This window comes from Tannerella forsythia, from assembly GCF_001006485.1.
GTDB classification, from domain to species: Bacteria; Bacteroidota; Bacteroidia; order Bacteroidales; family Tannerellaceae; genus Tannerella; species Tannerella forsythia.
In genome coordinates this window covers 1-57671 of record NZ_JUET01000120.1, presented here as the reverse complement: position 1 = coordinate 57671, position 57671 = coordinate 1, and the positions used below count along the sequence as shown (strand labels likewise).

Annotated in this window: 50 protein-coding genes and 1 tRNA gene (1 of these 51 running past the window's edge); 27 read left to right on the top strand and 24 right to left on the bottom strand. The window is 48.4% G+C overall.

The annotated features are described in order from the left end of the window. The 8 genes from Tanf_RS11680 to Tanf_RS13920 all read right to left on the bottom strand — a co-directional run. On the bottom strand, positions 1-2082 hold the 5' portion of the coding sequence (locus Tanf_RS11680) for an RHS repeat domain-containing protein (RefSeq protein WP_080948638.1). Its footprint begins 153 nt before the window's first position; only the first 2082 of its 2235 coding nucleotides appear in the window; its start codon is at positions 2080-2082; its stop codon lies off the left edge, out of view. A 266-nt stretch (positions 2083-2348) separates the two neighbouring features. Then, complete coding sequence (locus tag Tanf_RS11675) at positions 2349-2804, bottom strand: SMI1/KNR4 family protein (protein ID WP_046825999.1); 456 nt, start codon at positions 2802-2804, stop codon at positions 2349-2351. 5 nt (positions 2805-2809) lie between these two features. Next, a complete protein-coding gene (locus tag Tanf_RS16190) occupies positions 2810-3058 on the bottom strand; it encodes an HNH endonuclease (protein WP_074450116.1) in 249 nt (82 codons plus the stop codon). After that, entirely contained in the window at positions 2961-4052 is a 1092-nt protein-coding gene (locus Tanf_RS15385; RefSeq protein WP_201774592.1) for a PAAR-like protein, read from the bottom strand. The genes Tanf_RS16190 and Tanf_RS15385 overlap by 98 nt, the downstream gene beginning before the upstream one ends. Positions 4053-4289: 237 nt before the next feature. Continuing rightward, positions 4290-5174 (bottom strand): hypothetical protein, encoded by an 885-nt coding sequence (locus Tanf_RS11665; RefSeq protein ID WP_046825998.1) that lies wholly within the window; start codon positions 5172-5174, stop codon positions 4290-4292. 11 nt (positions 5175-5185) lie between these two features. After that, positions 5186-6529 carry a PAAR-like protein gene (locus tag Tanf_RS11660; RefSeq protein ID WP_046825985.1) on the bottom strand — a complete coding sequence of 448 codons (1344 nt, stop codon included), beginning with the start codon at positions 6527-6529 and terminating at the stop codon, positions 5186-5188. 183 nt (positions 6530-6712) lie between these two features. Beyond that, positions 6713-7060: a hypothetical protein gene (locus Tanf_RS11655; RefSeq protein ID WP_002674291.1), complete on the bottom strand. Its 348-nt coding sequence runs from the start codon at positions 7058-7060 to the stop codon at positions 6713-6715. Further along, positions 7057-8439 (bottom strand): TNT domain-containing protein, encoded by a 1383-nt coding sequence (locus Tanf_RS13920; RefSeq protein ID WP_371706640.1) that lies wholly within the window; start codon positions 8437-8439, stop codon positions 7057-7059. The genes Tanf_RS11655 and Tanf_RS13920 overlap by 4 nt, the downstream gene beginning before the upstream one ends. Here Tanf_RS13920 and Tanf_RS15380 point away from each other — a divergent pair, their 5' ends adjacent. Continuing rightward, positions 8440-8793: a winged helix domain-containing protein gene (locus tag Tanf_RS15380; protein ID WP_046825984.1), complete on the top strand. Its 354-nt coding sequence runs from the start codon at positions 8440-8442 to the stop codon at positions 8791-8793. Between the two features lie 74 nt (positions 8794-8867). Here the strand turns inward: Tanf_RS15380 and Tanf_RS11640 are convergent, their stop codons facing one another. Genes Tanf_RS11640 through lolA2 form a run of 5 tightly spaced genes read right to left on the bottom strand, consistent with a single transcriptional unit; the run spans position 8868 to position 14696 of the window. Further along, positions 8868-12365 (bottom strand): 1-acyl-sn-glycerol-3-phosphate acyltransferase, encoded by a 3498-nt coding sequence (locus Tanf_RS11640; protein ID WP_046825983.1) that lies wholly within the window; start codon positions 12363-12365, stop codon positions 8868-8870. Then, a complete protein-coding gene (locus Tanf_RS11635) occupies positions 12362-13144 on the bottom strand; it encodes a glycosyltransferase family 2 protein (protein WP_046825982.1) in 783 nt (260 codons plus the stop codon). Before Tanf_RS11635 ends, Tanf_RS11640 begins: the two co-directional genes overlap by 4 nt. Next, the gene (locus Tanf_RS11630; protein WP_046825981.1) at positions 13141-13512 is read right to left on the bottom strand and encodes an ApeI family dehydratase; all 372 of its coding nucleotides are present in this window, start codon (positions 13510-13512) and stop codon (positions 13141-13143) included. The genes Tanf_RS11635 and Tanf_RS11630 overlap by 4 nt, the downstream gene beginning before the upstream one ends. Beyond that, positions 13502-14071, bottom strand: coding sequence for a hypothetical protein (locus Tanf_RS13915; protein ID WP_052449102.1), 570 nt, complete (start codon positions 14069-14071; stop codon positions 13502-13504). Before Tanf_RS13915 ends, Tanf_RS11630 begins: the two co-directional genes overlap by 11 nt. Then, complete coding sequence (gene lolA2, locus Tanf_RS11620) at positions 14049-14696, bottom strand: flexirubin biosynthesis/transport protein LolA2 (protein WP_014225715.1); 648 nt, start codon at positions 14694-14696, stop codon at positions 14049-14051. Before lolA2 ends, Tanf_RS13915 begins: the two co-directional genes overlap by 23 nt. A gap of 173 nt (positions 14697-14869) precedes the next feature. Between lolA2 and Tanf_RS11615 the strand changes: the two genes are divergently transcribed. The 8 genes from Tanf_RS11615 to Tanf_RS11580 all read left to right on the top strand — a co-directional run bounded on the left by Tanf_RS11615 (position 14870) and on the right by Tanf_RS11580 (position 23429). Further along, complete coding sequence (locus tag Tanf_RS11615) at positions 14870-16063, top strand: saccharopine dehydrogenase family protein (RefSeq protein ID WP_046825980.1); 1194 nt, start codon at positions 14870-14872, stop codon at positions 16061-16063. Between the two features lie 71 nt (positions 16064-16134). Continuing rightward, entirely contained in the window at positions 16135-16590 is a 456-nt protein-coding gene (bcp, locus tag Tanf_RS11610; RefSeq protein ID WP_014225713.1) for a thioredoxin-dependent thiol peroxidase, read from the top strand. 33 nt (positions 16591-16623) lie between these two features. Beyond that, positions 16624-17640, top strand: a complete 1017-nt coding sequence (gene recA, locus Tanf_RS11605; RefSeq protein WP_046825979.1) for a recombinase RecA — start codon at positions 16624-16626, stop codon at positions 17638-17640. A 1-nt stretch (position 17641) separates the two neighbouring features. After that, positions 17642-18595, top strand: a complete 954-nt coding sequence (locus tag Tanf_RS11600; protein WP_046825978.1) for a GNAT family N-acetyltransferase — start codon at positions 17642-17644, stop codon at positions 18593-18595. Continuing rightward, the gene (gene vimE, locus Tanf_RS11595) at positions 18592-19884 is read left to right on the top strand and encodes a UDP-2,3-diacetamido-2,3-dideoxy-alpha-D-glucuronate deacetylase VimE (RefSeq protein ID WP_046825996.1); all 1293 of its coding nucleotides are present in this window, start codon (positions 18592-18594) and stop codon (positions 19882-19884) included. Before Tanf_RS11600 ends, vimE begins: the two co-directional genes overlap by 4 nt. Positions 19885-19904: 20 nt before the next feature. After that, on the top strand, positions 19905-21002 hold the full coding sequence (wecB, locus tag Tanf_RS11590) for a non-hydrolyzing UDP-N-acetylglucosamine 2-epimerase (RefSeq protein WP_046825977.1): 1098 nt from the start codon (positions 19905-19907) through the stop codon (positions 21000-21002). Then, positions 20999-22237 carry a glycosyltransferase gene (locus tag Tanf_RS11585; protein WP_046825976.1) on the top strand — a complete coding sequence of 413 codons (1239 nt, stop codon included), beginning with the start codon at positions 20999-21001 and terminating at the stop codon, positions 22235-22237. The genes wecB and Tanf_RS11585 overlap by 4 nt, the downstream gene beginning before the upstream one ends. Continuing rightward, positions 22230-23429 (top strand): mannosyltransferase, encoded by a 1200-nt coding sequence (locus Tanf_RS11580; protein WP_046825975.1) that lies wholly within the window; start codon positions 22230-22232, stop codon positions 23427-23429. The genes Tanf_RS11585 and Tanf_RS11580 overlap by 8 nt, the downstream gene beginning before the upstream one ends. 10 nt (positions 23430-23439) lie before the next feature. On the opposite strand, the gene Tanf_RS11575 is transcribed toward Tanf_RS11580, so the two are convergent. Both Tanf_RS11575 and Tanf_RS11570 read right to left on the bottom strand, forming a co-directional pair. Next, positions 23440-25449 carry a RagB/SusD family nutrient uptake outer membrane protein gene (locus Tanf_RS11575; protein WP_014225706.1) on the bottom strand — a complete coding sequence of 670 codons (2010 nt, stop codon included), beginning with the start codon at positions 25447-25449 and terminating at the stop codon, positions 23440-23442. 13 nt (positions 25450-25462) lie between these two features. Beyond that, complete coding sequence (locus tag Tanf_RS11570; protein ID WP_052449101.1) at positions 25463-28651, bottom strand: SusC/RagA family TonB-linked outer membrane protein; 3189 nt, start codon at positions 28649-28651, stop codon at positions 25463-25465. Between the two features lie 532 nt (positions 28652-29183). Between Tanf_RS11570 and Tanf_RS11565 the strand changes: the two genes are divergently transcribed. From Tanf_RS11565 to lacZ4, 8 genes are all read left to right on the top strand, one after another. Next, positions 29184-30542 carry an MATE family efflux transporter gene (locus Tanf_RS11565; RefSeq protein WP_046825974.1) on the top strand — a complete coding sequence of 453 codons (1359 nt, stop codon included), beginning with the start codon at positions 29184-29186 and terminating at the stop codon, positions 30540-30542. Positions 30543-30548: 6 nt separating this feature from the next. Beyond that, positions 30549-30755: a hypothetical protein gene (locus Tanf_RS15375; RefSeq protein ID WP_046825973.1), complete on the top strand. Its 207-nt coding sequence runs from the start codon at positions 30549-30551 to the stop codon at positions 30753-30755. 129 nt (positions 30756-30884) lie between these two features. After that, entirely contained in the window at positions 30885-31838 is a 954-nt protein-coding gene (locus Tanf_RS11555; protein ID WP_046825994.1) for a methylenetetrahydrofolate reductase, read from the top strand. A gap of 2 nt (positions 31839-31840) precedes the next feature. Next, on the top strand, positions 31841-32965 hold the full coding sequence (locus Tanf_RS11550) for a DNA polymerase III subunit (RefSeq protein ID WP_046825972.1): 1125 nt from the start codon (positions 31841-31843) through the stop codon (positions 32963-32965). A gap of 12 nt (positions 32966-32977) precedes the next feature. Beyond that, positions 32978-33973, top strand: coding sequence for a gliding motility lipoprotein GldB (gene gldB / locus Tanf_RS11545; protein ID WP_046825993.1), 996 nt, complete (start codon positions 32978-32980; stop codon positions 33971-33973). Positions 33974-34036: 63 nt separating this feature from the next. Continuing rightward, the gene (locus Tanf_RS11540) at positions 34037-34516 is read left to right on the top strand and encodes a WbuC family cupin fold metalloprotein (RefSeq protein WP_046825971.1); all 480 of its coding nucleotides are present in this window, start codon (positions 34037-34039) and stop codon (positions 34514-34516) included. A 33-nt stretch (positions 34517-34549) separates the two neighbouring features. Beyond that, on the top strand, positions 34550-35338 hold the full coding sequence (locus Tanf_RS11535) for an inorganic diphosphatase (protein ID WP_046825992.1): 789 nt from the start codon (positions 34550-34552) through the stop codon (positions 35336-35338). Between the two features lie 55 nt (positions 35339-35393). Then, positions 35394-37463: a beta-glucuronidase LacZ4 gene (gene lacZ4, locus Tanf_RS11530; RefSeq protein ID WP_046825970.1), complete on the top strand. Its 2070-nt coding sequence runs from the start codon at positions 35394-35396 to the stop codon at positions 37461-37463. A 121-nt stretch (positions 37464-37584) separates the two neighbouring features. Here the strand turns inward: lacZ4 and Tanf_RS11525 are convergent, their stop codons facing one another. Further along, positions 37585-38466: a DUF3078 domain-containing protein gene (locus Tanf_RS11525; RefSeq protein WP_046825969.1), complete on the bottom strand. Its 882-nt coding sequence runs from the start codon at positions 38464-38466 to the stop codon at positions 37585-37587. 332 nt (positions 38467-38798) lie between these two features. Here Tanf_RS11525 and Tanf_RS11520 point away from each other — a divergent pair, with 332 nt between their 5' ends. From Tanf_RS11520 to nagA, 3 genes are all read left to right on the top strand, one after another. After that, complete coding sequence (locus Tanf_RS11520; protein WP_041591301.1) at positions 38799-39500, top strand: Crp/Fnr family transcriptional regulator; 702 nt, start codon at positions 38799-38801, stop codon at positions 39498-39500. 158 nt (positions 39501-39658) lie between these two features. Next, a complete protein-coding gene (locus Tanf_RS11515; RefSeq protein WP_014225691.1) occupies positions 39659-40843 on the top strand; it encodes an iron-containing alcohol dehydrogenase in 1185 nt (394 codons plus the stop codon). 30 nt (positions 40844-40873) lie between these two features. Then, a complete protein-coding gene (nagA, locus tag Tanf_RS11510) occupies positions 40874-42052 on the top strand; it encodes an N-acetylglucosamine-6-phosphate deacetylase (RefSeq protein WP_161794967.1) in 1179 nt (392 codons plus the stop codon). A 31-nt stretch (positions 42053-42083) separates the two neighbouring features. Here the strand turns inward: nagA and Tanf_RS11505 are convergent, their stop codons facing one another. Beyond that, entirely contained in the window at positions 42084-42695 is a 612-nt protein-coding gene (locus Tanf_RS11505) for an OmpH/Skp family outer membrane protein (RefSeq protein ID WP_014225689.1), read from the bottom strand. A 385-nt stretch (positions 42696-43080) separates the two neighbouring features. Between Tanf_RS11505 and Tanf_RS11495 the strand changes: the two genes are divergently transcribed. From Tanf_RS11495 to rplT, 6 genes are all read left to right on the top strand, one after another. Further along, entirely contained in the window at positions 43081-44538 is a 1458-nt protein-coding gene (locus Tanf_RS11495; protein WP_046825967.1) for an aminoacyl-histidine dipeptidase, read from the top strand. Positions 44539-44587: 49 nt separating this feature from the next. Beyond that, positions 44588-46090: a hypothetical protein gene (locus tag Tanf_RS11490; RefSeq protein WP_046825966.1), complete on the top strand. Its 1503-nt coding sequence runs from the start codon at positions 44588-44590 to the stop codon at positions 46088-46090. Between the two features lie 427 nt (positions 46091-46517). Beyond that, positions 46518-48476 (top strand): threonine--tRNA ligase, encoded by a 1959-nt coding sequence (gene thrS, locus Tanf_RS11485; protein ID WP_046825965.1) that lies wholly within the window; start codon positions 46518-46520, stop codon positions 48474-48476. A 46-nt stretch (positions 48477-48522) separates the two neighbouring features. Then, positions 48523-49137: a translation initiation factor IF-3 gene (gene infC, locus Tanf_RS11480; RefSeq protein ID WP_046825991.1), complete on the top strand. Its 615-nt coding sequence runs from the start codon at positions 48523-48525 to the stop codon at positions 49135-49137. 64 nt (positions 49138-49201) lie between these two features. Continuing rightward, positions 49202-49399 carry a 50S ribosomal protein L35 gene (gene rpmI / locus Tanf_RS11475; protein ID WP_014225682.1) on the top strand — a complete coding sequence of 66 codons (198 nt, stop codon included), beginning with the start codon at positions 49202-49204 and terminating at the stop codon, positions 49397-49399. Positions 49400-49495: 96 nt separating this feature from the next. Next, entirely contained in the window at positions 49496-49843 is a 348-nt protein-coding gene (gene rplT, locus Tanf_RS11470) for a 50S ribosomal protein L20 (RefSeq protein WP_014225681.1), read from the top strand. Between the two features lie 215 nt (positions 49844-50058). Here rplT and rlmB read toward each other — a convergent pair whose 3' ends face one another. From rlmB to dnaN, 6 genes are read right to left on the bottom strand one after another with little or no spacing between them, the layout of a single operon-like run. After that, a complete protein-coding gene (gene rlmB, locus Tanf_RS11465) occupies positions 50059-50811 on the bottom strand; it encodes a 23S rRNA (guanosine(2251)-2'-O)-methyltransferase RlmB (protein ID WP_046825964.1) in 753 nt (250 codons plus the stop codon). A gap of 12 nt (positions 50812-50823) precedes the next feature. Further along, positions 50824-52488, bottom strand: a complete 1665-nt coding sequence (gene recN, locus Tanf_RS11460; RefSeq protein ID WP_046825963.1) for a DNA repair protein RecN — start codon at positions 52486-52488, stop codon at positions 50824-50826. A 3-nt stretch (positions 52489-52491) separates the two neighbouring features. After that, positions 52492-53397, bottom strand: coding sequence for a type IX secretion system protein PorD (gene porD / locus Tanf_RS11455; RefSeq protein ID WP_052449100.1), 906 nt, complete (start codon positions 53395-53397; stop codon positions 52492-52494). Then, on the bottom strand, positions 53394-54599 hold the full coding sequence (gene coaBC, locus Tanf_RS11450; protein WP_046825962.1) for a bifunctional phosphopantothenoylcysteine decarboxylase/phosphopantothenate--cysteine ligase CoaBC: 1206 nt from the start codon (positions 54597-54599) through the stop codon (positions 53394-53396). The genes porD and coaBC overlap by 4 nt, the downstream gene beginning before the upstream one ends. Positions 54600-54648: 49 nt before the next feature. Then, positions 54649-55413 carry a 3'-5' exonuclease gene (locus tag Tanf_RS11445; protein WP_014225676.1) on the bottom strand — a complete coding sequence of 255 codons (765 nt, stop codon included), beginning with the start codon at positions 55411-55413 and terminating at the stop codon, positions 54649-54651. An 11-nt stretch (positions 55414-55424) separates the two neighbouring features. Beyond that, on the bottom strand, positions 55425-56549 hold the full coding sequence (gene dnaN / locus Tanf_RS11440) for a DNA polymerase III subunit beta (RefSeq protein ID WP_014225675.1): 1125 nt from the start codon (positions 56547-56549) through the stop codon (positions 55425-55427). 249 nt (positions 56550-56798) lie between these two features. On the opposite strand from dnaN, the gene Tanf_RS11435 reads away from it, so the two are divergent. Next, positions 56799-56885, top strand: a tRNA-Ser gene (locus Tanf_RS11435). 93 nt (positions 56886-56978) lie between these two features. Here Tanf_RS11435 and Tanf_RS14475 read toward each other — a convergent pair. After that, positions 56979-57661 (bottom strand): IS1 family transposase gene (locus Tanf_RS14475; protein ID WP_087879693.1). Its coding sequence is split into 2 segments (ribosomal slippage): positions 56979-57334 and positions 57334-57661, totalling 684 coding nucleotides; the frame shifts between segments, so codons are not numbered across the junction. Positions 57662-57671 lie beyond the last annotated feature (10 nt).

The window sequence follows — 57671 nt, the reverse complement described above, 5'->3', positions numbered from 1 at the left end:
AAATGCTCTATCCTTATCAATTGCTGCAGTCGCTCTCCCTTTTGACTTAAATGTCCGAGTCTCAGCATGGTCTATATCTGTCATAACTACAGCAATACCTTCCTTTCTGGGTAAATATCCAAGCTTATCTTGTGGAATATGGTGAATCTGAAAGCCATCAAATGGATCGGATGCATTGACTAAATCTCCATATGCTCCAACTTGTCCCTCAATAACTGATAACCCCCATAGGTCTATCAAGACATTGACATCGGACACATAAGCATACAATTTATTTCCACCTGCCAATCCTATAGGGTCTTGCGAGATATACATTCCCTCATCAGGCGAGTAGTAACGGAAACGGTTGTAATAAAGCCCCGTCTCCTCATCCTCATACTGCCCCTGATACCTGAACGGACAATCGCTCAAAGAACGCCCTGCAAAGTTACGAACAGAGCCATATATATCCAATTCTGCCGACCATGTTTTTTCTCCATCAGAGGTATACATCTCAGTCGGCGTACCTAAGTAATCTGTAATAATGCTGTAGGACTTATCGCCAACTATCTTTGCCGCAGGTATGAATGTACCCTCCTCAAACAGCCATGTCGTTACATTCTCTTCCTCCGTCCACTCATGCAACGGAACATTGCCATCCCAAACCCAACGGGTAGTCTTCTCTTTATATGTCTTCGAGATACGGCGACCGAGTGGATCGTACTCGAAACTGACCATTTCGCCATCGGGACGCTTCACACTTCGGAGCATGCCGTTGCCCTGCCATTCATAAGCCCAATCACCCTCTTGCCAAAGCGGAGCTAAAGTCTCGTCGGGTCTCAATCGTTGTTTCAGAACAAGGTTGCCCTCACCATCGTAATGGTAGGAGAACTTCTTGTCCTCCAACAACCTTCCACCTTTGCCGTATTTGCGGTCTTTTCTTTCTTCCGTTCGGAACAGATTGCCGATGGCGTCAGGAGCCTTGTAAATGCTCTCCAACTCGGAGCCGCCCTTGTAATCGGCACGGAAGAGATTGTCCCACCGATCATAGTCGAAAAGGACAGTTTCGCCCGTGCGTTCATTCACCTTGCGAAGCAGGCGGTTGCCCATACTCCAGTGATAACGCATACGGCTCTGTTCGAGACCGCCCGAGAGAATATCCCGGCGAACGACACGTCCGAGCATATCACGGCCCGTCGTGACACTCACCCCTCCGCTCAACTCCCGCTGAATCTCCAAACCACTCTTATCGCGACCGATGGACATGCTCCAATCTTTGGACTGCATTCCGGCCTGTAGGCCCTCCGTGTCGTACTGCAAGGCTATATCGGCTCCCAAATCGCTGCTGAGACGGATGCGGCTGCCGAAAGCATCGTAAACGCTCTCGACCATATGTTCGCCCTGCGTTTCCTTCAGCACACGCCCGCCCTGACCGCGCTCAAACCCGATCTTGATCGAATCGTTGAAGGCTGCCGTAAGCAGACCGTCCTTGTTATACTTGTAAGCCGTACCGGTACCGTCGCTGTGGCGTTCCCCGACAATACGCCCCACGCTGTCGTATTCATAAGTGCTCCACCGTTCATCGGGGCGCAACACTTTGGAGACACGCCCGGCACCGTCGCGCTCGTAATGGCGGTGAAGACCATCGAATCCCCATTCGTCCACCACATCGCCGCGGCCGTCCAAAGCGAAGCGGTAGAGCTCTCCGCCTTCGTTTGCAATGCCGGTGAGCTGCAGCTCGGTATCGTACTCGAAGCAAACCGTCCGCCCGTTCTGCGTCCGGCTCAGCAGGGTGCCGAGACTGCCGTAGCGGAAGCTTACCTCGCGAATCCGGTCTTTGGCATGGACGAGGTTGCCCGAAGTATCGTAAGAGAAATGGTGTTCGTTGCCGTCGGCCTCCTGCATCCAGAGGAGGTTGCCGGCTTCGTCGGAACGATAGAAGGTGTGATTGCCACGTGGGTCGCGCTCCTCGGACAAATACCCCCGGGCATCGTACATCCATTGGCGGTAGGTCCCGTTCGGATAGGTAAGCTGTACGGGGCGATATTCCCCATCGAACAGAAAGCGGAAGACATTGCCTCGCTCGTCGGTTACCTGACTCAAATTCCGGCCTTCGTATTCGTAAGAAAGCCCTCTCTAATCACTAAAAAGCCTTGAGTAAAGGGGCGGAAGAGACAGGGCGGAGACCCCGATAAATAAAGGGATTGACGGCAAAAAAGCGGGTTACCAATAAATTTCTTCAAAAACACGAAGATTTAGGAGTATTTAATGAGCTTTTTGAGGAACACAGCTTATTTGCTCTCCAGGGTCATTAACATTACCAAATTCTATGCCATAAATCCCTATTCAAAAGTCGATATTCAAAAAATTCATTCATCCTCGGGCAGTACTGTATTCTCAAGCATTTGCATAAACTCAGCAAAAGTTTCGCAGATAAAGTATGTGTTAAGTTCGTCTGAGGATTGTTTGAAAAAATAGCTATGATCATAATACCAAATACCGTCATTTTCTTTGTCATGTATCAATAGCAACCACCCTCCTCCTAGGTCTCTTCCAATGAGAATAGATTCACTAGGAATATCATCAATGTATTCCCGATTTTTAAAAATAATATCCTGTGATCTACTTTTTGTCTTAACTCCATAAAGAGTATCCATTAGGATAAATTCGCCCAAATCTTCCACAAAAAAATAACCATCATGCACAATTGCACCATTATTTTTTGCCAGAAATTCTTTGTAGTCTTTCGGTAGTGAGATGTTAAATTCATTCTCTATAATCTTGTAACTATCGATTGCTCCTTTTTCAATTAATTGTAATTTCATAAATGTCATTTTTTTCTGCCTAATGCGACTTTCTTTGCTTTGGGAACCCCACCGCGGTGAGTAAATCTATCGTGTATGTCAGAATTAACTTCTTGCATTGTCATACCATCTTCGTGATGATGCCACGTTGTTCCATCAATTTTTGGAGGATCCAATTTAGACCCTCCTATAGCATTTGTATAATCCGTTGTATGATTCCCTTTTTGCTTTCCAATATTCACACTCTGCCTTAGGTTTGAAGACAGGATATCCATTCACATAGTCAACAACGTTTCCTTCCCAATCTGTATAACGCCATGTCCCGTTATCTAATACATCGACTCTTCCACCCTTCTTCTTCCATTTATCAATATCTGGAGAATTTAATGGCTTACCTTTTTTGCGGGCATTTGTCACGGGCATTTTCAGCTTGGGCACCTTTGCTTTATCCAAAGCTTTGGCTACATCTACCACCTTGTCGGCAACTTTTACGGCTGTGAGAGCTGCGGCTCCTCCTGCGGTGGCAACCTCTGTGCCCACCTCGAATAGCACCTGCCCGGCAAAATCACCCCATTCCTCCGCACTCATATTGGCGGCCTTGTCGGCAAGGGTTTCCAACATGGCCCTGTTCTCCTGTTGTGCTGCCAGAAAATCCTGAGGGTTGGCCAGCAAATTTACGGCAGAATTACGATACATCCAAGTCCCCGCCTTACCGGCCAGATTACCAAGAGACTTCAATATCTCGCCGTCTTGCTTCAGCTGGTCGGCGAAGCCGGCCGGATCGAGTAACATGTATGGGAGCGAGTGCTTGCCTGCCCAAATTCCCAGATCAATGACGCCTGTAACTGTACCTTTGAGCCCTTTCCAAAGGCCTTTGCCCAAGCCTTTACCGAAATCGATAGCCTTACTCCAGAAACTGCGTTCTTCTTCGCGTGAGGCACCACAGGCAGCCGAAGCGGCTGCCAATGTGTAGAAAATCCTGATCCGACCACCCAGCGAACAGAGTAACTCACTATTTTCGAGCAGAAGCAGATTTCCCCCCAGACGAATCTTATCCGTTACATGGGTCCAGTCTATAACGGGAGCTGTACAAGGCGATCCATTGCAGCAAGCACAAGCACCGAATGGATCGAAATTGACTGCCAATACCTTGTCCATACGAGTACACATGTGTTCGCCCATGATGACCGTTTCGCTGTAAGAGAGGCTTCGCAACTGCGAAGGCTTTACTCCTTTGTCACAAACCGGCCAGACACCTTCAGGGACAATCTTTTATCTCCGATGCTGAATGCCCGAAATTTTCTTCGCGAAGAAAAAATATTTTGTTGGCGAAGTAATTTTATTTTCTTCGCCAACAAAATTTCAAGACTTCTACAGGGCAATTCCTCGTTGAAATAAAAATACAGCTAAACTCTCTCGGGAACATACTTCTCGGCACTCATACATCAACCCCTTCGAGGAAATGGAATACGAATAGCCTGTAGTCATCCGTCTCCCTAAGTCACACTACAACTCAAAACTAATTTCCGGACAATCTTGCAGTAATTTTTGTTTTGCTCGCTCAATGATTTCTATTCGGGGAATCTCCGTTTGTTGGGTATGCCAGTTGTTGATAGGCATATTCATCAACTCGTTGTCTGGTGTATAGTCTGGCAATCCGATCCTCTGGCGGATGTTTAGCCATAAGAGCATTTCTATCGGAAAAATGAAGTAATCCGATGACGGAAAATCCGGAGTACGGTCTTCATATTCATTCTCGTCTGATTCTGCGATATGGAAGTCCGTAAGGTCATTTATTATCTTTGCCAGCAATGTAGTATCTGTTGTATCCCAGCACTTTAATGCTTCAATATAAACGCCCATATCCTTAGGGTAATTGAGTTTGCTGTAGTCAAGCTCTATTTTTTGCCATTTACAGAAGATTTCCAACATAAACCATGGATGCTTGTACGCTGGATGCCAGCCTTCGTACTGCTTGCCATAAAGCATCTTGATTAACAGATGTCCATATTTTACGGCCAATTCATCCCACCCTAACAACAAAGCTTGAGCCATGTGTTTTATCGCTTTATGAAACTGGATGGATTCATTATATTTCTCAACATCTTTGCCCAAGAAGTAATCCCAATTAACAGACTCTAATGCAAAAATTGTAGACAATTCCAATCCATGAGAATCTATTTTTTCGTTATTTAGGAAATTAAACATAAATTCCCAATGAAGCCAGGTTGATATTCTCTCAAATTTTAACCCAATTATGGATCTACCTTTCACTCCTTCTATGAAGTTTTGAATATCTCTCATTGAATTAGTGTAATGCCCATTGTGCTTATCTATCTGGTGCGTTTTTTTCTTTAAAGCATATAACTTCAGTTTCTTAAACTTGTCCATATATTCTTTTTTTACCATTTTCTGACTTGCGGTTCCCCTCGTAATGTCCCATTCTGCTCCACATATATATCTATTTTTTCTGTCTTAACTTCAGCGCCATTATTTATTGCTTCTCTTTGCGCCTCTAATGCCATTTCTGCTTGTTCAGAACTTCTGCCATCAGTGTACCCATCATCACCATTTGCAGCTCTATTTAATCTGTCATTGGTATAATGCTCACCTCCCATCTGTCTCTGATCCTTGCTTAGCGGTATTTCCTTTGTTTTACCACCATTCCAGAGCTTATCTTGTTGGGTCGTTTTGACTTCTGCCTTTACCATATCTCCCGTTTGGGAGTTTCTGGCTACAATATCTACACCATTGCCAGATTTATTTTGCACCGCATAAAACTCATCATACCCTAAAGAACGATAATAATCCTTTGCAATAGTTTCGCCAAAGTCCCCTAATTTTTCACCCTCACGTAAGCGATATTTTTTATAGTCGAAAAGAAATTCGTCTATATTTTTCACTGGAGGTTCCAATTTCGGCACCTTTGCTTTATCCAAAGCTTTAGCAGCATCTGCTGCATCATCCAATTTGTCGGCGGCCTTAGCTATATCAGCTGCATCATCCAGCTTATCCAACGCTTTGGCTGCATCAATAAAATCATCCGCCTTGTTTGCTATTTTGGCTACATCCACAACCTTGTCGGCAACTTTTACGGCTGTGAGAGCTGCGGCCCCTCCTGCGGTGGCAACCTCTGTGCCCACCTCGAATAGCACCTGCCCGGCAAAATCACCCCATTCCTCCGCACTCATATTGGCGGCCTTGTCGGCAAGGGTTTCCAACATGGCCCTGTTCTCCTGTTGTGCTGCCAGAAAGTCCTGAGGGTTGGCCAGCAAATTTACGGCAGAATTACGATACATCCAAGTCCCCGCCTTACCGGCCAGATTGCCAAGAGATTTCAATGTCTCGCCGTCTTGCTTCAGCTGGTCAGCAAAGCCGGCCGGGTCGAGTAACATGTACGGGAGCGAGTGCTTGCCTGCCCAAATTCCCAGATCAATAACGCCTGTAACTGTACCTTTGAGCCCTTTCCAAAGGCCTTTGCCCAAGCCTTTACCGAAATCGATAGCCTTACTCCAGAAGCTGCGTTCTTCTTCGCGTGAGGCACCGCAGGCAGCCGAGGCGGCCGCCAATGTGTAGAAAATCCTGATCCGACCACCCAGCGAACAGAGTAACTCACTATTTTCGAGCAGAAGCAGATTTCCTCCCAGACGAATCTTATCCGTTACATGGGTCCAGTCTATAACGGGAGCTGTACAAGGCGACCCATTGCAACAGGCACAGGCACCGAATGGATCGAAATTGGCCATCCCCTTTGGGCAAATGAGTGAAACGGAGAAATTTCTTTACAAAAACAGTTGGAGTATGTAACATAATAAAATACTCCTTAGCTATTTATATTTCAATCCTGAATTAGTTAAAGCCCCTTGGAAAATAGAAATACTTTGCCCAGAGAATTCCAAGAGTTCTACAAGGTAATCCAGAGGAGTTATTTAAGTTGGAAATAAGTTCAGTTTAAGAAAGACTCCTTCCAGGAAAAGCATGTATCTTCCTGGTTGATATTCACCCATTGAAAAGATAATCAACAAATCATCTTCATTTAAGTAATAAACCTGTAATCGCTGCTCTTTTGTCACAATATTGGATATGCCATCTGATTCCAGATGCAATTTATTTATTACATCTTGTTTGACCGGACAGTCTATTAATTTATGTGGAGTAATGTCATCCACAATAAATAACACAGATTTCCCCTCTATATTTAATTGAAAATCTTTATCGAATAGTCCATCCTCAATGCCATCGAACAATTTTGTTCTTTTGAATTCTAAAAGTCTCATCTTCGCTCAATTTTTCCACTATTTAATAATCCGTCGATTCCACCCTCAGAAGCAGGAATCTCATATTGTATACCTCCGCCCTCTTGTCCAAACCAAGGTATAGCTTCACCTTGTTGAACACCTTGTATAGGTTCTTTTACTCTATATGAATTTAATGGTTTTTCTTCATAGCCGGAAGGTAATGATCTATAGCCATAAGGCGTCTCTTTATCTGCAATGAAACTGCCAGCATCCTCAAACTTTCCTGTTTTTCTATTTATGCGACCACCATATCTGTCAAATTCAAATCCAGGAGATAATGTTATTGTCCTACTAGAAGCGAACCCTCTATTAGGAGGCCACCCTCCATTTATGTTATATTGCTTAAATAATTCCTCTAATTTTCCCCATTCATCGTTTTCGAATAAATTAAAGGCTTTTCGGGCAATTTCATCAGAAGGGAAGCTATCATCAATACTTCTGACAAAATCGTCAAAATTTGGTTTCCGAAATAGATTTTTGCTTTTCACGGGCATCTCCAATTTCGGCACCTTTGCTTTGTCCAAAGCTTTAGCAGCATCTGCTGCATCATCCAATTTGTCGGCGGCCTTAGCTATATCAGCTGCATCATCCAGCTTATCCAAAGCTTTGGCTGCATCCAATACATCATCGACCCGATTGGCAGCCTTGGCTACATCTACCACCTTGTCGGCAGCTTTTACGGCTGTGAGAGCTGCGGCTCCTCCTGCGGTGGCAACCTCCGTTCCCACCTCGAATAGCACCTGCCCGGCAAAATCACCCCATTCCTCCGCACTCATATTGGCAGCTTTGTCGGCAAGGGTTTCCAACATGGCCCTGTTCTCCTGTTGTGCTGCCAGATAGTCCTGAGGGTTGGCCAGCAAATTTACGGCAGAATTACGATACATCCAAGTTCCCGCCTTACCGGCCAGATTGCCAAGAGATTTCAATGTCTCGCCGTCTTGCTTCAGCTGGTCAGCAAAGCCGGCCGGGTCGAGTAACATGTACGGGAGCGAGTGCTTGCCTGCCCAAATTCCCAGATCAATAACGCCTGTAACTGTACCTTTGAGCCCTTTCCAAAGGCCTTTGCCCAAGCCTTTACCGAAATCGATAGCCTTACTCCAGAAGCTGCGTTCTTCTTCGCGTGAGGCACCGCAGGCAGCCGAGGCGGCCGCCAATGTGTAGAAAATCCTGATCCGACCACCCAGCGAACAGAGTAACTCACTATTTTCGAGCAGAAGCAGATTTCCTCCCAGACGAATCTTATCCGTTACATGGGTCCAGTCTATAACGGGAGCTGTACAAGGCGACCCATTGCAACAGGCACAGGCACCGAATGGATCGAAATTGACTGCCAATACCTTGTCCATACGAGTACACATGTGTTCGCCCATAATGACCGTTTCGTCGGTGCTTACGGACATCTCAATGCCTGTGAAAATGCCGAACTCCTGCGTATGGATACCGGAAGCTCCGACATTTTCTTCTTGGAGCGAAGCTGGGATAGGCAGTATATCAAAGCCGACATCTTCGACCATCCGACGGCTTTCAGCCAAACGGCGCTCCGGACGGCAGAGACTCCGTTGGAAGCGTTATCCGCTTCGTTGAACAAATACGGAGAAGTCCGTCTCGCCTATATGGCCTCTCTTTTGCCGGAACAGGAAGAAGACGAGATTGGCGCCGCTCACGCCGGAAGCGGAAGAAAAGGCAGTAGATATGACAAAGGATATTTTTGAGAAACAATCCACTTCTGAACAGATAATCACACCATATTCTCGATGGGTTACGGGTGAAGGAATCTTTTGCCGGTTTATCTGCAATGCTCATGAGTCGGAGCCACATACCGCAAATTCGGAGGCACGGAAGCGCAATTTTCAGCCAGTTCGCGTTTATCGTCATCAGGTTCTACGGCAATGATTTGAAGTTTCTTTTTTACTAAAGCCAGTAAGAGAGCAAATTCTCCGTAGCCCGTATTTTCGATCGTCACTTCACCTTCGTCGGGCAGGGCGGCGATCTCTGCGACGTAATTATGGTGTTTTCGCAGGTTGGCACACACCTCACGCTCTACCGCGGGGCCTTTATAGATATAGTTATGCTTCACCAGATCGGCGTAATAATCCGGTGTTTCGTATTTACGGCAGACTGCCTCATATTCGCGTCGGTAAAATTGGCGTACTTCTTTCGCTCGCTGGGAGTAGTTAGGGCTGAACCGGGCATCGTCGGGGGTTATGCGGGGCATGACCTGAATCCGTATCTCTCCTTTGCGAAGCATAAACTCCTGCTTGGGCAATACATGCCCCACGCCGTGAATCATCACCGGAATGATATCTATTTGCAACTGCTCGGCGAGGTAGAATGCTCCGCGATGAAAGCGGAGGATAGAGCAATCGGCCGATCGTGTGCCTTCGGGGAAGATCACGATGGAATAACCGCGGTCTACGGCGTCGCGCAAACGGTCGATCATCTGTTCGATACCGTTCGAGACGGGATAAAAGTCGGCATATCGGATCAATCGTCCGTAAAACGGCGAGTTCCACACCCAATCGTTCGTCAGAATAATGAGTTTGGGCGTGAGCATCATGATACACATCAGATCAAGGTGTGATTGGTGGTTACAGATAATCACTCCCGGGCGCTCGAACGTTTCACCGGACAAGTTGCTAAACGTTGTTTTCACTTGCGGAATGCGATAAATCACAAAACGGGCGATGCGATGCAGCAACCGATGGTACGCCATCTTCTTCTTTTCCGTCGTGCGTCCGAAGGTTGCCATTCCCCACCCCGCCAGCGTGATAAAAGGACTGGCGACAAGGAAAACGAGGAAGGCGTATGCCGTACTGAGCAGGTTCTTCAGCGTTACGGGCATCAGACGCTTGCGTCCTTTTCGCATCGTCAGGAGCCCGAACAAGAACGGCGGAAAAACGTATGCCATCACTACGACCGAGAGCATCCCGACTACGGTTACTTCACCCAGCGAATGCAATGCCGGGTGTTTGGCAAAGATCAGCATCCCCATCCCGACGAACATAATCGCGGCCGAAAGGGCAATACTGTTCTTGTACGACGATAACGTTTTGCGCCGGTACGTATATTCATACATCAGTCCTTCCGTCATGAAAATCGTATAGTCATCTCCTTGCCCGAAAATGAATGTAGCCAAAATGATATTGACAATATTAAATTTGATATCGAATAAACCCATCAGTCCGAGAATCCACACCCAGCTCAGCGCCAATGGCGTGAAGGCGATAAGCGTCAGTTCGAGGCGTCCCAGCGAAAAGAGGAGAAAGACGAAGACAATCAGTCCGCAGATATAGAGAACATAGTTAAAATTATCAGAAAGCGAGGCGATCATACGGCGAGTGATCGAGCCGGCATCGAAAGCGATGGACAACGACGCGTTTTTCTGTCCGTTCAGTTTTTCTTCGACCGACCGCGCTTTGTCCGCATCGAGGTAAAGTAGGTTTACGATCATCGTTTTACCGTCATTTTCGAGAACGTAGTTTCGCGCCAACGTTTCTTTGATCGGATCGAAGTGCAACAATGCCGTTTTTTCCCACGTGCGACCGATTATTTCCTCGAAGAGATGGAATGCGTCGGCACGAAAACCGAGTTTTTCTCCCTCTTCGGCGAGATAAGTCCGGACGCTGTCGCGATGTCGCTCCCAGAAATCGTTCCAACGCTTCACCTGTGCGGTTTGTCGCACGGGCGAAGGTAAAAAATGGCCGATGCCACCGATTTTCGATATCTCTCCTGCGGTCAGCAGCTCCTGTAATCCTGCCAAGCTCTCTTCGTTTGCCGTCAGTGCAGCCTCGGGAGTATCTCCTTCGGTCACGTAATAAAGCACATGATGATGGTCGTTGAGTAAACCTCTCATCCGCTCGTATTCCTGCTGCTGCGTATCGGTCATGTAGTTGATTTTTCGCATATCGGCTTCGAAGTGCGATTCATCGCCCGAAAAGGCAAGCAAAACAGTAACGACGATGATAGTCGCGACAAGCCAGCGATTTTTTTCAAAGGGGCGGTCAACGAATTGTCCGAAAGGCGCATGCGAAGATGCCGGCTTCCGACCGCGATGAGATAACAGATGAGGCAAAAACAGCAACACAAACAGAATTGTACCGACAAGCAGCAGGGACGCGAACCAGCCGAGATCGCACATTGCATCCGAGCCGATGAATATAAGACTCATGAAAGCGCCTACGGTCGTGATGTTACCGATCGTGAGTGGTTGGATAATGTCTTTGATCACGAACCGCGAGTTGGGCACACTTCCGTGATGGCCGATGAAATGCAGCGGATAATTGATGGCTATACCGAACATGATGGAGCTGATGCCGACGGCGATAATGGAGACTTCGCCCCGGATAAGGTGCATCAGTCCGAGAGCAAACAGCCCGCCGAAGGTGACGGAAGCGAAGATCAGCCCGATTTTCAGCCCGTCGCGAAAAGTAAAGATCAGGAGCGCGAGCACGATTACTACGGCGAAGAGGCTTGAGAGGAGCGTATCGCGCTGAATTTGTCCGGCATTGGTCAAGGCGATCTCTGCGGCGCCGAAACTGTGGAACGAGATTCCGTCGAAGGCTTTCTCCGTTTCCCTCATGCAAGCATTCAGCGTTTTGAGGAAATACTTGTTGGCCGATGTTTCGCTGGCGGGGATGGCGCAGTCTACGACGATCAGCGCTTGCCCATCGTCCGAGAAGATATAATCCTGATACAGGTCGAATCGTCCGCCGGCCTGAAAGTCACGGAGCTTACTCATGAGGTTCGCGGTCAGTTGGAGAGGGTCTGCGAGGAGATGCTGACGCACCATCATGCCGGCCGACGAGGTCAGGATGTTTCGATCAATCTCTAATTGCCGTGCTAATGCCTCGCGTGTTACGAGCGTATCCATCCGGCGATAATCATCGTCGTCAAGGTAATAAGGCATGTTCTCTACGATGAACAGGGCGACGGACATCATCTCAGCCGGGTCTATTTTGTAGAGGATATGCTTCACTTGGGTGGTGTCGGTGGCTGTTTGCAGCCGTTCGACGAACGCATCGACGGCTCGCATCTGCTGTTCGCGGTCGGTCGAATCCGTCGCGGCGCAGTAAATCGTGATTTTGTTTGAAGAGGTGACGTAACGGTAGGCTCGGTTGATACGTTCGTTCGTTTTATCCGCAGGCAGAAACCGCGAGATATCTTCCGTAAAACGCACCTGCGAAGCCAATCCCAGAAAGACCGCGATCAGCACGAGCAGAAGAGTAAAAAGCAAACTTTTGCGCGATGAAAAATAATCGTAGACGGAAAGAAAGAATCTTGTCATGGTTTCGGACTGCGTTTAAAGAGGTAATGATAGAGCATGGAAGGGTATCCGTAGACAATCGCGGCGATCACGAGGAGGGTATTAAGGATGCTGATGCGCAGAAAATCCCTTCCCGGCCGGAAATGCGTCACCCGCTCCTCTTCGGGCGCGTAATAGACGCGTGTGGGCACGGAAACGATGCGTATGCCTTTCCATCGGCAGCGTACAAGCAGTTCCAGCTCGGCCTCGTAGCGCGACGAGAAGGGTCGCATCCCCTTCATGGCACGCAGCGGATAGAGACGGAAGCCGTTTTGCGTATCGCGCAGGCGTCGGGCGGTCTGTACGGCGAACCAGAAGTTCGAGAACTTGTTGGCGAACGAGTTTTTGGGAGGCATATTTCCCTCGACGATGCGTTGGCCGATGATCAGCGCGTCGGGATAGCGGTTCAGGGTATCCGTAAAACGCGCGATGTCGGTCGCGACGTGCTGTCCGTCCGAGTCCATCGTGATGGCACAGGAATAGCCGAGTTTTTCGGCGTGGTCGAATCCGTTTTTGAGCGCGTGCCCCTTGCCTCTGTTCGGTTGATACGAAATTATTTCGACGCGACCGGCGAAATCTTTCAGAACAGCGGCCGTTTCGTCGGTCGAACCGTCGTTTACGACAATCACCGGAAGGATTTGTTGCAACGCCTCCTCCAATACTTCGCGCAATGTCTTGGCATTGTTGTATGTCGGGATGATTATGCAGACGGATAATGCTTCCGTTCCCGGTCGTATGTCCGTATCGCAGTCCGGCATCATTTTACCTCTTCGAATATCAGGTTTATTTTTGAGAAAATGGTGTCGCCTTCGCCGACGATGCCCGAAACGACGGTCATCCCGTCGTCCTGCGTCGTTACGTTGAGCGCGAAGGTGAGCTCGCCGACGATTCGCGGGTCGATGACTTTCATGAATTTGACATTCTTTATCGTTCGGAGAAGAAACGTCGTGTCGCAGTATGCTTCAACGAGTTCTTTGACTATCTGAATGATGCATACGCCGGGCGTAACGGGATTGCCGGGAAAGTGAGCCTCGTAAATGACGTGCGAGGCGTTGAGCGACACACGGTAGTCGACGCCTCCTTCCGTATCGGTACGCTTACGGATGGTGTAAAATGTATTATTCAGCATATTGTATCGTATTATCCGTCTTCGTTTCCGTTAATTTCCGCAGTTCATACGTCAGATGATGCCGTCGGTTGACGAGTCGCAGCGTGCCGTCCGGTAAAACGATCAATTCTTTTTTCCCATGGCTCACCACAAGCATGTTATTTTGTTCGTATCGTACGATTTTGCCGGCAAAGGGCGCTTGCGGATGATCGCACTCGATCAGGAAATGCAGATCCGACGCGATAGTGCGACGGATATACCATTTATCGAGCATCGACTGCACATCCTGCAACTCGCACCGGCTGTTTGTTGTCCAAAAATCGAACGCTTTAAAGCCGAATTCGTTCATCAGCGTGCCGCGCCATGTATCGCCGTTTTTCCGAAGGATACAAAGGCCCGACAGTTCGTTTTTCCGTGTCCGCAGCACGACCCGGTACGTGTTTCGTTCCGTTTCCGAACGTCGCGCGGGCGTCCAGACGGGAGCGTCGGAAGGTTGGGCATCGGCCGGACATCGTAGCGCCGGCACGGTAGCGCATCCGGCCAGCAGAAGCGACAGACTAATGAGCAAATACCGAATCATCGACAGGCGTGTTGAGTTGTATGTTCTTTAGCGTGATGATTGTCTTGTCGCCGCTTTTCTCGATCAGTTCCACACGACGGATACGGCTGTCCGAACGGTCTACGTAGAGCTGTATCGACGAGAATAAGTCTTTCACTTCTTTCTTTCGTGGCGTCAGCATAATTTTACAGTCGCTTTTACCGACCATAAACTGTGTCGTAAAATCCGGCGAATCGATCAGCCCGGCGCCGCTGACACCTCCTATCATCACCCGGCTGATTTCGGTAAAGAGTTTACTCCCTTTCACCGGGATTTTGTTCGTTTTTCCGCCCGATGTCATACGCACATTATCCCCATCCATGGCAAAGACGTAAGCATAAGGCCGCGTATATTCCCAACGGATCTTATCGTCAGGCTTATAAAGCATTTTACCTTCCGATGTGACCTGATCTTTCATAAAAGAGAGCTCTTTGACCTGCGTAAAATCTGCTTTGAGCGTCTTTATTTCACGCGCGACGCGTCTGATGTTGTCCGTAATCTCTTTTTTCTGCATCTCGGTTGCCTTTTGGTAGCTGTTTTGTGCCGAAAGGGTTACGATACACGGCAACAGAAGTAGCGATAGATATAGTTTATTCGTCGTTTTCATTTTTCTCTTAATGAATTGAGGGCAAAGATAGTCCACAAATCGCATAAAAGGAAGAAAACAGGAATGGATTTTTCACTTTTCTACAAAAAAATGACGGAATATATTCATCAACGAAAAAAGCCGTATATTTGTCGTTGAGACAACATTCTTTTATTTCATATACAAAATAAACTATGGGCAGAACTTTGGTTATCGGTGCCGGCGGGGTAAGTACCGTGGCAGTAAAGAAAATGGCGATGAACGCCGACGTGTTTACGGATATTATGCTTGCGAGCCGTACAAAAAGCAAGTGCGACAAGATCGCGTCGGACATTAAAAACATGAACGTGCTTACGGCACAGGTAGATGCCAATAAGGTAGATGAGCTGGTTCGTCTGTTCGAAGACTTCAAACCGGAATTAGTCGTTAATCTGGCTCTGCCGTATCAGGATTTGCACATCATGGATGCCTGCCTGAAATACGGCGTCAGCTATCTGGATACGGCCAACTATGAACCGCTCGATGAGGCGAAGTATGAATACAGCTGGCAATGGGCATATAAAGACCGCTTCGAAAAGGCCGGTCTGACGGCCATTCTCGGATGCGGATTCGATCCGGGCGTAACCGGAGTATTTACCGCCTATGCCGCCAAACATCATTTCGATGAGTTGCATTACCTCGACATCGTAGACTGCAATGCCGGCGATCATCACAAGGCTTTCGCCACCAACTTCAATCCGGAAATCAACATCCGCGAGATCACCCAGAGAGGCAAATATTTCGAAAACGGAGCATGGCACGAAACCGATCCGCTGTCGGTACATCAGCCCATTCACTACCCGAATATCGGTCCGCGCGAATCGTACCTGATGTATCACGAGGAGTTGGAGAGCCTGACGAAGAATTTTCCGACACTCCAACGCGCCCGTTTCTGGATGACGTTCGGACAGGAATACCTGACCCACCTGCGCGTGATGCAAAATATCGGCATGACGAGCATCAAGCCCGTATTGTACAACGGAGTAGAGATCGTACCGATTCAGTTCCTGAAAGCCGTATTGCCCGATCCCGGCGAACTGGGAGAGAACTATACGGGTGAGACCTCGATCGGTTGCCGTATCCGCGGAATCAAAGACGGCAAAGAACGCACCTATTACATTTATAATAATTGCAGCCACGAGCAGGCATACAAGGAAACGGGTGCGCAAGGCGTAAGCTACACCACGGGCGTACCGGCGATGATCGGCTCGAAGATGTTCTTCAAAGGACTGTGGAAGAAACCGGGGGTGTGGAACGTCGAGGAATTCGATCCCGATCCGTTCATGAAAGAGCTGAACGAGCAGGGACTTCCGTGGTATGAGATCTTCGATGGCGATCTGGAGCTGTAAACTGTACTATAACGGGATAAAAGTGAAAACAAATTGATCGCACAAGTTAAATGAACACATAAAAGTAAGATATGGCTATACAAACAGGAGATAAAGTGCCTGACCTTTTGGGATTGGATCAGGATGGAAAAGAAGTGAAAGTAAGCGATTACAAAGGACGTAAAATCGCATTGTATTTCTATCCCAAAGACAACACGAGCGGCTGCACGGCAGAGGCATGCAGCTTACGCGACGGATATGACGAGCTGAAAAAAGCCGGCTACGAAATCATTGGGGTGAGCAAAGACAGTGCCAAATCACATCGCGGATTCATCGAAAAGCAAAACCTGCCCTTCCGGCTGATTGCCGATACGGATACGACCCTGCAACAGCAGTTCGGTGTTTGGGCAGAAAAGAAGATGTATGGACGCACCTATATGGGAACCTTGCGCCATACGTTTCTGATCGATGAAAACGGGGTAATCGAAAAAGTCATCGAAAAAGTCGATACGAAAAATCATGCGCAGCAAATCCTGAACGAAAAGTAACCAACTCTATAAAACAGCAAGAAATAAATCGTTATGGCAAAAGAAAAGAAAGAAGAGGCAGCCGTCAACACAGACAAACTGAAAGCCTTGCAGGCGGCCATGGAGAAGATTGAGAAGAGCTATGGCAAAGGAGCGATCATGACGCTGGGAAACGACCACATCGAAAATATCGAAGTCATTCCTACCGGCTCGATCGGACTGAACGCCGCCCTTGGGGTGGGAGGTTATCCGCGCGGACGCGTAGTCGAGATTTACGGACCGGAGTCGTCGGGTAAGACGACGCTGGCCATTCATGCGATTGCCGAGGCTCAGAAGATGGGTGGCATTGCGGCTTTCATCGATGCGGAGCATGCCTTCGACCGGTTCTACGCGCAAAAACTCGGTGTCGACATCGACAACCTGCTCGTTTCGCAGCCCGACAGCGGCGAGCAGGCGCTTGAAATCGCGGAACAACTGATCCGCTCGGCCGCCGTCGACATCATTGTGATCGACTCGGTTGCCGCGTTGACGCCGAAAGCCGAAATCGAAGGCGAAATGGGCGACAGCAAAATGGGGCTGCAAGCCCGGCTCATGTCGCAAGCCCTGCGTAAACTGACAGCTGCCATCAGCAAAACAAAAACGTCATGTATCTTCATCAACCAGCTGCGTGAAAAAATCGGCGTGATGTTCGGGAACCCCGAAACGACAACCGGAGGTAACGCCCTGAAGTTCTATGCTTCGGTACGTATCGACATCCGTCGTATCAGTACGCTCAAGGACGGAGATGACGTGAAAGGTACACAGGTACGCGTCAAGGTGGTGAAAAACAAAGTGGCGCCGCCATTCCGGAAAGCAGAGTTCGACATCATGTTCGGCGAAGGTATTTCGCGCGCCGGCGAGATCATCGATTTGGGAAGCACGCTGAATATTGTCAAGAAAAGCGGCTCATGGTTCAGCTACGGAGATACGAAGCTGGCTCAGGGACGCGACGCCGCCAAGCAGTGCATCATCGACAATCCCGAGCTGGCAGACGAACTCGAACAGCAGATATTTGAGAAGCTGAAAGGGTAAGATGTCCCGCAAAGAAACTTATCGTACATTATGCCGGACAGAAGAAAGCCTCCCGGTTTTCTCGCGCGACTGGTGGTTGGATGCGGTATGTGGCGAAAAGCGATGGGACGTTCTGGTCATCGAAGAGAAAGGGCGCGTCGTCGCCACCATGCCGCTATATATTCCAACCGGCGGCGTGGTCTCGATGCCCTGCTACACGCAGGCCTTGGGGCCGTGGTTCGCCCCGCTCTCTCACGACACCAAATACACCACCGCACTGGGATACCGTCAGGCGCTGGCTTCGCAACTGACGGAACAACTGAAAGCCTATCGTTCCTTTCTCCAGAATTTCAGTTATGAAATCACGGACTGGCTACCGTTCTATTGGGAGGGCTACACACAAACGACACGCTACACCTATCTCCTGAAAAACATCGGTGAGGCCGATCAACTCCTGAGTCGGATGAGCCGGAATATCCGCCGTAACCTCGTCAAGGCGAAAGAGCATCACGGCATCACGGTCAAGACGGGTATTCCGACGGAAGCCTTCCTTACGATTCAACAAAAGACATTCGAGCGTCAGGGCACGGTGAACCGGCAAGACCCGAATGTACTGAAAAGACTGATTGAAGTCTGTCGCCAACGCGGGCAAGGCGAGATTTTCGGAGGATATGACAACGACGGACAGCTCCATGCCGCCGCCTTTATCGTATGGCAGAAAAGCTCCGCATACTACATTGCGGGAGGAGGCGACCCGCTGCTCCGTCATTCGGGCGCACACGGTTTGGTGCTTTGGGAAGCCATTCAGCATACCGCACAATATACGGATACTTTCGATTTCGAAGGGTCTATGCTCCGGGGCGTGGAACGGTTTTTCAGAGAATTTGGCGCCATCCAGACACCCTACTTCACAATATGTCGGGGAAAACGGAGTTGGATAGACAGGATCAAAATCAAATGGGCGCAAACGAGATGACGGATATCGAAGCATACATCGTCCGGTTCCTGTTAGGCGATCACCTGACGGAAGACGTATACCGGCTTGTCGGCTATACCTCCGATCCTCGCGACTACGCAAACTATAAGCTCGTGATCGTTCCGTCGGGATTCTTCAACGAGGAGGTTTACGGAACGGCTTCTACCCTGCCCCGTCTGCCTCTGCCGACCATCGAAAACATCCCGCTGCTGTTCGGATCGCCCGACGTCACACGTGTAGGAGACACCCTCGTTACCCGTGCCGATTTCATCGCGAGCGCTTTCTTCCTGATAAGCCGTTATGAAGAATGGATGCGGAAAGACTGCCGTGACAAGCACGGACGATTCCCCGGAAAAGAGTCTTTGCCCGCCCGCGGCAGATTCATCGACCGGGCCGTGGTCGACGAGTACGGCAGCCTGCTGCGGAAGTGGCTGCGACAAGCCGGATGCAACGCACCCGAACCGCCCGAAGCGTTCCGCCGGATCCATCTGACGCACGACGTGGACGCTCCGTTTCGCTGTCGCACGTGGAAGCATGTGGCACGGGAAACGTTGAAAGGAAACATATACCACGCTTTGCGATGGAAATACGGCAAGCTCGAAGACGATCCTTTTTACACCTTCCCGTGGATGCTGAAACAGGGAGAAAACATGCGGAAAATCTTCGGCGAGGAGCACTGTCAATCCATCGTGTTTTTCCGGGCGGGAGGAAGCGATGCCAGAGACAAGCCGCATTACGACCTTAACGGCAAAGACATGCAACAGCTGCTCAAGCTATGCCGCGAATATGAAGCAATCATTGGCCTGCACACCAGCTACGAGGCTGGCCGACAGCCCGGTTTTATTCTCTCGGAGAAGCAGACCCTTGAGAAGGCATCCGGCTTCGCGATCACGCAAAACCGTCATCACTTCCTGACCTCACGCGAACCGGAAGATATGGAAGCGCTCGAAGCGTCCGGCCTGACGGACGATTATACCATGGGATATGCCGACATGGCCGGCTTCCGGTTGGGTACAAGTCGCGCCGTGCGATACATCAACCCCGCCACCCGACGACTCTCTCCCTCGCTCACCCTCCATCCGCTTACGGTCATGGACAGCACGCTGAGCGAACCGAAATATATGAATCTGGACGAAGGACAGGCGCTTCGCTACTGCATGCACCTGGCCGGTACGACCCGGAGAATGAACGGAGAACTGACGCTTCTCTGGCACAATACCTCCGCGACGCTGCGTTGCGGATACTTGAAAAATCTATACAGCAAAATCTTATATTGGCTCACCATGTAACAACGTAATATCGAACGTATATGAAAATAGTAACCATTATCGGAGCACGTCCGCATTTTATCAAAGCGGCCATGATCAGCAGGGCGATTATCGAACATAATCGCCATTCGGAAGGCGAACGTATCGAAGAGAAGATTCTGCATACGGGGCAGCACTATGACCGGAACATGAGCGAAATTTTCTTTAACCGGCTGGGAATACCGCAGCCCACATGGAAGCTGCACTGCGGAGGCATCGGCAGTCATGCGAAGATGACGGCGCAGATGCTTGTCGAAATCGAAAAAGCTTTGCTCGAAAGCATGCCCGACCAAGTACTCGTCTACGGCGATACCAACTCCACCCTCTCCGGCGCGCTGGCAGCTACACAACTGCATATCCCGGTCGCACATGTGGAAGCCGGGCTGCGCAGCTTCAACCGGAAAATGCCCGAAGAAATCAACCGCGTGCTGACCGATCATATAGCCGATCACTTGTTCTGCCCGACATACGCCGCCATCCGTAACCTTCACGACGAAGGTATCACGCGCAATGTCTTTCATTCCGGCGACGTGATGTACGATGCCGCCCTGACCTTCGGCAAGGTAGCTGAAGAACAGTCTGCGATCATGTCGACACTGCAACTGAACCGTCGTTCGTTCTACCTCTGCACGGTACATCGCGCCGAGAATACGGACGACAAGGATCGACTGACGCAGATCGTTCATGCCCTGATCGAAATAGCGACGCCCGACAAGCCTGTTATCTGGCCGTTGCATCCCCGAACAGAGCTGTATCTCGACACGTATCGTCTGCGCGAAACGCTCGCTTCTCACCCGGCGGTAAGAATCATCGATCCGGTCGATTACATCGATATGGTCATGCTCGAAAAAGAAGCGGCAACGATTCTGACCGATTCGGGCGGCGTACAGAAAGAGGCTTACTTCCATCGCACGCCGTGCATCACGCTGAGAGAAGAAACGGAATGGACGGAGACGATCGAGGCCGGGTGGAACCGGCTGGCCGGCTACAAAACCGGAAAAATCATCCAGAGTCTGCATATCGAGTCCGAACGCAGGGAGATTGAAGAATACGGCGACGGGCACGCTGCCGAGAAAATCATCAAGGCGCTTTGCTCATGAAGCACGTGCTGATACTTTGCGATCAGTTTCCGCCGGCCTTCGGGCCACGCATGGGCTACCTGTGCAAGTATCTGAAACAAAACGGGTGGCATCCGACCGTGGTGTCGGAGTATCTTCCCGACGAGACCTTCGCTTTTCTGAAAGGCGATACCGACGTCTCTTTCATTCGCTACCACCGTTCAGGAAGTCGTGTGGAATGGTTGAAAGTCCTGCTGCTGGAATTGTTTTTCGGGTACAAGAACCGGCGTATGGCGCAGGAGGCGGAGAAAAAACTCGAACAACAACGCTACGACGTGTTGCTTTGCAGTACCTACCGGAGCTTCCCGCTGCCGGCCGCACGAAAAATCGCCCGGAAGTATCGCCTGCCGTTCGTCGTCGATCTGCGCGACATCATCGAGCAATACAGCAACTACGAATATATCGCTCATCCGCTCCCCAAGCTGTTCGGAGCAGAGAAACTTATCGCCCGGCTGTTCCGCAGCCATAGCCTCCGGCAGCGAAATAAGGTGCTGCGCCGGGCCGACTGTGTCACCACCGTCTCCCCTTGGCACGTCTCCGTACTGCAACGTCTGAACCCGAACACGCAACTTATCTGTAACGGATTCGATCCGGAGTTGTTTGCACCTGTCACCATCCGCACCCCGGAATTTCGCATCACCTATACCGGACGCCTGCTCAGTTCTTCCATGCGTAATCCGGAACTGCTTTTCAAGGCTGTCGCACGGCTTTCGCGCGAAGGAATCATCACCCCTGAGACGTTCCGTATCCGCTGGTTCATCGATCCGCAGTCGAAGCAACAGCTTCAACAAGAAGTCAAAATGTATCCAATCGCCGACTATATGGATTATCCCGGTTATGTGCCGGCCGCACGTATCCCCGCCATCCTCAACGAAAGTTCGATGTTGCTGCTGCTGACGAACAAGGCGGACAAAAACGGTCCGAAAGGCATCATGACCACGAAATTTTTCGAAGCGCTGGCCGTCGAGAAACCGATACTTTGTGTGCGGGGCGACGAGGGATGCCTCGAAGAGGTTATCAGACGAACGAGGGCCGGCCTTTCGGCACACAACGAAGATGAGGTGTACGCGTTTATCCGGCGGTATTACCTCCAATGGCAAACGGAGAAAACAACGTCGATCGACGTCGACCGCAAAGAAGTGCAATCGTTCTCACGCGAGACGCAGGCGCTCCAATTCATCCGTATTTTTGAACAAATCGCACCGCATCATGAATAAAACGTTACATGTCGTCGCACTCAATATTCCGTGGCCGGCCAACTATGGAGGAGTCATCGATATTTATTACAAGGTCAAAGCCCTGCACGAGTGCGGAGTCAAAATCATCCTGCACTGCTTCGAGTATGAGCGGCCGCACGCAGCCGAGTTGGAAGCAATCTGCAAGGAGGTGCATTATTACCGTCGGCGGACGGGATGGCAGACGAATATATCGTTGCTGCCGTACAACGTGTACAGCCGTAAAGATGAACGTTTGCTCCGGAATCTGCGGAAAGACGACTACCCCATTCTGTTCGAAGGACTGCACACCTGTTACTACCTGACCGATCCCGAACTGGCAGGCCGTATCAAGATCTTTCGCGGATGCAACATCGAGCACGATTATTACCATGCCATCGGGCAGGCCGAGCATCATCCGTTGAAGAAATTGTTTTACCATGTCGAAGCCGAGCGATTCCGGCGATTCGAGCAGAAGGTCGAGGACGCCCAAATCATGCTGGCCGTATCGATGAAAGACTGTACGTATCTGCGGAAGACCTTCCCGAAGAATCACGTCGAATTTATGCCGTGCTTTCACGCCTACAACGCCATCACCTCGAAAGAAGGACAGTCCGGCATACTCCTCTACCATGCGAAATTGTCGGTCAAGGAGAATGAAACGGCAGCGCTCTACCTGATCCGTAACGTGTTTGGCAAGCTCTCGCCGTTCCGCTGCATCATTGCCGGAATGAATCCTTCGAAAAGGCTGCTGAAAGAAGCGGCACGCTATCCGAACATCTCCGTCGAAGCCAACCCCGCAGCAGAACGGATCGACCGGCTCATCGGCGAAGCACACATCCATCTGCTCGTGACTTTTCAGGACACCGGGCTGAAGCTGAAACTGCTGAACAGCCTCTTTGCCGGACGCCACGTCGTCGTTAATCCGCCGATGCTCGCCGGCAGCGGGTTGGATGAGTTATGTCACATCGCCGAGACACCGGAGCAAATGATTGCCACTTGCCGACGACTGATGAAGCAGCCTTTCACCACCTCCGAAATCGAACGACGCAAACAATTGTTGTTCCCCACCTATTCAAACCGTTACCAAGCCGAACAACTCGTCCGAATGATCTATGAAGATTGCGATACCGTTTCGCCCCCTCCTTCGACTTACACTTTTCTGCAATCCCGTCCCGAAGATTCGTCAAGATAAGGTTTTACAATTACTTCTCCCATCCCGGATTTTGAACTAACTTATTACTAATCCGTATTTGACCGTACGGTATCGGATACAAATACATCTTTCTTTCGAAAATACGCGGAAGATTGACATATTCCGTTTTTTTATAAAATGATCCGTCGGATTCGAAACCTTCCATGTTCATCCCATGAAAAGCACCTCCTTGCCGCCCCTCAGGTTTATCGGCAATCATCCATCTGCGGACATCGAAATATCGTTGTCCTTCTCCGAAAAGTTCGACACGCCTCTCATCACGGATAGCCTGACGCATCATTTCCTGATTTCCGATAACGCCAGTTTTCGCTCCCGATTTCTGAAGTTCTGCATACCCCGGAATACCGGCCCGCGTTCTGATCTGATCCAAATATTCAACAATTTTCGGATCGTTCGGGTCGATTTCGTTAAGCACCTCCGCATAAAGCAGATAGAAGTCACCCAATCTGAAAATAATCGAAGGGCGATATACTTTACGGAGTGCTCCAGGCAGTGTAGGATGTACCGTACGGTTATTGAATTTATACACCAAAGCCCCTGTATTGGGATAGTTTCCGGTCTCCGCATTGCTGCTTGCAATGCCTCCGTATCCAGGTAACGGCTTGGTAGAAGATTTCTTATCTTTCGAAAAATATACCAATGTAGCTTTCGATGTTGCAGCATCATTCCCTTGCAGCGTTTTGTTCGAAACCACATCATGCCAGCTTTTTCCCTGATAAGTAACGGCTGCGTAAAATCGTGGTTCGCGGTTTGCATACATGTTCGAGATATTTTTATCCGTAAGCATAATTATTTTACCTCCTTTTATAAAACGTGTTGCCGGATTCAGTACATCCGAAATGCCCGTTTCAACATAACCAGACCCAGAATCATTTATTTTCAGCCCATTGCTCATAAAGAAAGCATCTATCATTTCCTGCGTTACGCCCATATATCCCCAATTGCTGTTCCCACCGGTGACCATGATATCCCTCGGAGTTTGCGCCGATTCCACATGGTTCCAATCTTCATACGGACTGGCCCAAATTATTTCCTTATTGTAACGTTGAAAAAGTTCATAGACATTCAAATGAGGATCATCGGAGGTACTTCTATACAGTTCGTAATTCCCTTTACCTGCATATTCGAATAAAGCTTCGAGAGATTCTCTGGCTTTTATCCATTTCTTCGGGTCGTAAAGAGGAAAAAGTTTTTTTCCGTCTTTATTTTCAAGTCCCAACGCTTCTTCATAACCTCCGTTATAAAGAGGAGATGCGACAAGTGTACGCAACTTAGCTCTGAGTGCCAGTGCTACGCCTTTGGAAGGAATAGCTAAACGATCTTCCTGAAAACCGCTGGGATAATTCGTCGATTGCCTGTTTTCCTCCAGCCTTTCCAAGGCAAGGTCAAGGTCCTTTTCTATGGCATCGACCACTTCATCCACCGAATTCCTTTCGTAATCAGCGTCCGGATCTGCAGGATCCGCTTCGGTGAGTACCACTGGAACAGGCCCGTATAATTCGAACAGGAGATAATGAGAATAAGCCCTGAAAAAATAGGCCTCCCCTTTAAGTAATTCTATTTCATCCTCATTCAGAAAATCAGCTTCACCCAACCGACCGATAGGGCGGACGGAATCAATAAAGATGGTTGCCTGCCTGATCACTTTATATAGCTCCTTCCAACGATGGAAATTTCCATTTGAAGAGGTATATCCTGTAAGGGGCATATCTTTCAGTGGACCGTTGAGGTTGGTCGTCATATTGTCAGAAAGCGCCTCCCATGGATTATCTAATCCACCGGGAGCGCTCCGGCTGTAAACACTGTAGTTCGGCATTGCCTTGTATATATACCGTTGAAAACGCCTGACCTGTGCAGGATTCTGTGTCAATACGAATGCTTTGGAATCAGAGGCGGAGAAATCATCCTGAACATTTAAATAATCGGAGCAAGAAGCGACCGACAGTACGATAATGAAGATAACGAGAGCCGTGAGGCTGCATAATATTTTATTTTTCATTTTTTTTCAATTGTTAAAATGTGACATCTATACCGAAATTAAACGAACGTTGCAAAGGATAACCCATTCCATCCGACGAGTTGCCCATCTCCGGGTCCCAATATTTGATCTTATCCCATACGTGAAGGTTCTGAGCGAGAAAATATACGCGAAGCGCTTTCATGCGAAGTGCCTGTAAGACCTTCGGTGAGAAACGATACCCGATTTCCAGGTTTTTAAAGCGCAAAAAACTTCCGTCTCGCAACCACCATGTACTCCGACGGTTGTCATTCGCATTGACATTATCCAACATCAGACGAGGTAGAACCACATCTTGCCTCGGGTTCTCACTGGTCCAACGGTCAAGGGCAAAATCTTTTACCGATGTTGTAAGAGGCTGAGAACCAAGAAAAGGAAGCATTTCACCAGGAGCTAAGTATACGCTTACGTTAGCCACTCCCTGAAAAAACGAGCTGACATAGAGGCCCCCATATCCGAATGAAAGCCCGAAGCCGTAGGTAATTTCGGGGCGCCTCGGATAAGTACCTTCCGGAGTTCTTACCCAATCATATTCGTCAATCACACCATCATCATTCATATCTTTATATTTGATATTACCGGGATAAACAGCACCGTACTTGGATACCGGAATTCCTTTTTTCAGTGTATAAGTATTTACCCCCGTTGCCGGATCGGTGACGATATCAAAGTCATTGTCCGTATAGAGCCTCTCAGCTATCCATGCATCTACCTGACCGATTCTCGCTCCGGTCATCCGCTGATATTCGTGTGCTCTCGGCACTTCGTCCATTTCAAGGATTTTATTCCGGGCGAATGTATATGTTCCTATAGCGCCAATCTCAAATTTCCCAATTTTTTCAGAGACATTAAGGCTTGCATCGAATCCGTGATTAGCCACTCTCCCATAGTTTTGAAAAGGATTCTCTATAAGCCCCGATACATCGCTTACCGTATTTCGCTGTATCAAGATGTCTTTGCGGAGATTGTTGAAATAATCAGCATGGATAACAAGGCTGTTATCGAATAACCCCACATCGATCCCGATATTCCGTTTATCTTCTATTTCCCAGCGTATGTTGGGATTGAACGCCCGTTTTTCATAAATCAGGTTTTCGGATTGATTGGTTCCACCAGCCGAAGAAATACCAAGAAATATCTTTTCGCTCGACCAAGTCAAACTCTCTTTATAAGGAAAACGGGTATTAGAAACCTGATCATTGCCTGTACGTCCATAAGACAGACGGATTTTAAGATTGGAAATCTTATTACGTTTCAGCCAGTCACCCACAAGAGCCTCGTTCGTAAGTGTATATCCGATTCCGATGGCCGGAAAAAAACCGAAACGATGATTCGGAGCGAAGTTTTCGCTACCTGTAAACCCAAAACTGATGTCTGTAAAATACTTATTTTTATATGCATAACTAACACGTCCTACAACACTCTGTTTCTTATACAAGTACGGATTGTTTTGGAGTTGACTCTCTTTCTGCATGTAAAGCAAGAGTCCCGAAAGAGTATGATCGTCTATCTCCTTCTGATAGTTCAGAGAAGCTTCGAGATAGATGCGTTTGTTCCCGGACCCGAACCCTCCGCCATGAGCTTCGGTAGAAGTAGTTTGTCCGTTAACGACCTTTTTCAACAGGAGTTCTCCTTTTTCATTTCTGCCATCTTGATAGTATTCGTTGGGTTTTCGGTCTCTTCGGATAACGGAATTAAAATCGGCATCAAAACTGACATTCGCTTTAAAATAAAGTCCATCCGTAATAAAGTTCAAATCCTGATGGAGTCCGACATTAGTTTGAAGCCCCACCCTGTACTCTCTGGCATATCCCTTGAAATTAAGAAGCGTATAAGGATTTTCAAAACCTCCCGTGGCACTGTATCTCGACGGATATCCGTTCGAATAAATCATCGGTATCAGATGAGGAGCACTTTTCATCATCGTGTTGAAAATCGTTTTCGTTCCCGTGCCCGGATAATTGGTCGTAAGATATTGTCCCGACAAATCTACTCTCAGTTTTGTCCCGGCAGTGATATCCATATCAACATTCGTACGGAGATTATATCTCTTAAGCCCAATATTAACTTCATATTGAGGCGTACGTTGAAACTCCGTTGCATCAATCGGATTAGATTTGAACAACCCTTCTTCATTGAAATAGGACGTAGCCACAAAAAAACGCAGTTTCTCACCTCCTCCGCGAAAGTTCAATGCCAAACGCTGATTATGTGCTGCGGATTTAAGCAAATCCATCCAGTCGGTACAGGGATAGAGGTCAGGGTCGATACCCGTTTCGTAATTTCGAATAATTTCGTCCGAATACAACGGAGTGAAATTTCCCGGTTGTCCCCAAAAAGACCGTGCAGGATTTCCTGCCGTATTCCATTGGGCTTCGTTATAAAGCCTTGTCCAATCGGCCGAATTGGCAAACCGAACGATCCGGGTAGGTTGATTTACAAAATAATCGGCTCTCACATCAATACTTGTTTTTTGTGAAATACCGCGTTTGGAATTGATCAGAATCACCCCATTGGCACCTTCGGCACCGTATACAGCCGTTGCAGAAGCATCTTTCAAGATGGTAAACGATTCTATTTCTTCGGGACTGATATCGTTGATGTTCCTCGGTACTCCATCAACAAGAACCAAAGCCCCCGTGCCTCCGGCAAACGAACTAATCCCCCGAATCCATATTTCGGCATTATCGTATCCGGGTTCCCCTGAACGCTGCATCGCTAAAAGTCCTGATATTCGTCCGGCCAATGTTGTCGTCAAACTCCGGCTGGGAACTTCCAATTGTCTTCCTTTAATGGTCGAAAGAGAACTTACGACTTGCCCCTGTTTCTGCGTTCCGTACCCCACAACGACAACCTCGTCCAACAATTCTTCGCTTGACTGAAGAATAACATCAATGACCGTACGCCCTCTTACTTCGACGGTCTGTGTCCTCATCCCGACATAGCTGAATACCAAGCTTGCGTGGTTACGGACACCTACAAGCATGTATTTTCCGTCCATATCCGTCACCGTACCTTGATTTTCATATCCTTCAACCCTGATAGTCACTCCAATAAGCGGTTCGTTATTACGATCAGTAACTATTCCACGCACTGTAATCGTCTGCGCTGACAGCGACAAGGCCGATATACACAAAAAGAATGCAAACAACCCCTTCGTCCATACATGTTTTTCCTTTTCCATTTTCGTCTGTTTTTTTGTTATACAATGTGTTTCGATAATTCAATAAGTGGTAATGCATTAAAGAATTAATATAACAAGGTAGTATCGTGCTTCATGCTTTTTTAAATCGCTTAATCGCTCTACTACATGGCTACAACTAATATTAAACATATACTTAATTATCCCCCCCGAAAGAGTCAAAAGACTCATTCACAGCATCTCTCGAAAGCTCATAATAAAATTTTCTTAAATATATTTTAATATAAAGCAGTGTATATACCCAACAATACATTAAGAACACTAACAAACCCCATCGATATTATCATACTATTTATAAAATACGGCATATACAATTATTGAATATGCAAAATTATCATTATATTTTTAAAATACAAACATAACACACTATGTTATATAACATGTTTTTTAATAAAGCATACATTTTTTATCTCTTTAAATACTATAGGGAAAAAGATAAACCAATCTACTTTGTGCAAAAGATGTACCTTTGTAATTTCAAACAAACAAAAAAGATAAATTTTGATGACATATTATGCTAAATACATACTTGCCCTTTTATAAGCGCAACCTCAAAATAGCATTACCAATTGTATTCACGCAGCTCGGCGGGGCGATCGTGCAATTGGTCGACACGTTGATGGTCGGACAACTCGGAACGGTACCCTTAGCCTCCATTGCATTCGCCTCCTCCGTCTTCATCATCGGATTTATCTTTTCCATCGGCCTGTTGATGGGACTTACTCCGTTGGTGGGAATAGCTTATGTGCAGAACAACCGCGCACGGACGACGGAGCTTTTCCAAAACTCGCTGACGTTGGCTACGCTATCGGCTCTTTTTATATGCAGCCTGCTTTACGGGAGCACATATCTGATGCCCTACATGGGTCAGGATAAGGCTGTCGTTGAATGTGCCATTCCCTATTTCCATAGCCTTACGCTCAGTCTCATTCCGTTTCTTTATTTCTTTGCCATCAAGCAGTTCATGGAAGGTATGGGAAACACTTGGGTTGCCATGGTCATCACCATCGTTTCAAACGTGATTAACATTATCCTCAACTATCTGCTTATCTTCGGAAAATGGGGATTCCCCGAGCTTGGAGTCTTGGGGGCCGGTATCTCCACACTGATCTCGCGTCTGACGATGCCTCTCTTGTTTGTTATCGCCATGCGGATGCGTAACGTGTGGTGGAACTGTTTTCGCGCCTTCCGGTGGAAACTGTTCAATTGGAAACGCCTGTGGGAACTCGTGAAAGTAGGCGCTCCCATTGCGGCGCACATGCTGCTCGAAGTGCTGGCTTTCGCTCTCTCGGCCATCATGGTCGGATGGCTCGGCGCTACGCCTCAGGCCGGACATCAGATTGCCCAAAACATGTCCCACCTGACGTATATGATCGTGCTCGGAATCAGTTCGGCCACCACCGTACGCGTAAGCCACCAGATCGGTGTACGTGACCTGCGCGCGGCACGTATGGCCGGGAATGCTTCCATGCACCTCTGCCTCGTCTACAATGCCATTGCCGGGGCACTGTTAGTCGTGTTCCGGCACGAAATAGCAAGCGCCTTTTCGTCCGATCCGGCTGTGATCGACATCGGCGGACAACTGCTCATCATGGCCGGGATCTTTCAGGTATCGGACGGATTACAAACGGTCGGCGCCGGAATCTTACGAGGCCTTACCGATGTCAGAATCGTCATGATATATGCCTTTATCGCCTACCTCTGCATCAATCTCCCGTGCAGTTACCTGCTCGGCTTCGTATTCGGCCTCGGAGCTGTTGGCGTGTGGGGAGGATTTATTTTCGGGCTGAGCATCGCCGCCCTGTTGTTTCACTTCCGACGCCGGAAGATGTTCAGACACCTCGAACAGTCCGGCCGGTATCTCTTAACTTAATACATCATGTGGCAAGAAATCGCAGTCATCCTCATCGGCATCGTAGCCTTCGGAATAGCCGGATGGAAATTGTATAAAATCTTATCCGGCAGCAATGTGTCGCCTTGCGATAAATGTACCGGCTGCCAACTGAAAGAGGGGATAAGAGATAAGAAACATACTTGCAAAGATTATCGGAAAACCGACTCCCTCCCGAATGAACCGGAGGTATAAGGAGGATACTTTTTAGCTTGTCGATACGGAATATCGCGCTTTTTGGCTAAATTTGCACTCAAAAAAAAGAAACGGAGCAGGGACGCCGATGAAAAGAATCGAAGACCCCGTTTTAATTTTAATAACATTATGGAGACAGTCATTGATTTAATAAAAAACAGCCAACGTACAGCCTTCTCATTCGAGATTCTTCCGCCGCTGAAAGGTAACAGTATCCAAAGCGTATATCAGGTCATCGATAAACTGAGGGAATTTGAGCCGAAATACATTAACATCACCTCTCATCACAGCGAAGTGATTCAGAGAGTAGAGCCGGACGGGTCTATCCGGACGGTCAACCTCCGTAAACGTCCCGGATCGGTAGCTATTGCCTCGGCTATTCAGAACAAATACGGGATCACGGCCGTGCCGCACCTCGTATGCAAAGGCTTTACGAAAGACGAAACGGAATACGGCCTGATCGACCTGAATTTCCTCGGTGTGAACAACCTGCTGTTGCTGCGCGGCGACATCAAACGGCTCGATCTGACGAAGGATCCGAAACGGTGTCACGATCATGCAACTGATCTGCAACATCAGGTGAATGACTTCAACCGAGGCATCGCACTCGACGGCTCTGCTATCGAAGACATCGAAACTCTGTTCTCATACGGGATGGCCTGTTATCCCGAGATACACGAAGAAGCCCCGTCGATGGAGTCGGACATCCGATACGCCAAAATGAAAGTGGAAAACGGAGCCGAATATCTGGTCACACAAATGTTCTTCGACAACGACAAATATGACTCTTTCGTCGCACAGATGCGTGCCGAAGGAGTAACCGTCCCCATCATTCCGGGTATTAAGCCGATCGTTTTCAAAGACCAGCTGACAGTGATCCCGAAGATATTTCATTGCACTTTTCCCGAACCGCTAACCCAAGCCCTCCGTCAGTGTAAAAACGACGATGAAGCCAAAGCCGTCGGAATAGAATGGTGTATCGCGCAATGTCGCGATCTGATGAAGCGAGGCGTACCGAGTATCCATTTCTACTCGTTTCTGGCTTCCGACAGCGTACGGCAAGTAGCAAAAATCATCTATTGATCATGTTGTTCAAAGATATTGTCGGACAGGAAGAGTTAAAAAAACAATTGACCGAGACGGCGCGGAAAGGTACCGTCGCACATGCACAGTTGTTTTGCGGACAGCCCGGTGCCGGTGCGTTTCCACTGGCTCTGGCTTACGCCCGTTACCTGAACTGCACCGACCGGTCGGAGACCGATGCGTGCGGCAAGTGCAAATCATGCCTGCAATACAATGAACTTGCGCACCCCGATCTGCATTTCGTTTTTCCGATCGTCGCCAACAAGGAAGGAAAGAAAACAGTTTGCGACGACTACCTCGCGGAATGGTGCGATTTTCTGAAAACTTACGCGTATTTCGACTTGGACAGATGGCTCGACCGGATCGAAGCCGGCAACAAGCAGGCACTCATCTACGCCGAGGAAAGCGACCGGATACTGCGAAAGGTCAGTTTGAAAATATACGAGGCCGAATACCGGATATTACTGATTTGGATGCCTGAACGCATGAACATTGCCTGTGCGAACAAGTTGCTGAAAATCATTGAAGAACCGCCGAAAAACACCGTCATACTGATGGTTTCGGACACCCCCGAACAGATACTCGGAACGATTCTGTCACGTACACAGCGACTGAACGTCCGACCGATTACCGCCAAGGCACTCACCGAGGCGATCATACAACAGTATCATATAGAGCCGGACGCCGCACGGCAGATCGCACACTTGGCGCACGGCAACATGCTGGAAGCCGAAAAGACCCTCAGCACGGAACAGGAAAGCGACGTGTTCCTGGAATTTTTCATCCGGATGATGCGGAACTCATGGGCCAGAAACGTAAAGGAAATGAAAAACATGGCGGAAGAACTGTCGACGATGACACGCGAAAAGCAGAAAAGTTTTCTCAACTACTGCCAACACCTGATTCGCGAAAACTTCGTCTATCGTTTCCGGAGTGACGATCTGAATTACATGAAACCCAACGAAGCCGCTTTTTCGGCACGTTTCTCCCCTTTTGTCAACGAACGGAACGTCTTTGATCTGATCCGCGAATTGGCCGATGCCGAAAGGCATATTTCGCAAAACGGAAATGCCAAGATGATTTTTTTCGATCTCTCGTTACAAATTACCGTATTATTGAAGAAATAAATGAACACACCGATGAAAAATAAGATCCTGATCCTCGGCTGGACGCTCATTCATCTGACGGGATGCAACGGATGCGGTATGCTGAGCAGCAAAGAAACGTCATTCGAACCCGTCCGTATCCGTCGTTTCGATAAAGACCTGTTTCAGCTGATTCTTGTCGACAACCCCGAACGACAGCAAGCCTTGGCACAAGCTTATCCACAGATGTTCCGAGTGCTCGGACTTAGCCTGTTCAATCATCAGGATACAACGTCGGACGAATTTTTCGACCGTCTTGTCAATTACTATTCCGAGCCGAACCTGAACAAGCTCTATCGGGATGCGTTGGCCAAATACGAGACGGTGGAACGTATCGAACGTGATCTCGGACGCGCTTTCGGCTATTTGCAGGAACAATTTCCCGAGAGACAAATCCCGGTCGTTTATATGCACGTCTCCGGACTGTATCAGAACGTGCTCGTCGACGACAGCCTCCTCTCTATCTCGATCGACAAATACCTGGGGGCGGATTATCCGCTGTATAACGACTACTTCGATACCTACCGGCGGCGGGGCATGACACCGGATTATGTCGTGCCTGATTATCTGACAGCATGGCTGATGTCGGAATACCCGTTCAGCGGGAACGATAACGTTCTGCTCGATCGGATGATTTACGAGGGAAAAATCAAATACGTGACTCATCAGGCCTTTTCAGAAGTCATCCCGGAGGTGTGGATGAAGTACACTTCCGAAGAATACCGGTGGTGTAGTGAAAATGAATCGCGACTGTGGAGACAGATTATCGAACGTAAGCAACTTTACACGCCCGACCGTGTGACGACATCGAAATATTTTCTGGAACGACCGTCGTCTTTTATTTCGGACGGAGCGCCGGGAAACCTCGGCACCTGGATCGGCTGGCGGATCGTCACGCGATACATGGAAAGGACAAACGTCTCCGTAGCCGAATTAATGAATCACAACGACGCACAGGATATCCTGACGAAGTCCAAATACAAACCGTAAACAGTCGCGTTTGCTCCGCATACAGATAAAATGAATGAATATCAAGAACGTAATCGATAAACGATGAAGCTTATAGATGAAAAATTATTGGACGAGACGACGCAGAAAGCGAAACAGTCGCCCCGCCTGCGTATGAACTACAATTTTCACGAGACGTTAGACGATCCGGTCAACCGCCTGCTCAATGCTATGGAACCGGGCACATATCTGCGTCCGCACCGCCATCTGAACCCGGACAAAACGGAAGTTTTCATCCTGTTACGCGGCAAGGCGGCTCTGTTTCTCTTCGACGACTGCGGGACTGTGACAGATACCTTTATCCTCGACCCGCGAAGGGGCCGCTACGGTGGGGAAATACCGGCTGGGGTTTGGCACGGATTAGTCGTATTATCACCAGAAACAGTGATTTACGAGATCAAACAAGGACCCTATGCACCGCTGACACCGGACAATATGGCCCCATGGGCGCCGGCAGCAGAAAACAGGCAGGAGGCACAAGCGTATATCGACAAACTCAGCTCCATGATCGATCAATCATTATAAACGATAATACAACCGGATATGATACAACCCAACATGAATGACTGTAAACAAGCCATCGAAACTTATTTATCAAGAAACAACTACAGACGCCTTGATCTGAAAGCGGTATTGTTTGACATGGATGGTGTGCTCTACGACTCGATGCCCAACCATACGGTAGCATGGTGCCGGACGATGGAACGCCACGGACTGCATCTTACCGAAGAGGACGTCTACCTCAACGAAGGACAAACGGGAGAAAGCACTATTGCGATGGTTTCCCGGAGACAGGGTGTTTTCGTCACCCCGCAAGAGATCGAAGCCATATATAAAGAAAAAACGGAAGCGTTTAATGCCTGTCCCCCGGCCCAACGGATGCCGGGAAGTTATGAACTGCTACGAAAAGTCGTAAACAACGGACTTCTACCGATGATCGTTACCGGCTCGGGACAATCCTCTCTCCTCGAACGTCTGAACATGCATTTTCCAAATATCTTTTCAAGAGAACGGATGATCACCGCCGCCGATGTGAAACACGGAAAACCTGATCCCGAGCCCTACCTGATGGCATTGGAAAGAGGAGACCTGCGGCCCTGGGAAGCCATTGTCGTAGAAAATGCCCCGTTAGGTGTCGAGGCAGCTCATACTGCGGGTATCTTCACCATTGCCGTCAATACCGGTCCCCTGAACGACTTGTTGTTGCACGAGGCCGGGGCGGATCTTCTCTTCTCCGATATGCCTGCACTTTGCAATCAATGGAAAAAAATAAGAGAATCCGCCCGTTGCGTTGACACGAACCGGTTACGGACAAACCGCAGGAGAGGATGGAGCGACCACCGGTAATCGTCAACGGATATATTCATCACTTGCAATTGATCATAATCAGAGAAACAAAATCATGGCAACACCATTCTTGCTGCGCAATTATTTCACACCGATTGTACTGTTGTTATGCTGCTGTATGCCGGCATCTGCCCAACAACGGCAGGATATTCTATTGAATGATCACTGGAATTTCCGGTTTTCACATCAGGTACAGAAAAATACGGAAGTACGGGTCGATCTGCCCCACACTTGGAATGCACAAGACGCTTTATCCGGCAAACCCGATTACAAGCGCGGGATAGGCAATTACGGGAAGAAACTGTTTATCCGTTCCGAATGGCAGGGCAAACGCCTGTTTCTCCGCTTCGATGGGGTGAATAGCGTTACCAATCTATTTATAAATAATCTCCACGTAGGCGAACATCGAGGAGGATACGGAGCTTTTATTTTTGAAATTACCGGAAAGGTAGAGTACGGAAAGGAAAATTCTATTCTGGTGAGAGTAAATAACGGCGAACAGTTGGATGTTATGCCTTTGGTCGGCGACTTCAACTTTTATGGAGGTATTTACCGGGATGTGCATCTGCTGATTACCGACGAAGTATGTATCTCTCCATTAGACTATGCCTCTCCGGGTGTACGGTTGATACAAGACAGTGTCAGCCATAAATATGCCAGAATAGAAGCGTTGGTAGAGGTATCCAACGGGAGTGATAAAGCTCAGGAGATCGAGCTCGGAATATGCGTGCGGGACGGAAAAAGAACCGTGACGGAGAGAAAAGAAAAATTCTCTCTTTCCGGAAATTCGGATACGCAGCGGAGGCTTGTCTGCGAAATAATAAACCCGCGTTTGTGGAACGGACGTCAAGACCCTTTTCTCTATCAGGCGGAAGTGACCCTTACACGAGACGGACACGTAATCGACCAAGTTACACAACCTTTAGGGCTTCGTTTTTACCGGATTGACCCCAATTTGGGGTTTATCCTCAACGGCAAGCATCTGCCTCTTCGCGGGGTATGCCGCCATCAGGACAGAAGCGAAATAGGCAACGCGCTGCACTTGCAACATCATGAAGAAGATGCGGCGTTGATGGCTGAAATGGGCGTCAATGCCGTTCGTCTGGCACACTATCCGCAGGCAACCTGTTTTTATGACCTGATGGATCGATACGGCATCATTGTATGGACGGAAATACCTTTCGTAGGTCCCGGCGGGTACATGGACAAAGGGTTTGTGAACCTCCCTGCTTTCCGCAGCAATGGGAAAGAACAGCTCAGAGAACTTATCCGCCAGCACTGTAATCATCCCTCTATCTGCGTATGGGGACTTTTCAACGAACTGACTCAAGCCGGCGATGATCCGACGGAATATATTGAAGAACTGAACAGAGTAGCGAAGCAAGAAGATATGACTCGTCCTACGACAGCAGCCAGTAACAGACCGGCAACCGAACCGATGAATTTCATTACGGATGCCATCGCGTGGAACCGGTACGACGGATGGTATGGCGGCACTCCGTCCGATCTGGGAAAATGGCTGGACGACACTCATAAAAAGTACCCGGAACTGCGTATCGCCGTCAGTGAATACGGAGCCGGAGCCAGCATTTATCATCAGCAGGACTCGCTTAAAAAACCAGAGCCTGCCGGCTGGTGGCATCCCGAAAACTGGCAGACGTATTACCATGCGGAAAACTGGAAAACCATTGCCTCCCGTCCGTATTTGTGGGGGAGCTTCGTATGGAATATGTTCGACTTCGGCGCCGCGCACCGGACAGAAGGCGATCGGCCGGGAATCAACGACAAAGGCCTGGTTACGTTCGATCGTAAAGTACGCAAAGATGCGTTCTACTTCTACAAAGCCAACTGGAACAAAGAAGAACCGGTACTTTATTTGGCCGGCCGTCGACACACTGTACGCCGACAACGCATGCAAACAATCGTTGCATTTACGAATCAGCCCGAAGCGGAACTATTCGTAAATGGTCGAAGTTACGGAAAAGCAAACCCCGACGAATATGCCGTCCTGAAGTGGCAAAATGTAACATTACAAGAGGGAGAAAACGAAATACAGGTAGTATCAAAGAACAAGGAACTAACGCTAAGCGACAGTTTCCGCTGCAGAGTGGAATCTCTCTATTGATACAAAGGATTTCGCTGCTGCTCGACGTCGGGGTGAAGATTCTTCTCTTCCGTATACCCCGCGCTTTGCGACGAATGGAAAAACAAAAGGGAAGTGATCCGCTTAGACACGTAATTCTTTTTTAGAAAATATAACCGAATCCCAGACCGATGACTTCCTTGAATTGAACACGCGGGCCTTTTCGGGTACCGTCTTTGTCGACAAACTTGATATTATCGTCATACAGCAGGTACGTATTGGCCTTGAATGTAAAGTATTTGTTCAACTTCCAGTCGAGTGACAACCTCCAATCCATATCGACGTTCCCGAAGGTCCGGTAAGCCGACGTCAGCAGCAGTTCCGTACCAAACAACACATTTTCCGTAAACTTCTTCGAATACGTAGCTTTAGCCAGCGCACCGAACTCGGCAAAAACCTTTTTGCCCTGGTCTACGCCGTACGTACCTTCGTCCGAAAGACGACGGTCGGTTACAAAAGTCATCTTTTCCGACATGGGCGAAAGCAACACTTTGAAATCTTCCTTCGGGTGCGTATAGTTCACACCCACCGAGCTGATCAGATAGCCCGGAGCCATGAATTTTGAAATATATTTCGTTTCGTCTTCAACCGGATATTTACCGTATCCTTTATAAAACTGCGACTTAAAGTTCAATTCGGCTGCGTATGCCCACAACGACGAAGCTTTATATCCCAAGCGTGTAGCCAGATCAATATGGTCATCGTTCTTGATCTGATCACTTCCCTGATACGAGAGTCCGTAACCCAGATCAACCGAATTGTCCCACATCCAGGGATCTTTTTCGTAACCCAACTTCCCGGCAAACGAAGCCAGTACCGATACCGAATTATTCCCTCCGGCCGCCCAATTCGTGAACGAGGTTTGCCCGAACGTCAACGATGACGAACCGCTTTTCTTCCAATACGATGTGTCTTTCGGCACATCCTGCGCCACGACCGAAGCCGCACATGCTACGGCAACGACGACGAATAAAGTCTTTTTCATTTTTTATCTGTTTTTTCTCGGCGACAAAAATAGATACTTTTTTTCGGAAAGTCAAATACTTATGTAAAAATAACACTTCTTTACATCCGGAGAAGGACGCCGACAATCGTTTCTGCTATAAAAAAAGCTGTCTCTTCGTACATTCCATTTGCAAATATCCGTTTGCAAAGAAGAAAGCAACCGGTCAGTCGTCCGTTTTCCCACAGTATACCGGCTGTTAGAGCAAACGTTTGAGAAAAAGCCTCGCCACAAAATCTGTCGATCAAAGATTTTTTTTACATCTCGAAAATATGTTCTATTTTTGTGCTTCAAAAGTATGTTATAAAACAGCAGTGGGCAAATCGGGAAAAAAAGAATTTGATATATCGGCCAGTTTAGCAGAGGTGTGGAGGGTCTTAACCGAGCAGGAACGGGAGGTCTTGAAAGCCAATTCGACGATCCAGCATTTCAAACGCAATGAGATGATTTACTGTGAAGGCGATGAGGCGAAAGACATGATGTGCGTACTGAAAGGAAAAGTAAAAATCTCCAAACAGGGAGTGGGCGGACGTAGCCAGATTATTCGGGTAATCAAGCCGATCCAGTATTTTGCCTACCGTGCCTATTTTGCACGGGAGCCGTACCTGACCAATGCTTCGGCGTTCGAAGCTTCGACCGTATGTATCATTCCAATGACCGTTGTCGAGTCACTCATTCGCGCCAATTTCAAGCTGGCCATGTTTTTTATTCGTCAACTTTCGATTGATTTGGGAATCGCGGACGAACGAACGGTCAACCTGACACAGAAGCATATTCGCGGACGTCTGGCCGAATCCCTGCTTTTCCTCAAAGATAATTACGGACTCGAAGAAGACGGCGCAACAATCAGCATCTACCTCTCGCGCGAAGACTTGGCGAATCTCTCGAACATGACGACTTCGAATGCCATCCGTACCCTCTCGACGTTCGTAACCGAACACATCATCGCGTTGGATGGCCGCAAAATCAAAATCATCGACGAAGAACGACTGAAAAAAATCAGCCGCATGGGCTAACTGATGTCTGTTGGTCCTTGTTTCTGTAAAAAGGTTTTGACGTTTTTCAGGTCAGGGTAAGGCGATAAATTGTTGAACATTATTTTAATGGATGCTGTTTGAAATTGTCGGAACTTTTGTTTAAATTTGTCTCTCCAAAAATTAAACAAGACCGCGTCATGAAAGATTTTACTTATTATGCTCCTACCGAAGTGGTATTCGGAGCAAACTCGGAAGAGAAGGTTGCGAAACTGATCAAGCGTTACGGAGGGAACAAGGTGTTGATACATTACGGAGGAGGCAGCGCCGAGCGCTCCGGTTTGCTTGGGAAAATCCGTGATCTGCTTAACGGCGAACAGATTCCTTTCGTAGAGTTGGGCGGTGTCGTGCCTAATCCCAGACTGTCGAAAGTGTACGAAGGTATCGAGCTGGGACGCAGCGAGCGGGTCGATTTTATCCTTGCCGTGGGAGGAGGAAGTGTCATCGACTCAGCCAAGGCGATTGCCTACGGACTGGCCTACGAGGGCGATGTGTGGGACTTCTTCGAGGGTAAAGCGAAAGCGCGAGCCTGCTATCCCGTGGCAGCCGTACTGACCATCCCCGCGGCCGGAAGTGAGATGAGCAGCGGAAGCGTGATCTCGAAAGAAGAAGGGGAGCTCAAGCGGGCTTACGACAGCAACTTGGGACGTTGCCGTTTTGCCATCATGAACCCGGAGCGCACCTATACGTTGCCTCCCTATCAGACAGCCTGCGGGGCGGTAGACATCATGATGCACACGATGGAGCGCTATTTCTCTCAGGACGACGATATGACGCTTACCGATACGTTGGCCGAAGGTTTGCTGCGCGTCGTCAGGGACAGTACGTTTAAGGTGCTGAACGACCCGACGAATTATCGCTATCGCGCTCAGATCATGTGGGCCAGCAGTCTTGCGCACAACGACCTAACGGGATGCGGGACAACGCCCGATTTTGCCACGCACATGCTCGAACACGAGCTGAGCGCTCTGTTCGATGTAGCTCACGGTGCGGGGCTGGCAGCCCTTTGGGGAAGTTGGGCGCGTTACACCTACCGTGAGAACGTATCCCGTTTCGTTCGGTTTGCCGTTAATGTGATGGGAATCGACAACGACTTTACCGATCCCGAAAGTACGGCGCTGGCCGGCATCAAGGCAATGGAAGACTTCTACCGGGCTATCGGCATGCCGGTGAGCATCAGAGAATTGATCGGGCGCGAAGCCACCGACGAAGAGATCCGACTGATGGCCGATAAATGCAGTCGGAACGGCAGCGTGACGGCCGGTAACTTCAAGAAACTGAATCGCGAGGATATGGAAGCCATCTACCGCATGGCCAACCAATAAACCGTCATGCACTTCAGCAACAAAATACCCATGAATATTCGGATTACTCACATCGATATTTATACCGAACAGGAAATCATCCGCGACGGAAGTCTTATGCTTTCCGACGGCGTAATTGCATCGGTCTGCCGTACTTCTGAAGAGACGGCAGACGCAACAAGGGTCATCAACGGAACCGGGCTTTCAGTGGTCCCCGGCTACATCGACGCGCATTGCCACGGCGGAGGCGGGTACGACTGTAATCAGGGAACAGAAGAAGCTGTCGTGAAGATGCGTGCATTTTACGGCAGACACGGAGTGACCACCCTCTACCCGACATTGGCAGCCGATCTGTTGCCCGAGCTTGAGCAAGGGCTGCAAGCCATCCGTTCGGTCATGCGGCAGAACCAAGCGGGAGAGACGGAGATCGCAGGCTGTCATCTCGAAGGGCCTTTCCTAAACAAGGTCTACAAAGGGAGTCAGGCCGAAGACGCTATTCTCCCCATGACAGACGATCATCTGCGGTTTTACGAAACTTACAGCGACGTCATCCGGCGCACTACCATTGCGCCCGAAGTCGGGCATAACCTCGATTATTTTCCGGCGTTGCGGGCGATGAACATCCAACTGTCGGTAGGACATAGCTGTGCGGAATACAACGAAGTGCTGGCGGCGATCGAAGCCGGAGCGACGAGTGTGACGCATCTCTACAACGCCATGTCGCAGACGAAGAAAACGGGACCCTTCCGCATCGGCGGTGTCGTTGAAGCGGCATTGACGCAAGACGCGCTGTATGCCGAAATCATCTGCGACGGCTATCACTTGCCCAACGAACTGATTCAGATTGCCTATCGCTGCAAAGGGGCGGACAGACTTTCGGTCTGTTCCGATGCCAGCAGAGCGGCCGGCGTCGTGACGCATGGCGACACGATCCATTCGTGCGGAGAGACGTATGTGGTCGAAAACGGCGTTGTCATGAACAGTACACGCACCTCATTAGCCTCGTCGATCACTCCGGTCGACAAGATGGTTCGTCATCTCATCTTCAACGTCGGACTTCCCGCCATCGATGTTGTCAGGATGACGAGCGGCACGACTGCCAAAATGATGGGAATTTTCGACCGCAAAGGCTCCATTGCTGTCGGCAAAGACGCCGATATCAACATCGTCGATGCGCAGTTTAACGTCGTAAAAACCTTCTGTAAAGGAGTGCCGGTAGGTGGAGAGTAGGTTTTCCGATTTTGTCTTCGGGCCTCTTTCTTTACTTTGCGCCCGAATACCGTTTGTTCAGGTATTCCACAATTTCGTTGGTAATATTGTAAGCATCGTCTGCCAGAAAGATCGGGCTACCGGCCGTATTACTGAAAATAATCTGGTAGCCCTTGCCCTGATTATATTGTTTCAGATAATGGACTACCGTGTCGCGCAGTTGCTCATTCATAGCTTGGGTCTGCTCCATCAACTCTTGTGTCAGTCGGCTGTCAAGTTCCTGCAATTCCTGTTGCTTTTTCATCAGACGTTGCTGTTCCTGCTCTGCCCGTTCGCGCGTAGCAAAAGCTCCGTTCTGCAATTTGTACTGAAATTCTTCGGCTTCCGATTGCAGACTACGCGCTTTCTGTGTGTAGTTGGCACGTGCATTCTCCTGTTTTTTCAGGATTTGCTCGTTCAGATCGATGGAAAAATTGTACTTCAGCAATAATGAATCTACATTAATATATGCCACCGGAAATCCGGCAATCTGTTCGCCCGACTCGGCCGTCGCACTCCTCATGGCGGGAGTATTGCTCTTTTTTCCGGAGAAATACATTACAAACAGGATAATCACAGCAATTGCGAGAATCCCTTGAATCACATAGTTTACATTATTCTTCATATATCAGCCAAAATTTAGTTTATATTCATTTCTTTCATGCGCTCTGCAAGGTTTTTATGGTGTAGAGCTTGCCGGTCTTGTGTTTTCGCACAACATATTCCCTGCTTGCGCAAAGCAGGGCTGCTGTCGATGTGTGTATTCGGAAAATGTCCGTCCTTTTTTATAATGACCCTTATACAGAGCAGAACGAGACAAATAGTCAAAATAATAATTGCTGTTCCTATTGTTAGCGTGATAAACATTTTTCTTATCTTTGTGGACGCAAAGATACAAGTTTCGCCAAATAGAACATTCCTTTTTGCGAATAATTCTGTCTTTTTTCTGTTTGATGCTCGTATCTTTAATAATATCAACGGTTTAATACAATGTATAAAGAATTAAAAACATGAAGACAATTTTAGATTTACAACCTGCCATTGTGTGGAAGTATTTTTACGAAATTACTCAAGTGCCTCGCCCATCGAAGAAGGAGGGGAAAATCATTCGGTATCTGGAAAACTTTGCCGACCAACACCATCTCCCGCTCAAGAAAGACGCCGTCGGAAATATCCTGATCTCAAAGGCTGCTACGCCCGGATATGAACAGCTGCCGACGGTTGTGCTACAGTCGCACATGGACATGGTTTGTGAAAAAAACAACGACGTTGTGCATGATTTTGATAATGACCCGATAGAAACGGTGGTCGACGGAGAATGGTTACGTGCGAAAGGGACGACGTTGGGGGCCGACAACGGAATCGGCATGGCGGCCGAATTAGCGTTATTAGCTTCGGACAATATCGAGCATGGCCCAATCGAATGCCTGTTTACGGTTGACGAAGAGACTGGCCTGACAGGAGCTGCAGCGTTAGCCGAAGGCTTTATGACCGGAAGAATCCTGCTCAACCTCGACAGCGAAGACGAAGGGCAGCTCTTTATGGGATGTGCCGGCGGTAAAGGAACGGTAGCGACATTTACGTACGAACCGGCATCTGTACCGGCTTCGTTACAGTATTTTAAGATTGTTGTTACGGGGCTGAACGGCGGGCATTCGGGAGGTGATATTCACAAACAACTCGGGAATGCCAACAAACTCATGGCGCGTTTCCTTTATACATTGAACAAGAAATTTGACTTTGTGCTTGCTGCTGTCGAAGGAGGGAACCTGCATAATGCGATTGCTCGTGAGGCTTATGCCGTTATCGGGCTGAAAGGGGAAGACCGCGAGCAGGTGCGTGTTTTATTGAACCGTTTTCAGGCTGATGTGGAGAACGAACTCAAACACGTCGACCCGAATGTGCGCATGACCATGGAGACGGTCGAAGTCCCAAAGACATGTATGCCGAAAGAAATGGCTACGCGATTGATTCGTTCGTTGCTGGCTTGTCCGCACGGAGTGATGGGGATGAGCCAGGATATCGAAGGATTGGTGGAAACATCGACTAACTTGGCATCGGTAAAAATGCCGGAGAATGGCAAGATCGTCGTAGGCACAAGCCAGCGCAGCTCGCTCGAGTCGGCAAAGAATGCCGTGGCTGATCAGGTGGCTGCCGTATTCCTGCTGGCCGATGCCGAAGTACAGCATGGAGAAGGGTATCCTGGATGGGCGCCGAACCCGAAGTCGGAAATTTTGAAGGTGGCGCAGGAAACGTATCGCAAACTGTTCGGCAAGGATGCACAGATTATGGCCATTCACGCCGGATTGGAGTGCGGATTGTTCCTCGAAAAGTATCCCTATCTGGATATGATCTCTTTCGGCCCAACGTTGCGCGATGTACATTCGCCTACCGAGCGGATTGAAATCGCCACAGTCGATTTGTGGTGGAAACATTTACTTGAGGTGTTGAAAAACATTCCGGCATAAAATATTCCGCGCAAAAAGGCGTTCTATTACGGTAGAATGCTAAGAAACAGTGGAGAAAAAAATTATCATTTTTTGTTTGTTTATCGGGTTGTTTATCAACCTGACAGTCGGCTGTGAAGGGGTGGACGATTATTCGACCAACCCCGACCTCCGACTTGATTTTTCGACCGATACGCTTTCGTTCGATACCGTATTTACCACGATCGGTTCGGCCACGAAGCACTTCAAGGTCTATAACCCGCACAACGAGAATCTGCGTATTGAGTCAGTGGTGCTTGCTAATCCCGGAAAGAGCGGATTCCGTATCAATGTAGACGGACGAAAAGGCAGTTCGTTTCGTGATATTGACATCTGGAAGCGAGACAGCCTTTACATACTTGTCGAGGTGACGGTGGATCCGAACAACTCCGACCAACCGATGATTGTCGAAGATTCCATACTGTTCTATACGAATGGCGTCAGACAATCCGTACTGTTACAGGCTTGCGGGCAGGATGTACATCTGCTTAAAGGTGGGGTGACGTACACCGAGAATACGACGCTCACAGCCGATCGCCCATATCTTATCTACGATAGCTTGGTCGTTGCCGAAGGGGTGACAGCCACATTGCAGCCAGGTGTCACACTGTATTTCCATAAACATGCCAGCCTCATCGTCTTGGGTAACATCAAAGCCAAAGGAACGCTTGAGAAGCCCATTGTTTTTCGCGGCGACCGCTTAGACAGTATCTATGCCAATGTCACATTGGCCTACGACCGCATACCCGGACAATGGGATGGTATTTATTTCGGGGCATCAAGCTTTGATAACGAGTTTGAACAAGTGATTGTGAAAAATACGACTTCCGGGTTGTTTTTCCACGAATCGACACCGGATAACCTGAAAATCCGCATCCACAACTCACAGATCACGAACAGTCAAGGCAGCTTGCTGACAGCCGTTAACTGTCGCATCGAAGCGTCGAACAGTGAATTTACGAACGCGGCCGAGAACACGGTCTGTCTCATTGGCGGTTTCTACCAATTCACGCATTGCACGATAGCGAACTACATGAAGCTGGCGCCACGTAAACGGGTGGCAGCGCTGGTACTTTCCGATACGGCGAAAATTAATAATCGATCGGTGCATCTTCCGATACGGCAGGCCGCTTTCGACAACTGCATCGTCGACGGAAGCCTGCATGACGATACGACGAAACTTTACCGGGGCGAAATCGCATTTTTCACGAAAGAAAACCGTCCCGAAGGCGGAGATGGATTCAACTATCGTTTCAACGCATGCCTTATCCAGACGAAAAAAATAACGGATAACTCGCGTTTCGTTCAGTGCATCTTCAACCGGAAGCCAACTTATATCCGGACAGGCGGCGAGGATCATGCCTATGCGTTTGACTTTCGGCTGGCGAATCAATCCGTTGGAATCAGCGGAGCTGACCGGACCATAACGGCTTTGTATCCGACCGACCGCCATGGAGTTGACCGTTTGAATAACCATACCGGCCCTTCAATCGGCGCTTACGAATACGTCTACCAAAAAGAAAAGGAGAATTGATTCACGAAACAGATTCATATTCTTTTGTGTAGGATTCTAACCGAGCGAATCATTTTTAGATGGATATACGGGCATTCATTTATTGAATACTTACTTATGTAATGTTCATATACAGCCGGAAGTTTATGTGCATACGGATGTGCATGAAATCCGTACTAAAATCGATCACGCTTTATGAAGCATCGTGTATCCACAATCCAAGACATAGATGAAGCCACGGTCTAGCGTATGAAAATTGAAGTAATTAGTGGATATTTTAAGTTGGTGTTGGCTTAAGGCGTGTGCAATAAAAGACTTGCTTCTTGCCAATAAAGAAGGATATACGGTAAAATCGGGCATAAAAGAATTTTTTTGAAGGCAGGAAATTAAAGATTCTGCAAAAAATAGTTACCTTTGTGCCCTAATTTCAGATTCTCAGTAAAAAACAATGATAAAAATTACATTTCCGGATCAGTCTGTCAAGGAATTTGCAGAAGGTACGACTCCGATGGAGATTGCAAAAAATATCAGCCCTCGTTTGGCACAGGAAGTATTGGCAGCCAAAGTAAACGGAGAAGTGTGGGATTTAACGCGTCCGCTTATGCACGACACGGCGATACAGCTTTTGAAGTGGGATGATGAAGACGGTAAGCATGCTTACTGGCATTCGAGCGCCCACCTGATGGCCGAGGCTCTACAACAACTCTATCCGAACGTCAAGTTTGGCATCGGGCCGGCTATCGAAAACGGATTTTATTACGATATCGATTTGGGAGACGATGTCATCACCGATAATGATTTTGCGAAGATCGAAGCCAAAATGATGGAGCTGGCCGGCAAAGGAGAAGCGATTCAGCGGACAAACATCTCCAAGGCAGACGCTATGAAAATGTTCGGCGATCGCGGAGAAGTCTACAAGACGGAGCTTATTAGTGAGCTGGAAGACGGACAGATATCGACCTATACACAAGGTACGTTTACCGACTTGTGTCGGGGGCCGCACCTGCCTAATACATCGTATATCAAGGCTGTTAAAATAACAAGTGTCGCCGGCGCGTATTGGCGTGGCGACGAAAAACGGAAGCAACTCGTGCGTCTCTACGGGATCACGTTCCCCAAGAAAAAGATGCTCGACGAATATCTAACGATGATGGAAGAGGCGAAGAAGCGCGACCATCGTAAAATAGGACGTGAGTTGGAATTGTTTGCTTTCTCGTCTGCTGTCGGTTCGGGTTTGCCGTTGTGGTTACCGCGTGGTACCCAGTTACGCCTCAGGCTTGAAGATTTCTTGAAACGCATCCAGAAAAAGTATGGATATCAGCAGGTCATGACCCCGCATATCGGAGGTAAATTATTATATGTAACTTCCGGACATTATGCCAAATACGGCAAAGACTCGTTTCAACCTATCCACACGCCGCAGGAAGGTGAAGAATTTTTGCTGAAACCGATGAATTGTCCGCATCATTGCGAAATTTATAAAATCACTCAGCATTCTTACAAAGACCTGCCGTTACGTCTGGCAGAATTTGGTACGGTTTATCGTTACGAACAGAGCGGTGAATTGCACGGTCTGACAAGGGTGCGCGGATTCACGCAGGATGATGCCCATATCTTCTGTCGCCCGGATCAGTTGAAGGATGAGTTTTTGAAAGTAATGGATATCATTTTTATTATTTTCAAAGCGCTCGACTTCGAGAATTTCGAAGCACAGATTTCGCTGCGTGATCCGAAGAATAGAGAAAAATATATCGGTTCGGACGAGCATTGGGAAAAAGCCGAACGCGCCATTATCGAGGCTTGCGAAGAAAAAGGACTGCCGGCGAAAGTGGAACTGGGAGAGGCCGCTTTTTATGGTCCGAAGCTCGACTTTATGGTAAAAGATGCCATCGGTCGCCGCTGGCAGTTAGGTACCATACAGGTAGATTATAACTTACCCGAGCGTTTCGAACTGGAATATACGGGCGACGACAATCAGAAGCACCGTCCGGTTATGATTCACCGTGCTCCTTTCGGATCGATCGAACGCTTTGTGGCTGTCTTGATTGAGCATACGGGAGGTAAATTCCCGTTGTGGCTGACACCCGATCAGGCGGTGGTACTGCCTATCGGAGAGCGCTTTAATGACTATGCACATCAGGTTGCCAGAGAATTGGAACAGCACGATATCCGTGTGCTTGTAGACGACCGTAATGAAAAGATCGGTCGGAAAATCCGTGACAATGAGCTGAAACGAATCCCTTACATGCTGATTGTTGGTGAGAAAGAACAAGAAAATAACGAAATATCGATAAGAAAACAAGGAGAAGGCGATCAGGGTACGATGAAAATTGCTACCTTTGCCGCGCAAATCACTGCCGAAGTAGGCGATATGATGAACCGGTGGGAGAAAGAACAAAGAAATTGATACGATAGAAAAGGAGGATTTTTATTATTTGGACAATCAAAAGAAGATGAAAAACGACAGACTGAAGGAGCAATACCGGATTAATGAACGTATTCGGGTGCCCGAAGTTCGCTTAGTCGGTGATAATGTAACTCAAGGGGTATATCCTATCGAGAGGGCTTTACAGATCGCCGAAGCCCAAGAGATGGATTTAGTAGAGATTTCACCGAATGCCGATCCTCCGGTATGTAGAATCACCGATTATCAGAAGTTTCTCTATCAACAAAAGAAGCGACAGAAAGAACAGAAGGCAAAATCGGTGAGAGTTGTCGTGAAAGAGATTCGGTTTGGGCCGCAAACAGACGACCACGATTACAATTTCAAGTTGCGTCACGCCAAAGAGTTTTTGGGAGAAGGAGCCAAAGTGAAAGCTTATGTGTTTTTCAAGGGACGCTCCATTCTTTTCAAGGAACAGGGTGAAGTGCTTCTGTTACGGTTTGCCAACGATTTGGAGGAATACGGAAAATTAGAGCAGATGCCGGTGCTGGAAGGAAAGCGTATGACGATCATGCTCAGCCCGAAGAAGAGCAGTAGCTCGGCTAAGCAGGCCTCAACCAAGGCGACAGGAACTACGCCTCCGTCAAAACCTGCCGAAATGGCCTCCAAAGAGCAATCCGTTTGAAAAAAGTAAGATAAACTTGTATTTACATATTTATATTAACAACTTAACAATTTAAAAAAGAGTTATGCCAAAGATGAAGACTAATTCCGGTGCCAAAAAGAGGTTCGCCCTTACCGGAACAGGGAAAATCAAAAGAAAACATGCTTTTAAGAGTCATATTCTGACGAAGAAGACGAAAAAGCAAAAACGAAACCTGACCGCGACCGGTTTGGTAGACAGTGCGAATGTACGTAGTGTGAAGGAAATGCTTTGCATGAAATAAATCAGGAGCAAGAGATTATTCATTATTTTATTAACCGAATGTTTAGCTCCCAAGATCATCTGAAAAGGTGGCGCTGACATTCAAAAATTCAAAATTATGCCAAGATCAGTAAATCATGTTGCTTCAAGAGCAAAAAGAAAACGGATTCTGAAACTTACGAGAGGGTATTATGGAGCTCGTAAAAACGTATGGACAGTTGCTAAAAATACGTGGGAGAAAGGGTTGACCTATGCTTTCCGTGATCGTCGTAACAAGAAACGTAATTTCCGCGCATTGTGGATACAGCGTATCAATGCTGCCGCACGTCTGGAAGGACTGTCGTATTCTCGCCTGATGGGAGGATTGCGCGAAGCCGGAATCGAAATCAACCGGAAGGTGCTGGCCGACTTGGCCGTGAATCATCCCGAAGCATTTAAGGCTGTGGTCAATAAAGTCACCAAATAACATGTGACATTACTCTTAGTCTATTTTGTAATAAGAAGAGGGTGTATCAAAACGTAATGTTTTTATACACCCTTTTTGGTTTAATTGGTATGTTGTATTGTCTAATGAGGTTTCACGGACTTGTCATATAGATTTTTTTACGAAGTGCAATGCAAGGAGAAATGCTTGCCGTGAGAAGTCAGTCAAAATCATAGCATTCAAAGCACGTATTGTACCTATGAAGAAGCGTCGTGCAGGCCTTGTTGTCGGAGTGCTTCAAAGAGTATCACTCCCGTAGCGACTGACACGTTGAGCGAGGCGATGGAGCCGGTCTGCGGGATCCGGATCATCTCATCACAAATGCGCAGGTTCGTTGCCGAAACCCCCGTATCTTCGGCGCCCATGACAAAGGCTACCGGTCCGTCGTACATCACCTCGGTATAACTTGCCGAGGCCTTTTCGGTAGCGGCAAACACCTTCACCCCGCTGTCTTTCAAAAAACGGATGGCTTGATGAATGGTGCGCTCCTTGCATACGGGCAACACGTTGAGCGCCCCGGCCGAAGTCTTCATCGCATCGGCCGTGACCGAAACGCTCCCTTCCGAGGGGATGACCAGCGCATCGACCCCGGCACACTCGCATGTGCGGGCTATCGCCCCGAAATTGCGCACGTCGGTCACTCCGTCGAGCAACACGATGAACGGGTCTCGCCCCTGCTCGAACACAAAAGGGATGAGGTCTTCGAGCCGGTGATACGTCACGGCCGAGACAAACGCGATTACCCCTTGATGGTTCTTCCGCGTGATGCGGTTCAACCGCTCCACCGGCACACGTTGCACCGGCACCATCCGCCCTTTGAGCAGCTCGCCCAGCTCGCGGATCAGGTCGCCCTGCAAGTCTTTTTTCACCATAATCTTGTCTACCTCGCGGCCGGCCTGTATCGCCTCCATCACGGCACGAATGCCGAATATCATGTCTTTATCGCTCATCTCTCTTTCGGTTTATTTTTCTTTTTGCAACAACGCCTTCGCGTTCGCCACGGCGGCGTCGGTCAGCGACGATCCGCTGAGCATCCGCGCCACTTCGTTGACGCGCTCTTCGGTCGTCAGCCGACGGATACGTGTCAATGTCCGTTCGGCCGTATCTTCCTTATAGACGAAATAATGCGCCCGTCCTTTGGCCGCGATCTGCGGCAGGTGCGTAATCGTAATCACCTGCATCTTTTGCCCGAGGTCTTGCATGATATCAGCCATTTTGTCGGCGATTTCGCCCGATACGCCCGTATCGATCTCGTCGAAGATGATGGCCGGCAACGCGGCAAAACCGGCTATCATGGCTTTGATGCACAACATCAGACGGGAGATTTCCCCCCCCGAAGCCGTCTGCGCCACCGGTTTGAGCGCCTCGTTCTTATTGGCCGAAAAGAGGAAACGAACCTCGTTCATCCCGTCGGCCGACGGTTTTTCTTTCGGCAAAAGCTCGATCTCGAAGCGAGTATTGGGAATACCCAGCAGTACCATCCGGTCGACAAGCTGCTGCTCTATCTCGGTAGCCGCCTCATGGCGGCGAGCCGTCAACGCGCCGGCCTGTACCATCAACGCTTCGTAAATCGTTTCGCGCTGCTTCGTAAGCGTCTCCATCTGCTCATCGAACGAATCGATGGCCGAGAGTTGCGTCGTAAACTGCTGCTGTAACGCCAGCAGCTCCTCGACCGACGACACACGGTGTTTCTGCTGCAACGAATAAATCGTGTTAAGCCGCTCGTTGACCCACTCCAAACGGTTCGGATCGAACTCCACGTCTTCCTTCAGCACATCCGTCTCCGACGCCAGATCGGCCATATCCGTCCATGCCGAACGCAAGCGATCTGCAAAATCTTTCGCCTTCGGGAAATACGCCTCTAACGCCTCGACGTCATGAAGCGCCTCTTTCAGCTGCTGCACCACGCCCCTCTCCTCTCCGATCAGATTGTCGGTGACTTTATACAACGCCGACTTAATTTCTTCCGTATGCGAGAGCGTTTCCAGCTCAGCCTCCAACTCTTCCTGCTCGCCGGCCGTCAACTGTGCCGCCCGTAATTCTTCGACCTGAAAACGCAGATAATCCTCGTCCTGCCGGTTCTTGGTTGCCAACGCCTCCAACTCATCCAATTGCCGCACGACGGATTGATAACGGTCATACTCTCGCCGGTAAGCGACCAACAAAGGCTCCGTTTTGGCCATGATATCGACGACGTTCATTTGAAACTGCGTATCGACCAGCAAGAGATTCTGATGCTGCGAATGCACGTCGATCAGTCGGTCGCCCAAAGCCTTAAGTACCGAGAGCGGAGTCGGCGTATCGTTGATGAATGCGCGTGACTTGCCGCTGCTCATTAGCTCGCGCCGCAAAATGCAATTCTTTGCATCGTATTCCAAGTCATGCGACAGAAAAAAGTCTTCGAGCTGATAAGCCGAGACATCAAACACGGCCTCAACCACACATTTATCGGCGCCGGACTGAATACTTTTCGAATCGGCACGTTGCCCCAGCACAAGGCCCAATGCTCCGAGGATAATCGACTTTCCGGCTCCCGTTTCACCGGTCACGACCGAAAAGCCCTCGTCAAAGCGGATATGGAGTTCGTCTATCAAGACGAAGTTTCGTATAAAAAGCGATTGAAGCATAGGTTAATTTCTAAGTGATTCGAGCCGGTTCGTCTGGCCCGGATAAAGATTCGACAAGGTTTTATAACCGGTTTGTTTCTCCTGCGTCGTGGCTTTGGAGTAGATGGCTACCAGCTCATCTAATTTCGTATCGGAGAAAACTTGCAGCAAAATCGAATTGGGCCGTGCACTCTTGAGCGCTGTCAAAGCGGGTAAGGCCTCAAGGATATTCGTCCGTCCGCGATCGGCATTTGCCGCCATCTCATCAAGCCCTTTGCGGTGATAATCGTACCAGAATTGACGGTATCCTTCGCTCTGATTCTCAGTCAGCGCCGTAATCAGCGCGTGACGGTTGCGATCATTCTCAAATGCTTTCCAGCCGTTCCACGACGGTTCGGACTGCGCCAACGTCAGAATCTGCTGCGCTTGCTGGAAAAAGACACTCCCGCCCTTGGGCGAAAAGCCGTCAAAATCGATTCCCAGAATCACATATATATAAAACACAATGGTTGCTGTCAGATTGCTTTGCAAGGTTGTTTCGGAATATTCCAACGGTTCCATTTCAGTATATTGGAAATCAAGTTGCGTGTCGCGGAAGTTAAAAATCGTGGTTGTGTAAGACGAATTGTAAACCGGACGACGCGCCTGAACTTGCAGCTCGCAACTGAACCTGTTATCTTCGAGCGTGTTGACAATCATCGTAAATGCGCAGTCAATCCGCTCATTGGGCGAAAACTTGGCGTTCGTCCATTTCTTATTATTGATAAACTCATTCAAGGCCCTCTGCAAGGTGTTAAAAACTTCCTTGTTCGTGCCCTGTATTTTACTGCTGTTAATAGACAACTTCGCATTCAGCTCGGATACTTGCGACCAACTGCTTAACGCCATCATTGCCAGCAGACAGACAAGCCACTTCGTTCTTTTGTTCATCTTTTTGTTATTAACGTTTTCAGACAATCTAAGATGTCGTCGGCCACGGCTTTTTTATCTTTCAACGGAAAATCGGTCATTTGCCCTTCGCGATCGATCACGGTGATTTTATTCGTATCGCACGCGAAACCGGCCCCTTCTTCCCGAAGCGAGTTCAGCACAATCATGTCGAGATGTTTTCGTGTCAACTTCTCTTTCGCATGTGCCACGCCGTCGTTCGTTTCCAAGGCAAAGCCCACCAAATACTGTCCCGTACGCTTCTTTTCACCCAAGGTGGCCGCAATATCCCTGTTACGCACCAATGATAACGAGAGCACCTCCTGCCCCTCGCGTTTGATCTTCTGCGCCGCCTGCTCTGCCGGACGATAATCAGCTACCGCTGCCGAAAGGATTGCAATCTCCGCATCCGAGAAAGCCGACACTGCCAACTCATACATCTCATCGGCCGACTCAACATCTGTCCGGAGAATGCGGGGGTGATCCACCTTCAGTGAGACTGGCCCGGTGATCAATCGTACCTTCGCGCCTCTTCGTGCACATGCCTCGGCCAACGCAAATCCCATCTTTCCCGAAGAGTAGTTGCCGATAAAACGTACGGGATCGATCTTTTCGTACGTGGGTCCCGCCGTGATCAGGATCGTTTTCCCCTGTAAATCGTTCGAGGAAGCAAAGAAAGCAGACAGCACACGGATAATCTCGTCGGGGTCCTGCATCCGTCCTTTGCCAACCAACCGGCTGGCCAACTCACCTTCGCTCGGCTCAATGATACGGTTGCCGTACGAACGTAATCGAGCCAGATTTTGCTGTGTCGATGGATGGGCAAACATATCCAAGTCCATCGCCGGAGCGATAAAAACAGGCGCCTTGCACGAGAGGTACGTCGTCACCAGCATATTATCCGCCACCCCGTTCGCCATCTTTCCGATCGTCGAAGCCGTAGCCGGAGCGATAAGCATCGCATCGGCCCACAGTCCCAAATCGACGTGACTGTTCCACGAGCCGTCGCGGTTGGAGAAAAACTCACTGATTACCGGCTTACGGCTCAAGGTGGCCAAGGTCAGAGGCGTGACAAACTCTTTCGCCGCCGGTGTCATCACCACCTGTACCTCCGCTCCATCTTTTACCAAAGCACGAATCAGATATGCAGCCTTATAGGCAGCAATACTGCCTGTGATGCCCAAGATGATTTTTTTCCCTCGCATACGTTTACAACGAACAGTTTCGCTTCTTATTATCTTTGTCCGTGATTTGTCACTGCTTCATCCTCATCCGGATTTCTGTCAGTTTCTGCTTCGTGTTCAGCGGAAAATCACCTCCGATGATCCATGCATAGTAACTCGGGTCAAGTTGTAACACCTCCGTCACCAGACGTCCTTTATACTTCCCGAAGTTGATCATTTCTTCTCCTTTGTCGTTATAAATCATCCGTCCGGCAAAATCGACATTGTTCGTAAAACTCGAATATTCGGATAGAAATTTCATATCGTTCTTCAAATCGGGATAGCGGTCTAACTGTGCTTTCAATACCTCATACGTCGCTTTCGTGTCGGCTTCGGCGCTATGGGCATCATCCAACTCTTTATCACAGTAAAATTTGTAGGCGGCCTGCAGAGTGCGCTGCTCCATCTTATGAAAGATGGTCTGTACGTCGATAAACTTACGTTTGGATAAATCAATGTTCACATTCGCACGCAAAAATTCTTCGGCCAGCAGTGGAATATCAAAGCGGTTCGAATTAAATCCGGCCAAGTCACATCCTTCGATCTGCGACGCCAATGATTTGGCAATCTCTTTAAACGTCGGACAATCCTTCACATCCTCGTCTGTGATGCCATGTATAGCCGTGGCTTCGAGAGGAATAGGAATCTCCGGATTGATGCGGCGGGTTTTTCCCTCTTCTTTTCCGTTCGGCGAGATTTTTAAATACGAGATTTCTACAATCCGGTCTTTACAGATGTTCACACCGGTAGTCTCCAAATCGAAAAACACCAGCGGGTTTGCTAAATTGAGTTGCATGCATTTGCTATTTAATCGTTCAAGACCATTGGCATGAGCAACATCAGCAGTTCCTCCTCCGGTTCATTCTCTACAGGCACAACCACGCCGGCGCGAGACGGATCAGCCAATTCCAGCACAATCTCACCTGAATTAATGTTACTTAAGATCTCGATCAAAAAAGTTCCTTTAAATCCGATGCTCAAATCCATTCCTTCATATTGACACATCACTCGTTCTTCGGCCGAAGTGGAAAAGTCTATGTCTTGTGCCGAGATCATCATGGCATCTTTTAAAAGTTGTAACTTAACCAAACCGCTGGCAGGGTTGGAAGAAACGGATACGCGTTTCAAGGCCATCAGCAACGACACGCGATCGACCGTTACTTTGTTGGGATTATCTTGTGGAATCACACTGTTGTAGTTCGGGTAACGTCCTTCGATCAAACGGCAAACCATCTCGAAGTTAACCGTCTTTACGTATGCATTATTTTCATCGAACGCTATCTTGACCGGATCGGTATTCTTAGGCAATAAAGCCTTCAACAAATTCGCCGGCTTCTTCGGCAAAATAAACGAGGCACGCCCTTCCGACCTGACAGCCAGATTACGTAACCGTACCAGTTTATGACCATCCGAAGCGACAAACGTCAGATTATCGGTTTGAATATCAAAATAGATTCCGTTCATCACCGGACGAAGTTCGTCGTCGGCCGTAGCAAAAAACGCCCGTCCGATCCCGTTCAATAATACCTGCGATTCCATAGTGAAGCCCATAGCATTTTCACTCAACGGTTTTTGTTGGGGATATGTATCACCACGCTGGCCGATAAACTCATACTTCCCGTTTTCGTAACGCACAATCGTCGACAAATTATCATCGTTGATCTCAAACACAAGCGGTTGTTCCGGCAATTCTTTCAATGGCTCTAAGAGAATCTTGGCAGAAACAGCAAACAGACCGCTTCCGTTGGCATTCATCACATCGACGGTTGTTACCAGACGAGTTTCTACATCCGAGGCCGTAATCGTCAACTTATTCCCCTCCAATTGGAACAAGAAACTGTCTAAGATAGGCAACGTATTTTTCGAAGCAATCACTTTACTGATCGACTGCAAGCGTGTCAACAACGCGGAACTTGATACATCAAATTTCATAAAGGTTTATATTTTCTTATAAATTAATATTCTTTTGTCTGTTTGATAAGTCGAGCAAAAATAGTAAAACTTTTACATTCTCCACTCTAAAAAGCGCAAAATAATGAAGAGTCTTTCGGACACAGTAAAAAAGCTGTAAGAAAAGCGCAAATTTCAGAAAGCCTCAAAAATATCCCGACGAGTAAGTTTATTCGTTTTTTTGTATTTTCTGAAAAACATCTTATCTTTGCGCGTCCTTTAAAAAAGGAAGGAAAGCTGCCAGAGTGGTCGAATGGGCCGCACTCGAAATGCGGTGTACGGGTAACTGTACCGGGGGTTCGAATCCCTCGCTTTCCGCCGGAAGGTTAAGTCAAAAGAAGACAAGATTAAGCCAAGCCCTTCAAGTTCAGTGAATTTGAAGGGCTTTTTCTATATATATTGTCGGTATTGTTAAACACATATAGCTAGCTCGTTGTTTAGTTTTAGAAAAAGTAATTTTAGGGATTTTTCTATCATATGTTTTGCCTTACTATAACACTTCCCTTTTCGTTTGAACCTTGCTAAATAATGCCTTATTCTGCTATTATAACCTTCGACTGTATAAGTTTCTGCCTTCGTTTGAATGTGTTTTACATTAGGAAGAAATTCCTTATAGCTCTTCCAATAGTCAGAATAATACACAGATGCAGGAATGTTTTTTATCTTCTTCCAAAGCTTCATCCCCGTATCTGTGCTTCTGTCCCCACAGACAAAAGAGATAAATCGTTTTCCAAATCGATCAACAGCAATCCATACCCAACAGTAGTTTTTTTTGAACCTATATATGTGTGCATCTCATCTAATTCAACAACTGAAACAGGTCCCTCTTTTTGTGGTAAAGCCACCCTTTCACCCCATTCTTTTACCCAATAGTAAACAATTGTATGACTTATTTTCAATATGCGTCCGATTGCTCTAAAACCTAAGCCCTCCAAGTACATCTCCAAAGCTAATCTACGAGTAGCAGCTGATTTTGTATTAGATTTCTGTTGAACAGTATAACGATAATGACAATCTTTACAATAATGGCGCTGACGACCACCGACAATGCCATCTTTACGATGATTTATGCTTCCACATCTTGGACAATCCATAGTTTTTTTT

What these genes read in the sequence shown, in the direction of transcription:
- Tanf_RS11675 (WP_046825999.1), bottom strand. Translation starts at nt 2,804, where the DNA reads ATGAAATTACAATTAATTGAAAAAGGAGCAATCGATAGTTACAAGATT.
- Tanf_RS16190 (WP_074450116.1), bottom strand. Translation starts at nt 3,058, where the DNA reads ATGGATATCCTGTCTTCAAACCTAAGGCAGAGTGTGAATATTGGAAAG.
- Tanf_RS11665 (WP_046825998.1), bottom strand. Translation starts at nt 5,174, where the DNA reads ATGGACAAGTTTAAGAAACTGAAGTTATATGCTTTAAAGAAAAAAACG.
- Tanf_RS11660 (WP_046825985.1), bottom strand. Translation starts at nt 6,529, where the DNA reads ATGGCCAATTTCGATCCATTCGGTGCCTGTGCCTGTTGCAATGGGTCG.
- Tanf_RS11655 (WP_002674291.1), bottom strand. Translation starts at nt 7,060, where the DNA reads ATGAGACTTTTAGAATTCAAAAGAACAAAATTGTTCGATGGCATTGAG.
- Tanf_RS13920 (WP_371706640.1), bottom strand. Translation starts at nt 8,439, where the DNA reads ATGTGTACTCGTATGGACAAGGTATTGGCAGTCAATTTCGATCCATTC.
- Tanf_RS11640 (WP_046825983.1), bottom strand. Translation starts at nt 12,365, where the DNA reads ATGACAAGATTCTTTCTTTCCGTCTACGATTATTTTTCATCGCGCAAA.
- Tanf_RS11635 (WP_046825982.1), bottom strand. Translation starts at nt 13,144, where the DNA reads ATGATGCCGGACTGCGATACGGACATACGACCGGGAACGGAAGCATTA.
- Tanf_RS11630 (WP_046825981.1), bottom strand. Translation starts at nt 13,512, where the DNA reads ATGCTGAATAATACATTTTACACCATCCGTAAGCGTACCGATACGGAA.
- Tanf_RS13915 (WP_052449102.1), bottom strand. Translation starts at nt 14,071, where the DNA reads ATGATTCGGTATTTGCTCATTAGTCTGTCGCTTCTGCTGGCCGGATGC.
- lolA2 (WP_014225715.1), bottom strand. Translation starts at nt 14,696, where the DNA reads ATGAAAACGACGAATAAACTATATCTATCGCTACTTCTGTTGCCGTGT.
- Tanf_RS11615 (WP_046825980.1), top strand. Translation starts at nt 14,870, where the DNA reads ATGGGCAGAACTTTGGTTATCGGTGCCGGCGGGGTAAGTACCGTGGCA.
- bcp (WP_014225713.1), top strand. Translation starts at nt 16,135, where the DNA reads ATGGCTATACAAACAGGAGATAAAGTGCCTGACCTTTTGGGATTGGAT.
- recA (WP_046825979.1), top strand. Translation starts at nt 16,624, where the DNA reads ATGGCAAAAGAAAAGAAAGAAGAGGCAGCCGTCAACACAGACAAACTG.
- Tanf_RS11600 (WP_046825978.1), top strand. Translation starts at nt 17,642, where the DNA reads ATGTCCCGCAAAGAAACTTATCGTACATTATGCCGGACAGAAGAAAGC.
- vimE (WP_046825996.1), top strand. Translation starts at nt 18,592, where the DNA reads ATGACGGATATCGAAGCATACATCGTCCGGTTCCTGTTAGGCGATCAC.
- wecB (WP_046825977.1), top strand. Translation starts at nt 19,905, where the DNA reads ATGAAAATAGTAACCATTATCGGAGCACGTCCGCATTTTATCAAAGCG.
- Tanf_RS11585 (WP_046825976.1), top strand. Translation starts at nt 20,999, where the DNA reads ATGAAGCACGTGCTGATACTTTGCGATCAGTTTCCGCCGGCCTTCGGG.
- Tanf_RS11580 (WP_046825975.1), top strand. Translation starts at nt 22,230, where the DNA reads ATGAATAAAACGTTACATGTCGTCGCACTCAATATTCCGTGGCCGGCC.
- Tanf_RS11575 (WP_014225706.1), bottom strand. Translation starts at nt 25,449, where the DNA reads ATGAAAAATAAAATATTATGCAGCCTCACGGCTCTCGTTATCTTCATT.
- Tanf_RS11570 (WP_052449101.1), bottom strand. Translation starts at nt 28,651, where the DNA reads ATGGAAAAGGAAAAACATGTATGGACGAAGGGGTTGTTTGCATTCTTT.
- Tanf_RS11565 (WP_046825974.1), top strand. Translation starts at nt 29,184, where the DNA reads ATGCTAAATACATACTTGCCCTTTTATAAGCGCAACCTCAAAATAGCA.
- Tanf_RS15375 (WP_046825973.1), top strand. Translation starts at nt 30,549, where the DNA reads ATGTGGCAAGAAATCGCAGTCATCCTCATCGGCATCGTAGCCTTCGGA.
- Tanf_RS11555 (WP_046825994.1), top strand. Translation starts at nt 30,885, where the DNA reads ATGGAGACAGTCATTGATTTAATAAAAAACAGCCAACGTACAGCCTTC.
- Tanf_RS11550 (WP_046825972.1), top strand. Translation starts at nt 31,841, where the DNA reads ATGTTGTTCAAAGATATTGTCGGACAGGAAGAGTTAAAAAAACAATTG.
- gldB (WP_046825993.1), top strand. Translation starts at nt 32,978, where the DNA reads ATGAAAAATAAGATCCTGATCCTCGGCTGGACGCTCATTCATCTGACG.
- Tanf_RS11540 (WP_046825971.1), top strand. Translation starts at nt 34,037, where the DNA reads ATGAAGCTTATAGATGAAAAATTATTGGACGAGACGACGCAGAAAGCG.
- Tanf_RS11535 (WP_046825992.1), top strand. Translation starts at nt 34,550, where the DNA reads ATGAATGACTGTAAACAAGCCATCGAAACTTATTTATCAAGAAACAAC.
- lacZ4 (WP_046825970.1), top strand. Translation starts at nt 35,394, where the DNA reads ATGGCAACACCATTCTTGCTGCGCAATTATTTCACACCGATTGTACTG.
- Tanf_RS11525 (WP_046825969.1), bottom strand. Translation starts at nt 38,466, where the DNA reads ATGAAAAAGACTTTATTCGTCGTCGTTGCCGTAGCATGTGCGGCTTCG.
- Tanf_RS11515 (WP_014225691.1), top strand. Translation starts at nt 39,659, where the DNA reads ATGAAAGATTTTACTTATTATGCTCCTACCGAAGTGGTATTCGGAGCA.
- nagA (WP_161794967.1), top strand. Translation starts at nt 40,874, where the DNA reads ATGAATATTCGGATTACTCACATCGATATTTATACCGAACAGGAAATC.
- Tanf_RS11505 (WP_014225689.1), bottom strand. Translation starts at nt 42,695, where the DNA reads ATGAAGAATAATGTAAACTATGTGATTCAAGGGATTCTCGCAATTGCT.
- Tanf_RS11495 (WP_046825967.1), top strand. Translation starts at nt 43,081, where the DNA reads ATGAAGACAATTTTAGATTTACAACCTGCCATTGTGTGGAAGTATTTT.
- thrS (WP_046825965.1), top strand. Translation starts at nt 46,518, where the DNA reads ATGATAAAAATTACATTTCCGGATCAGTCTGTCAAGGAATTTGCAGAA.
- infC (WP_046825991.1), top strand. Translation starts at nt 48,523, where the DNA reads ATGAAAAACGACAGACTGAAGGAGCAATACCGGATTAATGAACGTATT.
- rpmI (WP_014225682.1), top strand. Translation starts at nt 49,202, where the DNA reads ATGCCAAAGATGAAGACTAATTCCGGTGCCAAAAAGAGGTTCGCCCTT.
- rplT (WP_014225681.1), top strand. Translation starts at nt 49,496, where the DNA reads ATGCCAAGATCAGTAAATCATGTTGCTTCAAGAGCAAAAAGAAAACGG.
- rlmB (WP_046825964.1), bottom strand. Translation starts at nt 50,811, where the DNA reads ATGAGCGATAAAGACATGATATTCGGCATTCGTGCCGTGATGGAGGCG.
- recN (WP_046825963.1), bottom strand. Translation starts at nt 52,488, where the DNA reads ATGCTTCAATCGCTTTTTATACGAAACTTCGTCTTGATAGACGAACTC.
- porD (WP_052449100.1), bottom strand. Translation starts at nt 53,397, where the DNA reads ATGAACAAAAGAACGAAGTGGCTTGTCTGTCTGCTGGCAATGATGGCG.
- coaBC (WP_046825962.1), bottom strand. Translation starts at nt 54,599, where the DNA reads ATGCGAGGGAAAAAAATCATCTTGGGCATCACAGGCAGTATTGCTGCC.
- Tanf_RS11445 (WP_014225676.1), bottom strand. Translation starts at nt 55,413, where the DNA reads ATGCAACTCAATTTAGCAAACCCGCTGGTGTTTTTCGATTTGGAGACT.
- dnaN (WP_014225675.1), bottom strand. Translation starts at nt 56,549, where the DNA reads ATGAAATTTGATGTATCAAGTTCCGCGTTGTTGACACGCTTGCAGTCG.